General features: G+C 47.1%; 45 protein-coding genes, 1 tRNA gene, 4 pseudogenes and 1 riboswitch. Of the genes and pseudogenes, 24 read left to right on the top strand and 26 right to left on the bottom strand.

The features are described from left to right. Window positions 1-304: 304 nt before the first annotated feature. The 3 genes from carB to NDI34_RS15845 all read left to right on the top strand — a co-directional run bounded on the left by carB (window position 305) and on the right by NDI34_RS15845 (window position 5670). A complete protein-coding gene (gene carB / locus NDI34_RS15855; protein WP_190529335.1) occupies window positions 305-3583 on the top strand; it encodes a carbamoyl-phosphate synthase large subunit in 3279 nt (1092 codons plus the stop codon). A gap of 1135 nt (window positions 3584-4718) precedes the next feature. Beyond that, on the top strand, window positions 4719-4982 hold the full coding sequence (locus NDI34_RS15850; protein ID WP_190415153.1) for a hypothetical protein: 264 nt from the start codon (window positions 4719-4721) through the stop codon (window positions 4980-4982). Further along, window positions 4951-5670 carry a pentapeptide repeat-containing protein gene (locus tag NDI34_RS15845; RefSeq protein WP_190429621.1) on the top strand — a complete coding sequence of 240 codons (720 nt, stop codon included), beginning with the start codon at window positions 4951-4953 and terminating at the stop codon, window positions 5668-5670. The genes NDI34_RS15850 and NDI34_RS15845 overlap by 32 nt, the downstream gene beginning before the upstream one ends. Before the next feature lie 218 nt (window positions 5671-5888). On the opposite strand, the gene NDI34_RS15840 is transcribed toward NDI34_RS15845, so the two are convergent. Together NDI34_RS15840 and clpS are read right to left on the bottom strand one after the other, a co-directional pair. Further along, a complete protein-coding gene (locus tag NDI34_RS15840) occupies window positions 5889-6722 on the bottom strand; it encodes a CPBP family intramembrane glutamic endopeptidase (RefSeq protein WP_348233139.1) in 834 nt (277 codons plus the stop codon). A gap of 42 nt (window positions 6723-6764) precedes the next feature. Then, window positions 6765-7046 (bottom strand): ATP-dependent Clp protease adapter ClpS, encoded by a 282-nt coding sequence (clpS, locus tag NDI34_RS15835; protein ID WP_190415151.1) that lies wholly within the window; start codon window positions 7044-7046, stop codon window positions 6765-6767. Between the two features lie 383 nt (window positions 7047-7429). Here clpS and NDI34_RS15830 point away from each other — a divergent pair, with 383 nt between their 5' ends. Beyond that, window positions 7430-8323, top strand: a complete 894-nt coding sequence (locus NDI34_RS15830; RefSeq protein ID WP_348233129.1) for an alpha/beta fold hydrolase — start codon at window positions 7430-7432, stop codon at window positions 8321-8323. Window positions 8324-8383: 60 nt separating this feature from the next. Here NDI34_RS15830 and NDI34_RS15825 read toward each other — a convergent pair whose 3' ends face one another. The 6 genes and pseudogenes from NDI34_RS15825 to ntrB form a co-directional block, all read right to left on the bottom strand. Continuing rightward, the gene (locus NDI34_RS15825; protein WP_348233128.1) at window positions 8384-12472 is read right to left on the bottom strand and encodes a CHAT domain-containing protein; all 4089 of its coding nucleotides are present in this window, start codon (window positions 12470-12472) and stop codon (window positions 8384-8386) included. 1007 nt (window positions 12473-13479) lie between these two features. After that, window positions 13480-13887: pseudogene (locus tag NDI34_RS15820) on the bottom strand (CHAT domain-containing protein); the annotation flags it as partial. A 648-nt stretch (window positions 13888-14535) separates the two neighbouring features. Continuing rightward, window positions 14536-15288 carry a universal stress protein gene (locus tag NDI34_RS15815; protein WP_348233127.1) on the bottom strand — a complete coding sequence of 251 codons (753 nt, stop codon included), beginning with the start codon at window positions 15286-15288 and terminating at the stop codon, window positions 14536-14538. A 135-nt stretch (window positions 15289-15423) separates the two neighbouring features. Then, window positions 15424-16263, bottom strand: a complete 840-nt coding sequence (locus tag NDI34_RS15810; RefSeq protein WP_348233126.1) for a nitrate ABC transporter ATP-binding protein — start codon at window positions 16261-16263, stop codon at window positions 15424-15426. A gap of 114 nt (window positions 16264-16377) precedes the next feature. Beyond that, on the bottom strand, window positions 16378-17784 hold the full coding sequence (locus tag NDI34_RS15805; RefSeq protein WP_348233125.1) for an ABC transporter substrate-binding protein: 1407 nt from the start codon (window positions 17782-17784) through the stop codon (window positions 16378-16380). Between the two features lie 219 nt (window positions 17785-18003). Continuing rightward, window positions 18004-18858 carry a nitrate ABC transporter permease gene (gene ntrB / locus NDI34_RS15800; protein ID WP_190687130.1) on the bottom strand — a complete coding sequence of 285 codons (855 nt, stop codon included), beginning with the start codon at window positions 18856-18858 and terminating at the stop codon, window positions 18004-18006. A 104-nt stretch (window positions 18859-18962) separates the two neighbouring features. Next, a riboswitch (cyclic di-AMP (ydaO/yuaA leader) is annotated at window positions 18963-19184 on the bottom strand. A 255-nt stretch (window positions 19185-19439) separates the two neighbouring features. On the opposite strand from ntrB, the gene NDI34_RS15795 reads away from it, so the two are divergent. The 3 genes from NDI34_RS15795 to NDI34_RS15785 all read left to right on the top strand — a co-directional run bounded on the left by NDI34_RS15795 (window position 19440) and on the right by NDI34_RS15785 (window position 23115). Continuing rightward, entirely contained in the window at window positions 19440-19721 is a 282-nt protein-coding gene (locus NDI34_RS15795) for a DUF1830 domain-containing protein (RefSeq protein ID WP_348233124.1), read from the top strand. Window positions 19722-19889: 168 nt separating this feature from the next. After that, window positions 19890-21167, top strand: coding sequence for a sensor histidine kinase (locus NDI34_RS15790; RefSeq protein ID WP_348233138.1), 1278 nt, complete (start codon window positions 19890-19892; stop codon window positions 21165-21167). 685 nt (window positions 21168-21852) lie between these two features. Beyond that, the gene (locus tag NDI34_RS15785; RefSeq protein ID WP_190415142.1) at window positions 21853-23115 is read left to right on the top strand and encodes a pentapeptide repeat-containing protein; all 1263 of its coding nucleotides are present in this window, start codon (window positions 21853-21855) and stop codon (window positions 23113-23115) included. 536 nt (window positions 23116-23651) lie between these two features. On the opposite strand, the gene NDI34_RS15780 is transcribed toward NDI34_RS15785, so the two are convergent. From NDI34_RS15780 to NDI34_RS15760, 5 genes are all read right to left on the bottom strand, one after another. Next, on the bottom strand, window positions 23652-25583 hold the full coding sequence (locus NDI34_RS15780; RefSeq protein WP_348233123.1) for an acetate--CoA ligase family protein: 1932 nt from the start codon (window positions 25581-25583) through the stop codon (window positions 23652-23654). A gap of 283 nt (window positions 25584-25866) precedes the next feature. Beyond that, window positions 25867-26055, bottom strand: coding sequence for a CsbD family protein (locus tag NDI34_RS15775; protein WP_348233122.1), 189 nt, complete (start codon window positions 26053-26055; stop codon window positions 25867-25869). A 149-nt stretch (window positions 26056-26204) separates the two neighbouring features. Beyond that, on the bottom strand, window positions 26205-27029 hold the full coding sequence (locus NDI34_RS15770) for a cyanophycinase (RefSeq protein WP_190415138.1): 825 nt from the start codon (window positions 27027-27029) through the stop codon (window positions 26205-26207). Between the two features lie 400 nt (window positions 27030-27429). After that, entirely contained in the window at window positions 27430-28593 is a 1164-nt protein-coding gene (locus tag NDI34_RS15765; RefSeq protein ID WP_190536880.1) for an adenylate/guanylate cyclase domain-containing protein, read from the bottom strand. A gap of 493 nt (window positions 28594-29086) precedes the next feature. Then, the gene (locus tag NDI34_RS15760; protein ID WP_348233121.1) at window positions 29087-31285 is read right to left on the bottom strand and encodes an ATP-binding protein; all 2199 of its coding nucleotides are present in this window, start codon (window positions 31283-31285) and stop codon (window positions 29087-29089) included. A gap of 421 nt (window positions 31286-31706) precedes the next feature. Here NDI34_RS15760 and NDI34_RS15755 point away from each other — a divergent pair, with 421 nt between their 5' ends. The 4 genes from NDI34_RS15755 to NDI34_RS15740 all read left to right on the top strand — a co-directional run bounded on the left by NDI34_RS15755 (window position 31707) and on the right by NDI34_RS15740 (window position 37244). Further along, on the top strand, window positions 31707-32840 hold the full coding sequence (locus tag NDI34_RS15755) for a HetZ-related protein 2 (RefSeq protein WP_190415684.1): 1134 nt from the start codon (window positions 31707-31709) through the stop codon (window positions 32838-32840). A 260-nt stretch (window positions 32841-33100) separates the two neighbouring features. Beyond that, window positions 33101-34288 (top strand): hypothetical protein, encoded by a 1188-nt coding sequence (locus NDI34_RS15750; RefSeq protein ID WP_348233120.1) that lies wholly within the window; start codon window positions 33101-33103, stop codon window positions 34286-34288. Window positions 34289-34593: 305 nt separating this feature from the next. Then, window positions 34594-35277, top strand: coding sequence for a Crp/Fnr family transcriptional regulator (locus NDI34_RS15745; protein ID WP_190429039.1), 684 nt, complete (start codon window positions 34594-34596; stop codon window positions 35275-35277). Between the two features lie 194 nt (window positions 35278-35471). Next, window positions 35472-37244 (top strand): M61 family metallopeptidase, encoded by a 1773-nt coding sequence (locus tag NDI34_RS15740; protein WP_348233119.1) that lies wholly within the window; start codon window positions 35472-35474, stop codon window positions 37242-37244. Window positions 37245-37501: 257 nt separating this feature from the next. Here NDI34_RS15740 and NDI34_RS15735 read toward each other — a convergent pair whose 3' ends face one another. Then, on the bottom strand, window positions 37502-37891 hold the full coding sequence (locus tag NDI34_RS15735) for an MAPEG family protein (protein ID WP_348233137.1): 390 nt from the start codon (window positions 37889-37891) through the stop codon (window positions 37502-37504). 48 nt (window positions 37892-37939) lie between these two features. After that, the gene (locus tag NDI34_RS15730; protein WP_348233118.1) at window positions 37940-38362 is read right to left on the bottom strand and encodes a DUF6220 domain-containing protein; all 423 of its coding nucleotides are present in this window, start codon (window positions 38360-38362) and stop codon (window positions 37940-37942) included. Window positions 38363-38452: 90 nt separating this feature from the next. On the opposite strand from NDI34_RS15730, the pseudogene NDI34_RS15725 reads away from it, so the two are divergent. Together NDI34_RS15725 and NDI34_RS15720 are read left to right on the top strand one after the other, a co-directional pair. Next, window positions 38453-39251, top strand: a pseudogene (locus NDI34_RS15725) (LuxR C-terminal-related transcriptional regulator). A 115-nt stretch (window positions 39252-39366) separates the two neighbouring features. Next, a protein-coding gene (locus tag NDI34_RS15720) for an IS630 family transposase (protein ID WP_348233117.1) occupies window positions 39367-40234 on the top strand; the annotation gives its coding sequence in 2 pieces (ribosomal slippage) (window positions 39367-39678 and window positions 39680-40234; 867 coding nt in all). Between the two features lie 210 nt (window positions 40235-40444). Here NDI34_RS15720 and NDI34_RS15715 read toward each other — a convergent pair. The 3 genes from NDI34_RS15715 to nadA form a co-directional block, all read right to left on the bottom strand. Next, window positions 40445-41134 carry a TIGR04283 family arsenosugar biosynthesis glycosyltransferase gene (locus NDI34_RS15715; protein WP_348233136.1) on the bottom strand — a complete coding sequence of 230 codons (690 nt, stop codon included), beginning with the start codon at window positions 41132-41134 and terminating at the stop codon, window positions 40445-40447. Window positions 41135-41137: 3 nt separating this feature from the next. Then, window positions 41138-41752 carry a TIGR04282 family arsenosugar biosynthesis glycosyltransferase gene (locus NDI34_RS15710; protein ID WP_348233135.1) on the bottom strand — a complete coding sequence of 205 codons (615 nt, stop codon included), beginning with the start codon at window positions 41750-41752 and terminating at the stop codon, window positions 41138-41140. A gap of 190 nt (window positions 41753-41942) precedes the next feature. Beyond that, window positions 41943-42917, bottom strand: coding sequence for a quinolinate synthase NadA (gene nadA, locus NDI34_RS15705; RefSeq protein ID WP_348233116.1), 975 nt, complete (start codon window positions 42915-42917; stop codon window positions 41943-41945). A gap of 346 nt (window positions 42918-43263) precedes the next feature. Here nadA and NDI34_RS15700 point away from each other — a divergent pair, with 346 nt between their 5' ends. The 3 genes from NDI34_RS15700 (at window position 43264) to NDI34_RS15690 (ending at window position 44900) form a co-directional block, all read left to right on the top strand. Next, window positions 43264-44199, top strand: coding sequence for a TIGR04168 family protein (locus NDI34_RS15700; RefSeq protein ID WP_190415129.1), 936 nt, complete (start codon window positions 43264-43266; stop codon window positions 44197-44199). Window positions 44200-44243: 44 nt separating this feature from the next. Beyond that, window positions 44244-44328: transfer RNA gene (locus tag NDI34_RS15695), tRNA-Ser, on the top strand. Window positions 44329-44438: 110 nt separating this feature from the next. Further along, on the top strand, window positions 44439-44900 hold the full coding sequence (locus tag NDI34_RS15690) for an MgtC/SapB family protein (RefSeq protein WP_190440330.1): 462 nt from the start codon (window positions 44439-44441) through the stop codon (window positions 44898-44900). 55 nt (window positions 44901-44955) lie between these two features. Here the strand turns inward: NDI34_RS15690 and NDI34_RS15685 are convergent, their stop codons facing one another. Then, a complete protein-coding gene (locus NDI34_RS15685; protein WP_190687230.1) occupies window positions 44956-45540 on the bottom strand; it encodes an NAD(P)H-dependent oxidoreductase in 585 nt (194 codons plus the stop codon). A gap of 15 nt (window positions 45541-45555) precedes the next feature. On the opposite strand from NDI34_RS15685, the gene NDI34_RS15680 reads away from it, so the two are divergent. Together NDI34_RS15680 and NDI34_RS15675 are read left to right on the top strand one after the other, a co-directional pair. After that, on the top strand, window positions 45556-45732 hold the full coding sequence (locus NDI34_RS15680; protein WP_190427525.1) for a hypothetical protein: 177 nt from the start codon (window positions 45556-45558) through the stop codon (window positions 45730-45732). Window positions 45733-45824: 92 nt separating this feature from the next. Further along, on the top strand, window positions 45825-45998 hold the full coding sequence (locus tag NDI34_RS15675; protein ID WP_190427526.1) for a hypothetical protein: 174 nt from the start codon (window positions 45825-45827) through the stop codon (window positions 45996-45998). A 52-nt stretch (window positions 45999-46050) separates the two neighbouring features. Here NDI34_RS15675 and NDI34_RS15670 read toward each other — a convergent pair whose 3' ends face one another. Next, the gene (locus NDI34_RS15670; RefSeq protein WP_348233115.1) at window positions 46051-46839 is read right to left on the bottom strand and encodes a hypothetical protein; all 789 of its coding nucleotides are present in this window, start codon (window positions 46837-46839) and stop codon (window positions 46051-46053) included. A 197-nt stretch (window positions 46840-47036) separates the two neighbouring features. On the opposite strand from NDI34_RS15670, the gene NDI34_RS15665 reads away from it, so the two are divergent. Both NDI34_RS15665 and NDI34_RS15660 read left to right on the top strand, forming a co-directional pair. Next, the gene (locus tag NDI34_RS15665) at window positions 47037-47363 is read left to right on the top strand and encodes a hypothetical protein (RefSeq protein WP_199292014.1); all 327 of its coding nucleotides are present in this window, start codon (window positions 47037-47039) and stop codon (window positions 47361-47363) included. A gap of 2 nt (window positions 47364-47365) precedes the next feature. Continuing rightward, window positions 47366-47590, top strand: coding sequence for a hypothetical protein (locus NDI34_RS15660; protein ID WP_190428966.1), 225 nt, complete (start codon window positions 47366-47368; stop codon window positions 47588-47590). A gap of 82 nt (window positions 47591-47672) precedes the next feature. Here the strand turns inward: NDI34_RS15660 and NDI34_RS15655 are convergent, their stop codons facing one another. Next, the gene (locus tag NDI34_RS15655) at window positions 47673-48392 is read right to left on the bottom strand and encodes a hypothetical protein (protein ID WP_190986736.1); all 720 of its coding nucleotides are present in this window, start codon (window positions 48390-48392) and stop codon (window positions 47673-47675) included. Continuing rightward, window positions 48392-48559: a hypothetical protein gene (locus NDI34_RS15650; protein ID WP_242029004.1), complete on the bottom strand. Its 168-nt coding sequence runs from the start codon at window positions 48557-48559 to the stop codon at window positions 48392-48394. Before NDI34_RS15650 ends, NDI34_RS15655 begins: the two co-directional genes overlap by 1 nt. Window positions 48560-48634: 75 nt before the next feature. On the opposite strand from NDI34_RS15650, the gene NDI34_RS15645 reads away from it, so the two are divergent. From NDI34_RS15645 to NDI34_RS15635, 3 genes are all read left to right on the top strand, one after another. After that, entirely contained in the window at window positions 48635-49366 is a 732-nt protein-coding gene (locus NDI34_RS15645; RefSeq protein WP_348233114.1) for a Nif3-like dinuclear metal center hexameric protein, read from the top strand. A gap of 19 nt (window positions 49367-49385) precedes the next feature. Continuing rightward, window positions 49386-51224, top strand: coding sequence for an ABC transporter ATP-binding protein (locus NDI34_RS15640; RefSeq protein ID WP_348233113.1), 1839 nt, complete (start codon window positions 49386-49388; stop codon window positions 51222-51224). Between the two features lie 124 nt (window positions 51225-51348). Continuing rightward, window positions 51349-52413 carry a DUF3466 family protein gene (locus tag NDI34_RS15635; protein WP_348233112.1) on the top strand — a complete coding sequence of 355 codons (1065 nt, stop codon included), beginning with the start codon at window positions 51349-51351 and terminating at the stop codon, window positions 52411-52413. A 125-nt stretch (window positions 52414-52538) separates the two neighbouring features. Here NDI34_RS15635 and NDI34_RS15630 read toward each other — a convergent pair whose 3' ends face one another. Together NDI34_RS15630 and nuoB are read right to left on the bottom strand one after the other, a co-directional pair. Continuing rightward, entirely contained in the window at window positions 52539-53804 is a 1266-nt protein-coding gene (locus NDI34_RS15630; RefSeq protein WP_348233111.1) for an FAD-dependent oxidoreductase, read from the bottom strand. Between the two features lie 129 nt (window positions 53805-53933). Next, a pseudogene (nuoB, locus tag NDI34_RS15625) lies at window positions 53934-54599 on the bottom strand (NADH-quinone oxidoreductase subunit NuoB); the annotation flags it as partial. Between the two features lie 98 nt (window positions 54600-54697). Between nuoB and NDI34_RS15620 the strand changes: the two are divergent. Beyond that, window positions 54698-54904, top strand: a complete 207-nt coding sequence (locus tag NDI34_RS15620; protein ID WP_190428662.1) for a hypothetical protein — start codon at window positions 54698-54700, stop codon at window positions 54902-54904. 198 nt (window positions 54905-55102) lie between these two features. Here the strand turns inward: NDI34_RS15620 and NDI34_RS15615 are convergent, their stop codons facing one another. Together NDI34_RS15615 and NDI34_RS15610 are read right to left on the bottom strand one after the other, a co-directional pair. Further along, window positions 55103-57259, bottom strand: a complete 2157-nt coding sequence (locus NDI34_RS15615) for a CHASE2 domain-containing protein (protein ID WP_348233110.1) — start codon at window positions 57257-57259, stop codon at window positions 55103-55105. 311 nt (window positions 57260-57570) lie between these two features. Beyond that, a pseudogene (locus tag NDI34_RS15610) lies at window positions 57571-57671 on the bottom strand (IS5/IS1182 family transposase); the annotation flags it as partial.

The raw sequence follows: 57671 nt of genomic DNA, 5'->3' as shown, positions 1-57671 counted from the left end.
AGATTTCTTGGCTTCCCTACATCATGGGAATGAGAACCGAAGAGTTCAGAATGGAAGGGCGGATTTGACGCGATCGCGGTAGAGACGCGATAACCTGGTCTCTAACATCGATAGCCTCCCTCAAACTGCCCGGTCAATGGGAGCTGGTTGTACCACGAAGACACTTGCCAGTTGACACAAAAGAAGTTGCAAAAACCTTTCCTCATCAAATCTTGGGCAAATTGGCAAAAACCACTACCAAGCACAGGGAAGAAAGCCTTTAAAATAATCTGGACTTAAAACAGTCACGCTAGGACAAACAACTATGCCCCGCCGCCAGGACATCCACAAAATTCTGTTACTAGGCTCTGGTCCAATTGTGATTGGACAAGCCTGCGAGTTTGACTATTCAGGCACTCAAGCCTGTAAGGCGCTCCGGGAGGAAGGATATGAAGTCGTGCTGGTGAACTCGAATCCAGCCAGCATTATGACCGACCCGGAAACGGCCGATCGCACCTATATTGAACCGTTGACACCAGAAATCGTAGAAAAGGTAATCGCCAAAGAACAACCTGATGCGCTGCTGCCCACAATGGGAGGTCAGACAGCTCTAAATATAGCCGTCACCCTTGCGAAAAATGGAGTACTGGAAAAGTACGGGGTCGAGTTAATTGGAGCCAAGCTACCGGCAATCGAGAAAGCCGAAGACCGGCTGCTGTTTAAGGAAGCGATGGCGAAAATTGGGGTAAGCGTGTGCCCATCGGGGATTGCTAGCACCCTCGACGAAGCGAAGGCGATCGCGTCCCAAATTGGCAGCTATCCCTTGATTATCCGCCCTGCCTATACCCTAGGCGGCACCGGCGGCGGCATTTCCTACAACCAGGAAGAATTTGAAGAAATGGCTCAGGGCGGTTTGGATGCTAGCCCAGTGTCGCAAATTCTCATCGAACAGTCGCTGCTGGGTTGGAAAGAGTACGAACTAGAAGTCATGCGCGATTTGGCAGATAACGTCGTGATTATCTGCTCGATTGAGAACCTTGACCCGATGGGCATCCACACCGGGGACTCAATTACCGTAGCACCCGCGCAAACCCTCACCGATAAGGAATACCAGCGGTTGCGGGATGCGTCGATTAAAATTATCCGCGAGATTGGGGTAGAAACCGGCGGCTCGAATATTCAGTTTGCAGTTAATCCGCTGACTGGCGACCTGATTGTCATTGAGATGAACCCCCGCGTTTCTCGCAGTTCTGCCCTGGCTTCTAAAGCGACCGGGTTCCCAATTGCGAAGATAGCGGCAAAGTTGGCGGTAGGCTATACCCTCGACGAAATTCCCAACGATATCACCAAGAAAACCCCGGCGTCCTTTGAACCGACCATTGACTATGTGGTGACGAAAATACCCCGATTTGCCTTCGAGAAATTTCCGGGTTCTCAGGCAATCCTGACGACGCAGATGAAGTCGGTGGGAGAAGTGATGGCGATGGGGCGGACGTTCTGCGAGTCGTTCCAGAAAGCATTAAGAGGCTTGGAAACGGGTCGCGCGGGTTGGGGATGCGACAAGAACGAGAAATTGCCAAGTTTGGAACAAATTCGTTCGGGACTGCGGACGCCTCATCCAGAGAGAATTTTCACCGTTCGTCATGCCATGTTGATGGGGATGACGGTAGAAGAAGTCTATGAACTGACGGGAATCGATCCGTGGTTTCTAGATAAGATGCAACAACTGTTGGAAACCGAGAAGTTCTTGAAGCGAAGCAAGCTGAAAGACCTGACAAAAGAAAAGTTGTGGGACATCAAGCAGGAAGGTTTTAGCGATCGCCAGATCGCCTACGGCACCAAAACGACCGAAGATGAAGTCCGCGACTACCGGAAGAATTTGGGTGTAGTGCCCGTCTACAAAACCGTGGATACCTGTGCGGCAGAATTTGAGGCGCTGACTCCTTATTACTACTCGACTTACGAAGAAGAATCGGAGGTATTGCCCTCAGATAAGCGCAAGGTGATGATTTTAGGGGGTGGCCCGAACCGGATTGGGCAGGGGATTGAGTTTGACTACTGTTGCTGTCATGCAGCTTATTCTCTCTCCAAGCAAGGGTTTGAGACGATTATGGTCAATTCAAACCCGGAGACCGTTTCCACCGATTATGATACGAGCGATCGCCTCTACTTTGAGCCGCTGACGAAAGAAGATGTTCTCAACATCATCGAGGCGGAACAGCCAGAGGGAATTATCGTGCAGTTTGGGGGTCAGACGCCGCTAAAATTGGCTTTGCCATTGCAGGAATATCTGCAATCCCACCCCGAAATCACCGCTAAAATTTGGGGAACCTCGCCAGATTCGATTGACACCGCCGAAGACCGAGAGCGATTTGAAAAAATCCTGCGGGAACTTGATATCAAGCAACCAGCGAACGGAATTGCTCGGAGTTTTGAAGACGCCTTAGCGGTCGCGCAGCGCATTGGCTACCCCGTCGTGGTACGTCCTTCTTATGTATTGGGAGGACGGGCGATGGAAATTGTCTACTCCGATGAGGATTTGCAGCGCTACATGATGTATGCGGTGCTGGTGGAACCCGATCATCCGATCTTGATCGACAAGTTTTTGGAAAATGCGATTGAGGTGGATGTGGATGCGATCAGCGATCGCACTGGTAAGGTGGTGATTGGCGGCATCATGGAGCATATCGAACAAGCGGGCATTCACTCTGGGGATTCTGCCTGTTCCTTGCCCTATACTTCCCTATCGGAAGCAGTCTTGGATACCATCCGTACCTGGACTATCGATCTCGCCAAGACCCTCAAGGTGATTGGATTGATGAATATCCAGTTTGCCGTTCAGGGGGAACAAGTTTACATTCTAGAAGCCAACCCCAGAGCCTCGCGCACCATCCCTTATGTCTCCAAAGCGACTGGAGTACCCCTAGCCGCTCTGGCGTCCCGAATTATGGCAGGTGCCACGCTGGAATCCCTCGACTTGACAGAGGAGGTACTGCCGCGTCACGTTGCCGTCAAGGAAGCCGTACTGCCTTTTGAAAAATTCCCCGGTGCTGACACCCTTCTGGGGCCAGAAATGCGCTCGACGGGAGAAGTGATGGGGATTGACGTGGATTTCGGAAGAGCGTTTGCTAAGGCAGCGTTAGCAGCGGGACAGCGGTTGCCCTTATCTGGCACAGTGTTTGTCTCAATGAACGACCGGGACAAGGCGGCGGCGGTGCCAGTGGTCAGAGATTTGATCGAGTTGGGCTTTCATATTGTCGCCACCGTTGGCACGCGCAAAGTGCTGCGGGAACATGGGCTAGAGGTGGATGTGGTGCTGAAACTGCATGAGGGGCGTCCTCACGTTCTGGATGCGATCAAAAACAACAAGATTCAGCTGATTATCACCACACCTTCTGGGGAAGAAGCGCAGGCAGATGGACGCTTGATTCGTCGCAGTGCCCTCACTTACAAAATCCCTATGATCACGACGATTGCAGGTGCTAAAGCTACTGCGGCAGCGATTCGTGCCTTGCAGTCAGCTCCTTTGGAGGTGAAAGCGCTGCAAGACTATATTGGCATCCCCAACTATAGTGATGCCAAGTTGAGTCCAATCCAGGTTTAACCCTCCAGTCCCCTTTTCGGAATCGGGAAGGGGAGGGGCAAGGTCAGAGTGTATGGCATAAAAATAAGAACCGCTATAGATGCCAAACGCCCTTCCGGGAATCCCCCATGAATCTTAGGGGATTTTACCGAAGCGATCGCAAGGTTGCTTACCCAAACCTGTTCTCGAAGAAAACAGGTTTGGGTTCTTTCAAAACTAAGCCGAAATCTACGTAGTGCGATCGTATCCCTACTTCAGTTAGGACTTCAATCAGGTTTTGCAAGAGATAAGCATCCCCGTTCTTAGACCATTTCCCGTTCAAAATGTCAAGCTTGTCATCCCAGAAACCGACGCTGAGCTTTGACAATTTATTGGCAACCTTTATAAATTATTAGGGATAGGTATAAATTTATTGCCCTTCGTAAAGGCAATAGTTGGCAGCAACTGAGTTGAGATTTTTTGACATTCAGAAGAAATTACTACTTTGTTAAATTGTCAGCAAATCGTCAGATTCGCCTTCTATCGAGAAGCGTGGATTCACAATTATTCTTTTATGCAATTTGATAGAAACTTGACTAAAAAGGCATTTCGCTCAAAGGGAATCTCAGTAGGTAAAAGTATTATAGGTTACATAGTAATTTCGCTCGGTGTTCCCCTGATGCAAGTGAACCGATGCGATCGCCACATAGCCATTTCAATTGCAGCATATGCTGTCGGCTACGCAACACGATCGCTCGATAAGCGATCGCCCAAAGGACCTCAAGCAGCTCAAGGTTAAATCTTCTTTTTCTGAGTCTGATAAGTGTCTTCCCGTAACGATCCCAGCTATTTTGTTGGGGAAATGCCAACCAATCGAACTTTAGACAAAAACAACCGTAAAGTTTTTTCGAGCGATTTCAATCCAGAAATCAAAATCCAAGTAACCCAAGTATAAAAGAATACTAAATATTGCTTTTGTTTTACTGGTTGAGAATCAAAATTTTTTTCTAAAACTCATGCAGCTTCAGACATCTAGACGAAAAGGAGTTTGTTACTTTTCCATAACTTGATGAACCCTCAAATTCACGTAAATTTTAGTGGATATTTCCCCGGCGATCGCAGTGCAATGTTATTTTTAGAATGGGTTTACTTAAGCTAAATGATGTTGAGGTAAAAAATGCAATACTCAAATTCTAAAAAATCCCACCTAGAGATGGTTGATGAGGAGTCAACAGACAGTCTCGATAAATCCTTAGAAGCAATTTTGGCTCAACTAGAGCAAAATAACCAATTTGTAAGTGAATATCCGGATGTCGAGGAACTGGGGTTGAAGCATATTAGTCGTAACAAGAGGGCGGTAATAGAGAGAATGATTGCCCTCTGCCTATTCAGGTCCAAACAAAAGCCTAATGAAAGCCGGACAGAGTTTGAATGTGCCTAATGAGAAATCTCTCCAGCGACTGAAAGACTTGATCTTACACGTTGTAGAGGCAGATACAGATAACTTCCTTGAATTAGCAGAAATTGCTGGATTAAATCCCGTTAAAGATTTTGCGGGTGCTAATCTTAGTGGCGTTGACCTACATGGTGCCGACTTAAGCGGTTCGATTTTGCTGGGTACGCTGCTGCTGGGTGCCAATCTGATTGGTGCCGATCTCGCGGGTGCCAAGCTAAATAAAGCCAACTTGAATATGGCTGATTTGAGCGGTGCCAATTTGCTCAGTGCCAATCTCAACAGAGCTGACGCCATTAAAGTCTGTTTGATGGGTGCCAACTTGATTGGCGCTAACCTCAACAGTGCCAACTTACTATGTGCCCAACTGAATGAGGCTCAAATGATTGGAGCCGACCTTTGTCGTGCCAACTTAATTGATGCTTCCTTGTGTAGTGTCAACTTGAGTGAGGCGAACTTGAGTTATGCTATCCTGCGTCGTGCTGACCTGAGTAGTGGCACGTTGATAGGTGCAAACTTGATGGGTGCCGACCTAAGCGGCGCTGACCTGCGTCGTGCCAATTTGAGCGATGCGGATTTAGGCACGGTAAAAGTGGAAAAAGCTCGATTTGGAGAGAATACAGGACTTTCAGAAGCAATGAAGCGTGACTTGAAGCGGCGAGGGGCAATCTGGTAAGAATATTTGTGCTCGTCGTTGCTCCTCAAGAGCCGCTTACCGAATCCGCCACAACTAAGTTTTATAATACTTTTCGGTTAACCTCTCTCCAAAGAGTTTAGATGGGGGAGACACGCAGGGAAGTAGAGAATTCCGTTTGCCGATAAAGAGGGACTCTCCCACTCCAGAAGCCAGATTGGGTAATGCTATAGGTTGAGTCTAGGATCAATGGTTGTTGATTATTGGGGCGAGTGTAGTGAATGCGATCGCTTCCGCATCCCAAACGCCAAAACGCTCAAAAACACCAACCCGATTACCCCCGCCAAGGGATTTTTGTCCACACCAGTAATCCAGTCGGAAACTTGACCAGAAAATTGCACCAGATTCCCCACATTAATGATGTAGTATCCCCAAACCAAGCCAGCGTGCAGACCGATCGAAAGTCCCAGACGCCCCTTGCTTCCGCGCTTTGCCCAAACCAGGGTTAATCCCAGCAGCAACAACCCTGGAAATCCCGGCAAAGTCCGAAAAATCTCCCTCAGCGGCTTCAGAAAATGCACCAGCGCAAAGATAAAAGCGTCTGCCAAAGGAGATACACCGGGACGATAATCCCGTTCCAACTCATCTAGCAGCCAGCCTCGGAATACCAATTCCTCTGCAAAACCGATACCCAGAGCGCTCGCTAACCCTTCTAAAATCAGCTTGGCTAATGGAATTGTCGGAGGCTGCCACACCAGCCAACCCAATAGCCCCTCCAGCCCAAACAGACTGAAAGTAATCAAGACGCCAACACCCAGTCCAGAGAAAAGCTCTTTGGCATTTTGCCGCGTTCCTTGTAAACCATAGCGTCTCAGTAGCTGGGGTTGCTGATAGACTTTCTGACCCCACCACCGAACAAGCAGGAGAAACGCTGCAAACAACAGTCCCATCGTCAGGATGGTGACTAAGTTGGGATCTTTACTCAAGAGTAAGTAGATGGGTGCAGCCACCGGCAACCAGAGCAAGAGTAAACTCAGCACAAAACAGCCCAGCCGCGCCGGTGCCGGGTACTGGGCTAAACGGACAAAGTTTATTTTTAACAACCTCTTGCCTCTTACTTGTTGCCTGGGCGTATTTTATTCGTCTGGTTCTATGGTGCTGGTCAATCCGTGGTTGTTCAATGTTTCGCTATAGAACTCCGCATGCTCCAAGGCGCAAGTAATCACGAGAGCAAGCCCATTGGTATGAGCTTCCATCATGATACTGACAGCCTGAGGTTGCGTGATACCAGGCACCGTCGTTATCAAAACCTGCACCACGTACTCCATTGGGTTGAAGTCATCATTATGGAGCAACACACGATAACGAGGTGCGAGTTTACGGACTGTTGAAGGCTTTTGTACGGTTTCGACAGACACTGCTCTTCCCTCTTCGTTACTGATCTACGATTGATAAACGCTACTTGAACTCTCCCCTTCTCTACTCCAGATGCGATGCGAACACAGCTTGCGTACTACCCTACGGAAAGCCGCTACGCGCCTACGTTACCCCATCTGAAGTTGGGTCGCTCAAGGCAAATGTTAAGATTCTAGCTGCTTTTTTTATATTACTCAATACTTATGCGTTCTGAGGAGGCGATCGCTCCAGCATTTCCCCTACGCCTGAGCAAAACCTTTCCTCAACATAACTAACGTGGATGCAGCAACCAAGCCCTTAGACAGAACTACTGAATGTCTAAGGGCATCCAGCCTTCCTGAGAAGCTAAAATAAAGAAGTTAACATTACTTAACATTTTTGTGACATGCAGGCAACCCCAGCAGCCTCTACCGTCCCCATTCCCGGCACTTATTGGCAATGGCGGGGGCAATCCATCTATTATGTACGGGCAGGACAACCGCAACCCGAACGCCCGCCCCTATTATTGATTCATGGCTTTGGTGCCTCTACAGACCACTGGCGCAAGAATATTACTGAACTGAGTCAGGATTTTGAAGTTTGGGCGATCGATCTGCTGGGCTTTGGTCGTTCAGCCAAGCCGGAGTGGGAGTATGGTGGCGACTTGTGGCGAGACCAACTGTATGATTTCATCACTAACGTGATTCGTCAGCCAGTTGTGTTAGCAGGAAACTCTCTAGGCGGCTATTGCGGGCTTTGCGTGGCAGCCCAACGTCCATCAGCCGCTGTTGGATTAGTATTGCTCAATAGTGCTGGCCCGTTCACCAATCTTAAGGTGCCGACTCAACCGAACCCCATCCAAAAAGTGATGGGTGAAGTCGTTCAGTCACTTTTTCGCCAACCCTGGGCTAGTTTTCTGTTGTTCCAGTATGCGCGACAACGTTCAGTCATTCGGAATACACTCCAGAAAGTTTATCTCGACCAGAGTGCGATCACCGATCGGTTGGTGGAAGAAATCTATCGCCCCTCTTGCGATCCCGGTGCTGCTCAAGTATTTGCTTCTGTCTTCAGAACGCCTCAAGGCGAAAAAGTTGACCTTTTATTAAAGCAGATGCACTGCCCGCTGTTGCTGTTGTGGGGAGAAGCAGATCCCTGGATGAATACAAGAGATAGAGCGGAGCAATTTCGCCAATACTATCCTCAACTGACAGAGCATTTTTTACAAGCAGGTCACTGTCCCCATGATGAGGTACCAGAACAAGTAAATGCTCTGATGCGCTCGTGGGTATTAAGCAATTAAAAATTCAAAAAAACGCCAAATTAAAAATCAGAGAATGTTTAATTTGGCGTTTTTAATTGTTTACCAAGGATTGCCGATCATCGTAAACGCTGCCCAATAATAGGGATGAGAGAGTTTCTTCTCTCCTAACCCTGCCAACTCCGGAGGTAGCGAGATATCCTCTCTGGAAGTATGCATTTTGTTTCCCTCAATGCTTACTTCTCCATTAATCATCGATATCTGTGCCTGCCGTAGTGCCTCCGCTTTGATGGGGGCTTTTTTCAATTGGGAATAGAAGCTGGTCATCAGCCCCAACGTCCCTTCATCACTGACGTACCACAGACTTCCCATTGCCGATTTTACCCCTGCTTGCACAGCCAATCCAGCAAAGCCCATCTCCGCCTGTTCATTGCCTAACGCTGTGCGACAGGCACTCAGCACTAATAACTCTACAGGTGGATCGTTCCAGCCCATTTGCTTTAGCTGATTCAATCGCAGTTTCGTGTCCCATAGCTGAATGTAGGATTGGCTAGGAGGCCCTAATTCAAATTCGGCATGAGTTGCTAGATGGACAATCCCAAAAGGCTGCGAGTAGCGCTGAGACTTCAGATTCTTGAGGGTGAAGGCATCGTTAAGGAAGGCTTTGCCTTTCCACAGCTGGGGCGTAATCATTGACAACTCCAGGGGCACTGATGGTAAAGCGCTTTGTTCGGGAAACTTCTCTGCTCCCATTGCCAGAACTTGGGAATTTTTAATGTCTTTGAAGAGAGTATCCGTCAAACTAAGACTGGGCATCAGCCCCGTACTGTATTTCTCCACCAGAAACTTTTGACCATCGTGGAGAGCGGCAATCGGGATGGAGCGTAACCCACTGTCTGCAAGGAAGACCATATTCTGGATACCCCGCGCTTGTAAATCGGCTTCAATGGGTGCAATCATCCACTTATAAAGTTTTTGGGCTGGAGCCAGGTAAGCCTTCTGTCTTCGGGGGTTAATCACTTCGGCACGGAATTGATCGGCAACCTTGATTACTTGCGATCGCGTTGTCCCCGGAACCCGCTTGCGAATGGGGACACCATCAGAAGTCACCACCAATATTTCCAACTGGTCGCTATTGTTACGCCCTGCCCGATTGACCTTACCTAGGAAACTAGATTGCTGCACATTTTCTGGTTGATTTAACGGCTGTAGTGACTTAGTTCCATTGAAAGCCGTTGTATCCAGTAGGCTCGGATCGAGTGCAATCGTCTGAGGCACAAAAGTTACATAGATGAGTGCTGGTTTCACCCCAGTCGCTTTCTCAATTTTTTGCAGAATATTCCGAGCCTCTACCAGTGTGGTTGTCTGAGAATCAACCTGCTGACCCAAATATTCCTCAAATTCACGGGTGAAGGATTCTTCCAGAACTGCAACAGATTCACTTGCATCAGTTTGTGAAGATGATTCCGCATCCACCTTTCGTGATGATGAATTTTCCTTGCCGGAAGAGGTGGAAACCGGATCGTTTCCTGAGCCGGATAAGTTATCTCCCTGACTTGTTCCGTCATCTCCCTTGCTTGCTTGATCGTTGCTAGGGCTGCCGGAGCCTGTGTTTTTGCCCGTGCCACCAGTGCCGGTACTACCGCCCCCCGTGCCACCGGAGGAGCCTGTGTTTTTGCTTGTGCTTCCACCCGTGCCGCCGGAGGAGCCTGTGTTTTTGCCCGTGCCACCGGAGGAGCCTGTGTTTTTGCCTGTGCTTCCACCCGTGCCGCCGGAGGAGCCTGTGCCGCTGCCACCTGTATTGCCACCCGTACCCCCGGAGGAGCCGGTACCGCTGCCACCTGTATTGCCGCCCGGATCTATGCCGCCGGTGCCACTGCCACCTGTATTGCCACCCGGATCTATGCCGCCGGTACTGCCACCTGTATTGCCACCCGGATCTATGCCGCCGGTACTGCCACCTGTATTGCCACCCGGATCTATGCCGCCGGTGCCGCTGCCACCTGTATTGCCACCCGGATCTGTGCCGCCGGTACTGCCACCTGTGTTGCCCCCCGGATCAATGCCGCCAGTACCCCCAGGACTAGGGGTAGGAGTGGGGAGAGGAGTAGGGCTGGGAGTGGGAGTAGGATTGGGATTTGGGGTAATATCTGTACCTACCTTGGTCGGTTGGGCAGATCCCGTAGATCCCGTATATTTTATGGGGGCTGCTGTACCTGTTGTTAAAGTAATCGTCCCATCAGTGCCTTGACCGAACTTTCCATTACCAGAAGCGCCCGCCGTTATCTTGTTATACGTAATGCTACCCTTCGCAGTTAACGTTACATTCCCACCATCGTTGGGGCCGCCTGTAGCTTTCGTTATGATGTTGCCAGTTTTAATGTTTCCGTCTTGTGCGGTCAGCGTTACACTACCAGCACCGCCCATGTTGCCCTTAACAGAAGTGTTAATCTCTCCAACAGTTACATTTGCACCTGTAATGGTTAACGCTCCCCCGGAAGTTGTGATGGATTGCGATTGATCCATTGAAAAAGACCCGGCACCATTTTTATCCGCGTCGGCAGTAAAGGTAATCGAGCCACCAGAAGAAAAGTCCAGCGACACACCGTTGTCGATGGTAATATCATTCGTTGCTTGTAGTAAGACATTACCAGTCTGATTTTCGAGTAAGCTCTTGGAGATGGTGAAGTCTACCTCATCCCCTCCATCAGCCGATAAAATTTGCCCTGCTAAGTCTCCTGTAGGAGTATCAGCACTGAGTTGATCGTCGTTCGTACCACCTGTATTGACTATCTTGATATTCTTTGGATCGAGCAGAATGGTACCGTCTACCCCGTTAGGGGCACCTACATTCACCTCTCCTTTAAATGCCAAGTTTTCCTTGCCAGATACCTCGACAAAGCCACCATTACCTTGATTAGTGCCGCCACTAGCACCGATTTTGCCATAGAAGCCAGTTACTTTGTCTGCCCAGACGATGACATGACCGCCATTTCCGTTGAGCAAACTGTCAGCATTGATCGTAGAGTCACTGCTGATGTATGTATGAGAGGCAGTGGGAATGGTGCCTTTCCCCTGAAAATCCCCTCCAATCAGGACAGTGCCGCCACCATTGGTGCCTGAAGCGTTAACATTGCCACTAACCAGCCCGACTTTGTCGCCCAAGACCTGCACCGTGCCGCCAGTCTGACCTGAAACGTTGAGACTGCCAGAGGCGATCGCAGTGCCTGGATCTGTGGGAATGCTAACCCCAGATCCCGTTAACACTACCTGACCATTGCTGTTGACTGTTAGCCCAGTGGCACTCCCGGCATCGCCTCCCGTTAACAGTTCTGGGATGGAAGCAACTGGCAATGTCCAATTTTTCGGTTGGCTATCGGTTGCTGCTATGGGTTGAATTTCTAAGCTCAGCAGATTCCCTGGTTGACTCAGGCGTACTATGTTCTCTCCAGGTACGGCTGTTAAGGTGATATTACCCCCAGGAGCTGTCAGGGTTCCGGTATTTACTACGGTACCACCCAGTAAAGCAATATCCTTTGCCGCGCCTACACTCAGTTGCCCTGCGTTGATAATTGCACCGGGTTGAGCGTTGGTGAAGGCAAAGGCGTTGGGTTCTCCCCCCAGGGCAGCATAATTATTGTTACCAGATGCATTGAACCAGTTGTTGCCAAAACCAATTCCTGTAGCAGTGGTGGCGGTGAAGCTTCCGTTTACATTTAAGCTGGCGTTGGCACCCAATACAATGCCAGATGGATTAATTAGAAATAGATTGGAATTGCCATTCGTAACTTGGAGCAGACCGTTAATAATAGAGGGGTTTCCGCCAGTGACGCGACCCAATATATTTTTAATATTTTGGTTCGACAGAAAATTCGCAACTTGGTTGGCGTTTAGCCCAAACTCGGAGAAACTGTGAAAAAGGTTTGCCCCATTACTGGAGGTTTTTCCCCCAGTAATGTCGAAACTGTTGCCATTGGTATTGACAATGGTGTTCGTGCTGTTGGTGGGGTCTTGATCTGGCACAATTTGTGCCTGCGCGATCGCCCAATCGACGCCTCCTGGAGCGATCGCAGGCAACATCCAAAAGGCCAAGGGTAAAACTAAATATTTTATCCTTTTTCCTTTTTCTTTTTTCACTTTAATATAGCTTGCCTTCAGCAATAGACTGATTTCACATACAGCGACTTTCATTTGCCTAATTCCTGGGAAGAAACACGTCGCTCGTTGCCACTTCTGGAACTGTCACCCCAGCTTGTGTTGCAGGTAGCAGGTAACCAGATACTTGGTAAGAATGCACCGATTTTTTTTCTACTCTCAATTAGAAAAGTGGCGAGGCGGCAAAAAAACCAAATTTAGATTGCTCTGCCTAGCCTTATCTCCAAGCTATCCTCAAAAAGCAGATTTTAGGCATTTTTAATGCATTTATTTTAACAAGATGTGTTAATGCACTTTTCTCTCTACAGCTATATAAAATCCATAGGCGAACGCATTCCTTTTAGGGGATGGTAAAATTATTTTTTCTATAAAACTAATTGGCTGTAACACTGTTTGAGTTTATGCCAATCGTGAAGTGCCAATCATCACCAAAACGGATGAGTAGGCAAATTTCGATTCTCCACTTCGGGCAGTTCAGTCGGCAACATATACCCTTCCGGAGTATACCCCTTTCTGCCCTTAAACGTACCCCTTTCCTTTAAACGTTACCGCATGGGTCGATGATAGCCCAGGGCTTTGCTGTACCGATCCGAAAAGTCTGTCATTCATTTGGGAATTTTCCGAGATGAATGACAAAGAGTCACTACCGCTTTTGTTAGCCCCTACATGCTGAGTTCGAGGATTTCCGCAAGAATATGACCTTATCTAAATAAAAACGCGATCGCGCTCTTCAGATGCACTTTGTGCAATACTCGCCCCAATTCTTCTAGAATTCACAATCCGATGCACGAGCTTCTAGGTCGAGGATTGCTGGGAGTTAAGTCGGAGAAATGAATGAAACCCTGTCATTCGTACGCTGGTAAGCCACTCCGTGTAGATGAGTTCTCCGCGTTGGGGGCGTGGCGTTTGAGGAACGCAACCCACAACATTGAGAAGAGTTCGATGGGTAACGCTTAGTAGCTCTACCCTTCACACAGATAATTATGGGTTGGGGAGAGATTAACCGAAAAGTATTGACTTCAATCTTACTCAAATATTTCCCTTCACTGCGCTTCGCCGATCAGGGTAAATACCGCCCAGTCTAATGGGTTCAGGTATGTTTTCAGAGTTTTTCACATGGCACTTCGCAGCGCAGCGGCTCTGTCTGGATTTCCCTGGAGATTATTATAAAACTTCGTCATTAGGAAAGAAGTGGGGGCAGCAGGGATCGCCCATAATGACACTTGAACACTAGGAACTCTAGCGGAAATAAAAACACGAGACAGCCTGATGACGCCATCGCCTGTAATCCGACCTCTTCCCGTGTCAAAAGCACTCAAAACCACCAATTCGGCTTTTAAAGACGAACTGTGCGGTGTGTCGAAGGCAGTTCGCTCCGATCGTGCGTACAAATCCAGTATTTCACCCGCCGTCAGCAAACCACTATCTTTCCCGTCTGATGCAAAGGCGAGCCTCCTTTCGGGAGGAGCTAGCGCTATCTACGTTTAATTCTCCAACCTTTTGTGGCTTTTAATCTTATGAAGATTTGGCTAAAAATCTTTCCTATCCCTGAGCTAGATGCGGGCTTTCAGGGTTTAATTGCTTTTATGGATCGGTTTAGGGGTGCTGTTTCCACAGCTCTTGAGCCAACCGATTTCCATTTTTCCTCTGCCTAGAGTGACAAAAGAGCGATAGTGTGGTTTGTGATGTACTCCATCTGATTCAGTACTAATTTTTAAAATTTCTTCTTCAACATCCGATAGTCGGCTTGAGCGATGGTCGTGTTTCAGACAATAAAAAGGCAAAATGCTAAAGAAAGGAGAAATTTTCTGGATGCATTTGCCTTTTTATTTTTGTTGTAGGTGTAAAATTATCCGCTTGTGTTCTTCGCTTCCTTTGCAGCTAAAGCGAAGATAGTGCATCCGCAGTGCTATGCGATCGCTAACGGAGTTTTTTAGGATAAACCCTCTTCACCAATCAAATATAACTGCAATAGAAACCTTTTATGCGATCGCTAATTGTGCTTTTTCAGGTACAGGTAAAAGGTAGAAACAAATCAAAATTATTTAAATCCCGATTGTTTTCTTCTAATTTCCTATGTAAAAATTTCCGCTCAACGATTAAACTGATTGGAAATCTGAGGAACAACTTGAAGTATCCGGTGAATTCAAGATGCTGGGAATACCCAACACCGCGCAAGGAAAATTAGAACCTAGTTTCTGAACAATTGGATGATTGGCAGAGGTACAGCCCAGCAACAATAAAGTCGCAGCTTCTGATTCAACAACTTTTCTGAGTTCTGTAGAAATGCAACCAAACCGTAGATGACCTTTGAAAGAACCTCGCCATTCTTCAGCCAGACAACGGGCTTGCGATAGGATACGATCTGCTTGCTCAAAAGGATTCGTTTGATAGAAAATTGCCCTTAAATAGGAAGGATCTATCTCCGTCATTCGTGTGCGTGCTTCTAATTCCACAGGGGTAGGTTGAGTTAAAACAGGTGTGGCACACTTTCTTGCCGATGCTTCTAGAGACTCTAGGGGAAGCTGTTGGCTTAAAGGGCGTCTAGCATCACCCCCGTTACAGATATGTGGACAATGGCTGCTTTGATCTTCATCGACAACGTAAACGACTTGAACCGTGACTTGCGCCTTTGTAACTAACCGGGTTTGATGGGCAATCCATAGGGCAAGATCCAGAGCGGTTTGACTGCTAGGAGACCGATTATAGCCCACGACTAAATTGATTGATTTAGCAGAATTAGCGCGTTTGGAAGTGGGGGAAACTGGCTCTGGTAGTAATACCATTTGTTCAACTACATCCTGACGACCCATTGCGCTTTCAAGACGGGCTAACATTGACTTAATATTCACAAACTCAAACCTCCTGAAGTAATTAGGCTAGCTTCGCAAGAACTTAAGTAAGGGTTTTAATGGGTTAGAAACGCAATAGAACGTGTTTCCAGTTCAGTTGTTTTTTCTTTGATAAACAGTTGACCAATGGCTCGTCTACTCGTCTTGATTGAAATATTCATCGAGGAAGTTCAAAGCGTGGTTACGCAATTCAAAATACTCGCGGGAGTTGCGGAGGGCTTGGCGATCGCGTGGATGCTTAAAAGGCACGTCCAAAATTTCCCCAATCTTCGCGTGGGGGCCGTTGGTCATCAGTATAATTCGGTCAGACATATACAGCGCTTCATCTACATCATGGGTAATCATCATTACCGCTTGCCGTTGATGTTCCCAAATATGCAGTACTTGCTGCTGCAATTTGCCCCTCGTCAAGGCGTCGAGTGCCCCAAAAGGTTCATCCATCAACAACATTTTGGGGCGAATTGCGAGGGCACGAGCAATCCCCACCCGTTGTTTCATCCCGCCAGAAATTTCATCGGGATAGTTGTCAGCGGCGGCTGTTAAATTCACCATTGCTAGGTGTTCGTTCACAATGCTAATTTTTTCAGCACGAGAGGCATTTTTTAAGACTTCATCCACCGCCAAACGGATATTTTCTTTCACCGTCAGCCAAGGCAGCAGTGAATAGTGTTGGAACACCATCATGCGCTCGGCACCAGGTTTACGAATTTCTTTACCTTCTAATTGCACGGAGCCGGAAGTCGGTTTTTCTAACCCAGCAACCATTTTGAGAAGCGTTGATTTGCCGCAGCCAGAGTGACCAATCACGCAAATAAATTCATCTTCACTCACACTAAGATTAATGCCATCCAGAACAACAAATTCACCTCCATCTGCTGTGGGATAGGACTTGCAAAGATTTTCTATTTCCAGAAATCCAGTGCGGTTGACACTTTGATTATTGGCATCCGTTGAGAATGAGGTGGATTTAGTCATATCATGCTCCTTCTGAGGACGAACTCTTGAGAATTTTAAAGGTATGAACGAGGCTGGCTTTTGCCAAAAAGTAAAACTCAGCCGAGCCGTTTGAACAGTAACAAGTGCAACTAATTAAGATAAGAAGAAACGAGCGGGACGGTTTGCCCGAATCTCAAACCCATTGATATATCCAACTGGATCGCTGGGGTCAAAACCTTTCTTATCAATGAATACTTGCGGTGGTTCAACTTTGTAATCTTCCTGGGGACACTCAATGCCCATTTCTGCGGCAATTTCTCGATAAAGATCGGTTCTCCAGCCTTGTTTGGCAAGTGCTTCTGCATTCTTTGGAAATTCTTTGATTTGTCCCCAACGAGCTGCTTGAGTCATTAACCAGAGACTTTCAGATTGCCAGAGAAATGTCGAATGTTCTCCTGGACGTTTGGGAATGTTGTCAGGGATATCGAAGAAGATTGTACTGTCCTCGGCTTTCGCAATCCGAGCTTTACCATCAAAACCGCCATAATTGTAGTCGCCAATAATTGCGGGACGAGTAAATTTGGGTTTAGCACCTGTAAAGGAACGCTCGGAAATAAGTGTTGCTACTTCTTCGCGGTTTTCAGGCTTGCTGCAATACTGGCAAGCTTCAATCATCGCTTTGACAAGGGAACGATAAGTTTTGGGATTTTTTTGGATGAAAGATTCCATCACACCCAGCAGTCGATCTGGGTGTCCCAACCAAATTTCTTTGCCTTGAGCGAAGGTAAAACCAACACCTTCATTTCCGGTAATTGCGCGGGTATTCCAAGGTTCTGCCACCATGTAGGCTTGCATCGCTCCTATCCGCACGTTCGTCACCATTTGCGGTGGGGGAACGATGATGACGCGAAACTCTTTCAGGGGATCGACTCCGGCGGCGGCGGATAGGTAGCGGACGAAGTATTCGTAAATGGCAGAACTGAGGACAACTGCCCAAACTCGTTGTTCTCGCGGCTGCTTCTCAAAGTAGCTGCGGAAATCCTTCCCAAATGCTTCTAAATCGCCGTTATACTCCCGCCAGGGACGCAAACCTGCTTCCCACATTTTCCGGTTCATCGTCATGGCGTTACCGTGTCGGTGAATGGTCATGGCGGCGCAGAGAGGGGCATGGCGTGCGCCTTCAGCACCGATTCTGGCGTTGGTGACGGCACCAGAGACTACGGGGGCGGCATCAGTGCGACCAAAAATTACGCCGTCACGAGAGGTTGCCCAGCTAGCTTCCCGATTAAGTTGGACGTTGAGACCGTACTTGCGGAAAAATCCTTTTTTCCAAGCGATCGCAAACGGCGCACAATCATTCACCGGCACGTAGCCAACAATCAGATCGGGTTTTTCTAACGATCCTGGCTCTACGACTTGTTTGATGGATGCGGATTCTTCAGTGAGTCCTTTCGCTGAGCGATCGCCGCTAATCGCACAAGATGATAGTGCCATTCCTGCTGCTGTGGCACCCATACCCTCCAGAAATTTTCGTCGCGTCCAGTTTGTGGTGTCACTCATAATTCGTCCTTGCGATCCATTTCCACTCAGCTCAAGCCACTAGGTTTGAGCGATTACTGCTCATGAGTTCTCTGAAAAAATTGACGCCGTAGGTACTACGTCTCGCAACCCACTCGTTTGAGCGGTCAGCGTTACCACGACGCCCGTGAGTCTCGCTCACACTAGCGATTTCTGTTAGAGCAGAATCATCCCTACTCAACAGAGGTTTACAGAAAATTATTAGACAGAGGTTGCCCTAGGGCGACGGTGAGTAACCAAAGCTTCAACTTTGCTTAAGGCATAGTCCAGCAGTAGTCCTGTCAATCCAATCACTACCACTGCCAAAAATACTGAGCTTAGGTTTAAGCGACTCCATTCATCCCACACAAAGAACCCAATCCCGATGCCGCCTGTGAGCATTTCTACAGCGACAATGACCAGCCATGCAATCCCCAAACTAATCCGTAAACCAGTGAAGACATAAGGCAAACTCGCAGGCCAAATAATCTTGGTAATTCGTCGCCAGCGGGGCATTTCTAGAACCCTTGCCACATCGAGGTAATCTTTGGAAACGCTAGAAACACCGAGAGCAGTGTTAATAATGGTGGGCCACAAAGAAGTAATGAAGATAACAAAAATTGCTGACGGATCTGCTAGGTTAAAAATTGCTAAAGCAATGGGCAACCAAGCTAGGGGCGATACTGGCTTGAAAATCTGAATTATGGGATTGAGTGCCATCATTGCTTGCTTGGACATCCCAATCAAAAATCCAATGGGAATGGCAACAACTGCACCTAACAAAAATCCCAGCAATACTCGTCGAAGGCTTGCCAGTAGTAACCAACCAATCCCTAGATCGCCAGGACCCCGTCGGTAAAAGGGGTTCATAATGTAGTCTAAATTCTTGACGAACGCCTCTGGTGGGGTGGGTATTAATTCATGCTTGAAAAGCGCAACAATCCACCACAGAACGATAATTCCTAAAAAACCAAGGGCGGGGAGGACGACGACATCCCGAATCAGAACGGGTTTTGCCCGTTTCCAGGCTACCTGTCCAGCAACTGCAATCGCAGACAAATTCAGCTGCAATATCATTATGAAGCTCCTCAGAGTCACTCTTCAGGTACAAAAAGTAGAGCAGTACCAGCCGGGACACTGACAAGTTCAGAACATTTCAAAAAATGAAAAATGCTGACTCTTCAGTCTCCTCTCAATGCCTACGAAGTTAGCTGACGGGCTAGAGCTGAGAGATGCTCTTCTCTAAGGGATAAGGGATGAAGGATGAATAAACAGTTTTTTATTCCGCCTTACACCTTTTGCCTTACTCCTGGCAGAGATACGCCCCATTAATTGGTTCCTCCGTTCCAGCGCTTATACAGAGCGATCGCTTGCTAAGACGCTGAATTAGGCTGACTTACTCGGATTAACCGATAAGCTTAGCACGCCTTTTTAAGACAGTCCACCTTTCCGAAGACATAACTTTCTAGCGATCGCTTCTCCATCAAATTCACAATAGTTTACGAATTTTTTGAGGCATTCTAGTGATGTTTGTATTCTGTACTACATCTTGCCTTCCTTCAACCCCATCTTTAGGTAGAAGCCGCTTGAAGCAGTCGAAGTTTATATTATCTATCTTGTTAATCAGCCAATTTTATCGTTCGTTCAGGGCACCCAATATGATGTCAGCATTCTCCTCTTTGGTTTCTCAACCTTCCGAACAAATCCTTTGTTTTTATACAAATTGCACAAATAAGATTCAAATTGTTAAATTTGATAATACTCAAAACTTAAACTTTGAACGGATTGTTTTCCCTGGTCAACGTTTATTGTTTAAAGCCTTACCGGACTCCCAACTAGAAATACATACTAACCCAACAAAAAGTTCTACTGAAAACTTAGCTTTAATAGAAGTAATTCCCTGCGATCATCTCCGCGTACATGAAGAAATGAACGCCTGAAAATGAAGTTTTTAACCCTTAGGGTGGCTTTTGATTAAAAACATTTTAAGAGCTTATAGGCGAAGTATTTGGGCGCGAAAACAAGAAGGACAAACAAATTAGCTACTCCCCAAGCTAATCTTAGTCTATGGAGAGCATTTGTAAACGAGTCAATAGCGCCAAAAAATGATGGATTTTAGTCAATTACTGCTCGATAAATCTGCCACGATTGTAGAGAAATGGATTGAAGCTGTCCGTGCTGATAGTCGAATTGAGACCGCAGCAGAATTATCTTACAAGGGTTTGCGCGACAGCCTCCCCCGTGTCCTCAAGGCATTAGCGACTGTACTTTCTAAGTTGCAAGACAGTGATGTTCAGTCGTTAGTAGATGCAAGTTTAGAACATGGTATACTTCGGGCTGAACAAGGTTACGATCCAGTAGAAATTGTCCGTGAATACCGAATTTTACGGGAGACAATCGTTTCCACCTTAGAGGGAGAGTTGCTAGACTCATCACCGATTGAGATAATCCGAGTCATTCGTCTGATTGATACAGTAGTGGATGAAGCGATCGCTCAATGTTTTAAAAGCTATATGGATGAGCGATTGCACGAACTCCAACAGTTGCAAAGTCAGTTAAAATTGACCAATCAAGAATTAACTCGTTTGCTTCGCGCGAATAAAGATAACCTTTCTCATCTAGCCCACGAATTGAAAACTCCCCTCACTTCAATTATTGGCTACTCAGATTTATTTTTACGCCAACAACAACGGAAGCAGGAGGAGAGTGATAACCTTCCGAATCTAGAACACATTGAGAAAGTGCTACGAAATGGACGACAGCTACTTCGATTAATCAACGATGCGTTGGAAATCTCTCGCTATGAAGCGGGGAAAATGAAATTGCAGCCATCTGTAACAGATGTACGCTCTTTAATTCAGAATATCCTGGAAATGGTAGAACCTTTGGCGGATTCCAAGGAGCTACAGATAATCGTTGATTACGATTCAGCTAGCGCCGATAGCTGTGCTGCTCTTCGAGAAGGACTACACCCCACATGCGCCCCCGATCGGGTGCTGACAGATCCGCTGAGACTCCAGCAAATTATTACTAATCTCTTGAGTAACGCGATTCGTTACACCGACTCTGGAACGATTAAATTAAGCTGCCAAACGCTATCAGATAAAGAGTGGGCGATCGCTATCAGCGATACGGGAATCGGCGTTCCTCCAGAAGACCAAGCTCGTATATTTGAACCCTACTTTCGCTCTATCCCCCAAGAAAAGTCTTTCCTTCCGGAAAGTACAGGTTTAGGATTAGCGATTGTCTCGCGGTTGGTAAAATTATTACAAGGAAGAATAGAGCTAGTTTCACAAGTAGGCATTGGCTCCACCTTCACTGTCATTTTACCGTTAGCAGTGAATACTTCTGAGGAAATCGTGACCCCTTCAACAACCCAGGTATAGCACTTTCAACTAATTTTTAAAGATGAAACCCCAGACTCCTTAGAACAGTCTGGGATTTGAACTCTAAACTCGAATCAAATAGCGATGAAGCCTGTTTTCGGGAAACAACTGCTAGTTTAGGGTCAAGCAGACGACCTGCAAGACTCTCCAAAATTCTTGAACCCCTTCAAAAGCGGTAGGTGCCCGTGCGGGAGCGTAGGTGCAGCCTTGGAGAGTCAATAGAGCGAAACACTGGCTGCTGTTGGGGGTGCATCCACTTCAATCCAACCCAGACGCAAAGATTTGTCAGCCAGCCAGGACTAACCACCTGAAACTCTCGAAGGGGTGGAGTCAGGATTGAGCGCTAGGTGAATGGAAGGAGGGGGGATTCGACAAGCAGAAAACTAAGTGTTGCGATCGCTCGTAAACTTTACCATGCGATCTCTTTGCTAGCGTATGCCGCGATCGCTCGGCGGCTGCTCATCTATCTTCGATCGGCAGGCGAGTGAAAAGTTGTACTTCGCGTATGATTAGTAATCAGCTGCTCAGCACTGGGAATAATAACTTAAGAGTTGAAAGCGGTTATTTTTCAAGTGCTGAAAAAACAATTAAAAACATTTCCAGAAAATCCGAGCGGGGAAAAACCTATTCGAGCTGACTTGAATAGCCAATACCTAAGGGGGCACAAACCCAGGGGGCATACGCCGTGATTGTAGACTTGAAAGAAACTGAACTCAGGGGAGCTTTTCTTAAAGGGAAGGAGCTGAGGGGAGCAGACCTAAGAAGGGTAAACCTCAGCGAGGCGAACCTCAGTTATGCAGATCTCATAGAAGCAGACCTAACAGAGGCAAACCTGAATGGGTCAAATCTAAGTGGAGCCTGTCTCAATTTAGCAAATCTGAGCGAGGCAGACCTGACGAAAGCAGACTTGAGTGGAACCACCCTGATTGGAGCAGATTTAACAGCAGCCAACTTGAGCGGAGCCAACTTGAAAAAGGCGAATCTGGTTGGAACTAATCTGGAAAATGCTAACTTGGCTGGAGCGAACCTGGTAGGAGTGGACTTGAGCGCAGCCGAGCTAAAGGGGGCTATCCTACAAAAGGCTGTCTACAATCAAGAGACTCGATTCCCTCCAGACTTTAACCTTCAGGAAGCGGGGGCTTACTTGATTGCCTCTGGCACTTTACTCATCGGCGTCAACCTGAGTGAAGTCGATCTCAGTGGAGTTTATTTAAAGTCAGCCGACCTGAAAGCAGCAAATTTGATGAGAGCAAATCTGGTCGGCGCAAATTTGGAGAACGTTAACTTGGCGGGTGCCAATCTGGTTGGAACCGATTTGAGTAAAGCCAAGCTGAGGGGAACCATTCTAGAAAAAGCTGTCTACACGCAAGAGACTCAATTTCCCTACGAGTTTGACCCCAGTGAAGCTGGAGCTTACTTGATTGCTGCGGGTGTATGCCTGCCTGGGGTTAATTTGAGCGGAGTCAATCTGAGCGGAGCCGACTTAAGGGCGACCAATCTGCGAGGGGCAAAGTTACGAGGAGCAAACTTGAGAGGGGTAGACTTAAGCAAAGCTAACTTGAGGAAAGCTGACCTGGATGATGCCAACTTGAGCGGAGCCGACTTACGAGGGGCGGACTTTACGGGAGCCATTTTGAGGCTGGTGAACTTCAGCGAGGCGGATCTAAGAGGAGTAGACTTAACGCGAGCCGACTTGAAGGGAGCCAATCTAAGTAGAGCCGACTTGAGAGGAGTAGACTTGACGGGAGCTAGCTTGAAGCAGGTGAACTTAAGTGAAGCCGACTTGAGGGGGGTAGACTTGACGCGAACGGATTTAAGGGGAGCCAACCTAAGTGGGGCAGACTTGACGGATGTGGATTTGAGTCGGGCGATGCTCAAGGGTGCCGACCTGACAGAAGCCAACGTTCCGCAAGAAAATTTCTTTAACTTAGAAATAGAGGCGCGATGAAGCTTAAAGCGATGTGCGATGGATGTGCGATGAATAGAGGGGCGAATAAATAATCGGAGTATTCACCCGGAGACGATATCCATTATTTTTTCTTGCGAGTCCAAAGATCCGTGAACATCATGGTCAACCCGCCTATAAAAATTGCGATCGCCATCCCGCCTGCCGTAACATTCATCCAATCAATATTTTCCATCTGATTATTCAGCCGTTTTTTCGATCAACGGTACTAGATTAGCAACTTTGGCATCCAGACAAACATTCCCAGCCGGAAAAGCGCGAACTAAGCGAACATTAAAGGTTTTGTAACCTGCTCCCGGCAAGTTTCGTTTGCGTGCTTGCCGGTGCGCTTTCAACCGTCCGGTGCAAGATGCGAACTCAAGGGACTTATTTTGCTCGAAGCAGTCTTAGACCTAGCCAGAATCGCCCCTTAGAAAGCGACAGGCGAGGGGAACTATCTTCAAACCCCTCTCCGATACGGAGAGAGGTTTGGCTACAAATCTGCTCGCTTGTGTCTTCCAGAGACTTGTACCAAGGATCTAGTGTCTGACTTCAAACTCAGGCGAGATTTTCGGAATTTCTTTGAGATAAACCCGCGAAAAAGGTTCGGCTGAGCCAAGCTGGTACTGTTCAAGCAAGCCATGAGAGCGGATGGAGATAGTGTCTCCTTCCTTAATCACGACAGTAGAGTCGTGGAGAATGTCTCTCGCCAGCATCATCTCGGTTTCCGTAGGATTATCCAAGATTACAAGATTGCTCCCGTAGTAGAACATCCCATCTGCCTCTAGTACGTCTTCTGTGTACTCGACAATCAGCAGATCGAGCTGGGGATTCCGGAGCAGGTTTTGAACGTTACTGTTGTAATCTTTGTTCAAGTTTTTCTGGGAACGATTGACGAAAACTCCATCCCGACAAACTGCGCCAATTGTCCAGTCGGGGTGTTGCATCAGGATATCGTCAATGACTTCTTGAAGTTCTTGAACTGAGATTCGGTTGAAGGTGATGAAAGGTATTCTGGCTTTTTCGGCGGAGTCAAAGAAGGTTTCCAGAATATGGGAAGGTACATCGACGCTGTCACCAACGGCGGGTCTAAGATGCATATAGATGCCAGGGGCAGCGTTGATTTCGATGATGCCAAACTCACCATCCTTCCAAGATTTGGATAAATCTTGGGCAATGACATCAATACCCAGGCAAGTTAGCCGGAAATGCTGGGCGATGTCTTGCGCCAGGATAATGTTGTCAGGATGAACAGTGCTTGTCTGATCGATGCTCAAGCCGCCAGCCGATAGGTTGGCAACTTTGCGAAGATAGACGGTGCGATCGCTTTCAATCACGCTATCCAGACCTAATCCCTGTTCTTCTAAGTACATTTCCATCGCTTCATCGCACTGGATCTTGCCCATTGGCGACGTTGGTGTATCTATCCTGTCTGGCTTCCGATTTTCCTGCTCGATCAATTCCGCAATCGTCGAGTGTCCATCACCCACGACTGATGCGGCGCGGCGTTCCGTCGCGGCGACGAATCTACCATTGACGCAAAGCATCCGAAAATCTGACCCTTTGTAGCTTTTTTCGACGATGATCCGGACTGGCTGCTCTTTAGGAATCGCATTGACTGCCCTGCTAAAGGCATATTTCAGTTCTTCTGAATCTTGCACATCAGCCGTTACCCCAATTCCTTTGTGGCCCACTACCGGCTTCACAGCGACGGGATAGCCAATCTCTCTAGCGGCTGCGCGAGCGTCTTCCAGTGAAGCGACGATGTCACCTTTGGGAACGGGGAATCCCAAGGTACCTAAGAAAGCTTTGCAGTCATCTTTGCGAGTGGTAAAGTCCGAATCCAGATGGCTATCGCAGTCAAAAGTCGTTGCTATCCCACGAATCTGCTTTCTTCCATAGCCATATTGAACCAGTCCTTCGTCCCACAGATAAAAAACGGGAATTCCTTTTTCATAAGCTGTACGCCACAGTGCATAGACTGTCGGCCCGCCGTAGACGGAGTAGCGGAACTGATCCTGCATTGCCTTGAACTGATCGTCAATCCGAAAATCTTTGCCTTGAGCGATCGCTTCAAACCAATCCCAAACACTGTAAACGACTGCCCGACTAGTGCGTGCATGAAGTGATTCTACGGCAATCTTCGTGCAAGCGGGAAGTTGCTTGATACTCCAGTGCTTGAGGTGCAGCCCCATGTCCAGTTTTCCCACTTCTGACACGGTTCGAGCGAACAGTTGGGCATGAGATTCGTAGGTTTCATCACGCAGGTGGGGGTAGCGATCGCCAATAATCGATACATAATCGCTAATCGCCGGAGGTTGCGCGTACTCAGTCAGGGCGAAATCGAATATTAGCGCCCCCGTCTGCAAATACGGGTTTGGCCCCATGTAATGCTTGAAGTTAAAGATATCGAATGCATCCGTTTTTCTCGCATTGACACGGACTGCATCGGTCATTATCTCTCTGCTCATTGAGTATCTCCCGTTTTTAAACACCCTTTTTATTAACTTGGCGACTCGCTTACTTGAGCCTAATTCGATTGCATAACCTTTTCAGCTATCAAAGGGCAGAGTCAAGTCAATTCTTTTTTATTGGATTTAATGGTGAATGGTTCGTTGCCTTTCTACCATTTGCGATCGCCATTGCCCAAATCGCTAAAATTTCTTTAATAAAAAACTTTAAAACCCATTTCCTTTAAGAAAATGGGTTTTCTAAGATTTGTGGAGTTTCCCCCTTGAAAATTTGATACAAAACCTAAGCTCGATCTACAATTTCTTTTGCTTTATCTTTGAGGTCTTCTTTTAGATGCATAGCAGCAGCTTCATCCTGCTTTATCTGACCTTCTGCTTGGTCTTTTTGGTCGCCGGTTACATGACCAAGCCCCTCTTGCACCTTGCCTTCTATGTTTTTAGCAACCGCTCTGGCTCTATCTTCTACGCTCATTTTTAGCTCCTTTACAAGGATATGTAATTTCTTATACTACTTCCAGTATAAGAAGCTTATGGGTAAAAAAGACATCCCTCGGCAGTTAGATTTTAAAGGCACAGGTAGCATTTAAAAAGTAGGATGGAAAGTGCCCACCCTACTTTCAATTAATCAAGAATTGGCTTGCGAGTTTTCAGATCAAATTTGTATCCGTGTGGAAGAATATGAAGCTTGGCTCCGCAAACTGCCAAAGGCTCATCCTTCAAAATGTCACCGATGTTGCTATGGGTCAGCTCTGACTCATCGACAATCGTGACAGCTCCTTCCCCGATTACTTCAAACTTGTTATCGCTGACCGCGATCGCTGTATTCTCGTCAATCCCAAATCCTAAGACAGCAGGCTGCTGTGCCAAGGCAGAAATTAACCGTCCCAGACGCCCACGCTGTAAGAAATGCTGATCGATGACCACTCCTGGCAAGAAGCCCATACCGGGACCCATCTCTACCACTTCAACCCGTGGATTTGTCTCAGAGTCGCCTTCAACGATCATGACATCTGGCATCATGGCAGCTCCCGCACTGGTGCCTCCCACCACGATTCCTTCAGCGTACCGTCTGTGAATCGCCTCATCGATCTGGGTACCCTTGAGAATGCTGGTGATGCGAGCCTGATCTCCGCCGGTAAAAAATACACCAGTGGCTTTCTCAATTGCCTCTAAGTAAGTGGCTGAAGTTGCATCTTCCCGCTCAACAGTATCAACGATACGAACGTCTTCGGCTCCCAGCCGCTCAAACACTCTGATATAGTTCTCTCCCACTTCTCTGGGCAGCTCTGTCGCCACGGTCATGACGACAATTCGAGCTTTAGTACCCCCGGCGCGGCGAACAAACTCTCGGAGGATTGTGCAGTCTCCCTCCTTGTCTTCTGCACCCCCGATGATCACCAACTGCCCGCTAGGTTTATTCGCTGGTACGTTTTCTTGAGCTTCCATTGATTTTATGTCCAGGTATTAATGGTTGTTTTGTGCATAAAAATACCCAGGAGATATAGAAGACTCCCAGGAAATTTTTTATGTCTCAGATTGGCTGTCCTGAATAACTAAAATAACTGCATACCGTTTGCCGCAGCTTCTTTCTAGGGATATAACTTGCAGCAAATCTGTAATTTAAAATACATAAGTCTATTTTGAAGTCTTTGACCGCTGAGTATAAATTAAGCTTGTAAAGCTGCAAAACTATATAGCTTCCAATTCATTAAATCTTGCGGCTGTTATCCAGATCCTATAGCAGCAATTCTCAGATGCATAAATAACACACTTTGGCACACACTATTGCTGTGTTCCAGATAAGCTTTATATTGCACCATCACCTAGCTGCATTAATTCAGATGAATTAATAAAGTAGCTTTGCTTGATGGAACAGTTGAGTTTGCGTACCCAAGACTTCGTAGAGGTCAACTGCTTGCTGCTTACCGCGAGGGATCACCCGGTCAATCAACCGACACTTGAATAACTCCGGTTGTCTCATCTGGGCAATAACGGCATCACTGGCAAGGATGTGACAGCCGTAAAGCTTTGTCAATTCTTCTAGTCGGGCGGCAGTATTCACGACATCGCCGATTACAGTAGAGTCCATGCGCCGGTCTGAACCCACTGTCCCAATCATGGCAACGCCTGTATGAATGCCGATACCAATGTTCACTGGCTGCTCCAAGTTGTATTGTTGGCGATCGCGATTAAACCGATTTAAGCTGTCTACCATCGCCACCGCCGCACTTAAAGCATCCTGTCCGTGGTTTCCCGTGCGGTCAAACACCGCCATCAGCGCATCTCCCAGAAATTTATCAATAAATCCATAATTGATGGCGATCGCTTGATTCATCTGGGTAAAGAAAGCGTTCAGCCACTCAAAGGTGTCGCTGGCGGTTTGAGTTTCAGCGATCGCGGTAAATTCTCGAATATCACAAAACAAAATCGTCAGTTCTTCTTCCCTGGCATTCCCCAGTTGAATTGACTCTACCCCTTCGGGTGCAATGCGCCTTAAGAATTGATCCGGCACAAATAGCCGAAACTTCTCTGAGAGATATTCATTGATTTGCCATGCCGCTGATAGTTGACGCTTCGTTTTCTCTTTAATTTTCTCCTGCATTTGTTGCCCGGAATGCTGCGATCGCATCTCGATCAAACGCAGAGTATTTGCAATCTTTTTCAAAAGGAGAGTAGTTTTAATCGGCTTGGTGAAGTAGTCATCACCTAATATTTCCAACCCCCGAAGCTTGGATTCTTCATCATCCAAAGCCGTCAAAAAAATCACCGGCACCGTTTGTAGCTTTGCATCCTCCCGCAACCGGCGACAAACTTCAAAGCCTCCCAGATCCGGCATCATCACATCCAGTAAAATCAAATCTGGCTGAAAATCTTTGACAACTTCCAGTGCTTGAACGCCTGATGAAGCTATTAGAGTTTCATATCCTTGTGAATACAACAACTCTTCTAGCAGCAATAAATTATTGGGTTCATCATCAACTAACAGAATGCGCGGCAAGGGCTTTGTCATGGGACTGACAATATAAGTGCAAATGACGCTGTTATGGAAAACTACTTCTGTTAGCCACCATTACACTCGCGCCTATGATTTTCCTTCAGTGTAACTACTTAAAACAGTTGTTCGCTGAACCAGTAATTCTAACTAGATGCCCCTGACGATTCCTAAGCTTGACAAGTTTTCTTTCAGTACAGGTAGGTAGATAGATGGAAATCTAACTCCTCCGAGGTCGCCGGTAACTGAGAGAACTTTAACATTATTGAAACACAGGACTTCGGTAAAGACAATTAACCATCTGGTAGATCGAAAAACAAACCGATCAAGAGATGATCTTTCTCCCAAAGATAGATAGCCCTTTGGTGGTAACAATTCTCGATTGGATGCAGTAAGGGTGAATCCCACCCCGTAAACCTAGAGGGTTGCCACACCTCTCAATTTGCAGATTCAAATAAGGTATAGGGTATAGGGACAGGATATCCTTGCCCCTCATGGATTCTTTGGGGTTCTAATCCTGCATAAAAGAGCGGACGGTAGTCGTGAGGAGATCGATATCTATTGGCTTACTGATGTAACCATTTGCCCCAGCAGCCAAACAGCGATCGCGATCGCCCGCCATTGCCATTGCCGTTACTGCAATTACTGGCACCGACTTCCACAAGCGATTGGCTTTGAGCTGACGGATAATTTCAAACCCATCCACCCCCGGTAGTTGGATATCCATGACAATCAAGTGCGGCAGCGATTTAGGCGTCACAAAAGGCGATTGCAACGCTTCCATCATCGTGCGACCGTTATAAATTAACTCAACTGCATACCCTTCTAATTCAAGTACATCAGAAATCAATGCCTGATTGAAAGCTTGATCTTCCACCACCAAAACTCGCTTGGCATTCCCAGAAGATACACCACCTTTGAGAAGTGATGACTGCTGTTGGCTTGGCACTGGGTTCGCTGCCTCTGTCAAAGTTTGACTCATTTCCGTTACCGGCAACCAGACGCGAAACGTACTCCCCTGATTTTCCACCGATTCCAGAGAGACGGTGCCGCCGTGGAGTTCCGCCAGTCGCTTCGTCAGCGCCAAACCTAACCCAGTTCCTTCATGTTGCCGCGTTAAGGAAGCATCCACCTGCTGGAAAGGGCGAAACAGCAAATGCCACTTATCTCTAGAAATCCCGATACCTGAGTCTTTGACTTCAAGACACAAGAAAGGCGTGCTAGGATTCACCGGGCTGCGATCCGGTCGAAATTCCCCGATCAACTGGGTGCCATAAGCTAGTCGTCCACTCAATTTAATTTGCCCGCGATCTGGGGTAAACTTGACAGCGTTGGAGAGCAAATTAATTAATATCTGGCGGACACGGCGTTCATCTAAAGATGCCTGCCCCAGCCGATAGTCTATTTCTAGGGTTAAGGCAAGTCGCTTTTTATCCGCACGGGGTTGAATCATTTGCAAACACTGCCTGCAAAGATCCAGGATGGAAACTGGCTGGAGTTCGAGTTCTGCCTTTCCAGCTTCTATTTTGGAGAGATCCAGAATGTCATTAATCAACTGCAACAGGTGTTGACCGCTTTCTTCCATCACCCGCACGTATTTAATCTGGCGTTCGTTCAAAGAACCGGCGATTTGCCGCAGCAACAAGTCCGAAAACCCTAAAATGCTGTTGAGGGGTGTCCGCAGTTCGTGGGACATGGCAGCCAGAAACTCAGACTTCATTTGGGAAGCCCGTTCTAAATTCTGATTAATTTCGCGCAGGTGTTCTTGCGCCTGTGCCCTTTCAATGGCAACGCCCAGCGTGCGACAAGCGACCAGGAGTATATCCTGTTGGGGAGCGTCCTGAAGTCTCTGATGAGTGCGAGATTCCAGCGTCAAGACGCCAATAATCTTGCCATTAGCGGCAGGAATGGGAAAAATGCCCAGTTGACCAATTGCCGGATGGCGAAATGCCGACACTGCCTGGGAATGTTTAGAATAATCGTCAACAAATACTGGCTTGCCGGTTTCTACGACTTGCCACAATAACCCTTGACCATAGGGAATCCCTCGATCGAGAAAGGCTTGCATCTCGGCAACGGCAGCTTCGCCGTGAGTCGCGATGAATCGACCAGAAATTTGATTGGTGAGAATATCGGCATAGGCATCAATGCCTTGACCCGTAATTACCTTGACATCGCCGAACGCTGCACCCATTGTCTCCACCAGATAGGAAAGTGCAAATTTTCCGATTGTCTGCAAGTCACTGGCAGGCTGCAACCGTTCCATCAAACCTACTAAAAAAGTCAACCGCCTCACCTCAGCGTTTAAAGTTACCTGGTAGTCTTGATACCTGGTGACATCGCGGAAGGTAAACAGGCGTCCCCCATCACTCGTCAGTGTGGTATCTATCTCTAGGCAGATACCGTTAGATTGCTGTATGGAAAAGGAAATGTATTCTGTTTCGGTTTCGCTAAGGGCTGAAGCGATTTGTTCGCTCTGCTGCTGCGACCAATATCCCTGTGCCACCACTTCAGCCAAGACTTCGCTACAATGCGGCTGTAGACCCAGCCATTCGGGGGGAAGTCCCCAAAGAAGACTGAATTTTCGATTAAACAAGACTAAGTGATGGGAGCGGTTAAACAAAGCGATCGCATGGTCTACTGGATTCAAAATGAGTTCTTGTTCCTCCTTTGACTGTTGCCCAGCAGCGATTGTCTGCTCTGGTTGCATAGTTTTTTGAGAAGTTGAGGGTGAAGAAGTCGGGAATCAGTCTAGCACCGTCTGAATCTTGTTAATGTGGCTTTCATCGTCAAAAGTAAACCTTTCTTAATCATTCTTTACTTAACAAAATCTAACATTATCGCTCATGAGTTGACCAACTAAATGTTGTGATTCAACGCACAAGGCAATAAGATCAAAATCTCACTCCATAGATGTTAGGAGTCAAACTATCCAGGGTGGTGCGATCACTTCTATCTCAAGGTAGACATGATGAAATAGAGGTCAGTTGCTCCTTAAATGGGTGAGGTGAGAGATGAGGTTTGTAGAGCAAACTTTAAATCAGGAAAATGAGTTTGAAGTCAGTCTTCCTCTGTCTGAATTTCCGGCTTCAAAACTGAAAACTCAAACGATGCTAAATACTCAAAACTCCATGTCACTGGCCCAAGAACTGGCACAGAATTGGCGAGAGCAGATTGTAGCCGACTATCCCGACTCTAGCGCAGCAATGCAAGAAAGTATTACGCGCTGGCTGATCGGAGAAGATTTAGAACGATTTGAAGCCCTGAACCCAAGCCAGATGACAATTGCTCGGCAAGCAATGGAATATCGTTACCGAATTTTACGGCAGCGCTATTTAGGCGTGGGACCAGAGCGTGCCTATCGGAATCTTACGACTCGGTTGGGCAGCTTAGTGCTGCTTCGCAATAAAATCCGTACTTGGGTGGCGCTTTCGCGCGATCGCCAGCGGGCAGTGGTCGATGTATTGCAAGAAGTAATTCAGGAACTATTACACAGCGATCGCTACATTCAACAGCAAATTGCTTGGATTGCCCAATGTACTCCTAGTGATACTCGTCTCCGCAATTCCCTACTGATGACCAGTATCGAAGAGTATTGCCTCAGGCCGATTCGCAACCAACCGCTGTTAGTGTATCGGTTTGTGAATTATCTACGGCGTTCTCAGCGAGGCGGCATGACTCACGTACCCGATGGCGAACTGGTACGGCTGGTTTCCGAAGAAGTGACGCCCGATGAAACAGACAGCCCGGTGAGTTTGCTAGACGCTCAAGCAGTCACTCAGTACCAAGAAAATCAAGTTTGGGAAGAACAACAAGCGTTACGCACCACGGTCAAGCAGGAATTTAAAGACTATCTAGCCGAAAATGTGAGTCAATCTGCTGCTGATTGGCTGACACTGTATCTGCAAGGCAAGTCCCAAGAAGCGATTGCTAGCGCCTTAAACCTACAGATCAAAGAAGTCTATCGACTGCGCGAAAAAGTCAGCTACCATGCCATTCGCGTCTTTGCCGTTAAAAGCCAGCCAGAATTAGTTGCCAGTTGGCTAGAAGCGTCATTGCAAGAACACAACCTGGGGTTGACCCTAATCGAGTGGGAGCAATTCTACGCCACTCTCCCCTCCGTGCAGCGGCAGTTAATTGATGGTTTAAAAGCAGGCAAAACCCTAGACGCGATCGCTGCTGAGTTGAACCTGAAAAATCACCAAGTCATGGGCGAATGGAGCAAACTTTATCTAGCCGCTCAAGCCTTGCGGAGCGATTCTTAACCTAGTTTCCGACAACTAGCAATATTTTCTTCCCAGAGGGGTAGCATAACTATAACTATATGGATAAAACTGATTTATTCAGAACAATGTGCTAGATAATAGCTGAAACTCGATCGCAGGGGCATCTAGGATATTCACAATTCAAGTTCTGTAACTCGCCATGACCGCACTCGGAGTAACCAAGCTGCGGCTGGTAATTACTACTGGTGCTGATACCCTCTCCACTCTTTTCCTGGGTGGCTCTGATAGATGCAAATCAAATGTTTAGATTGATTGACAAGCTCCTGCCCTTTGAAGCCTGTCTGTACTATCAAATTTTGCCCATCACCTTAGAAGGCACCTGCCTGAAACTGGGCATGGTAAATCCAACAGACACAGTCTCGTTGGATTATGTCCGTCGTATCCTAACTTATCAAAACTACTCGTTAGAAACCCAGCCGATAGCCGCTGACGCTCTCCAGGCAATCCTCAGCGCGTATTTGAAACACAACACGGGCATCGGGAAACAACAAGCCCATACCGAACCGCCCACGCCGGCAACTGGACACTTAGACACGCAGCCAGATCGAGAAAGCCCAAGCAAAAATTCCGATCCGATAGAACGGCAAACCCTCCCAACTCTGATTGTCGATAGTCCGGAAGAACTGGTCGAAGTGGAGGCAGATCGCCCCAACACTCAAGTGCCGCAACCAGCTCCAGAAAAACCTTTGAGAAAATCGCCGCAAGTGAAGCGCAACGCCACAGTTTCACCCGCTGGCAATCCCTCCCCCCAATGGCAAGAGCGATCGCAGCATCACTTATCTGGTTTCACTGCTAATCTGGCAGCCCTACCGCCCCAGCAGATGTTAAAAGAATTGTTAAAGCGGGTGCTGAATGGAACCATCGATCGGCTGGATTGCGAACGACAGCTCTATGAAGGAAACATTCTCTGTAGTCGAAACAATGTCTTGCAGTTTGCGATCCCAGGATTGGCGCTACCCATACTTCAAGGAGTCATCGACGAGCTAAAGCGAATCGGAAATCTGCAATTAATGCCAGTCGAACAAACCAAAATGGTGGAGATTGAGCGATGCTATCAGCACAATCATCTGTTACTGCGCTTGCAAATCATCCCTGGTGAGTACGGAGATGAGGCAGTTATGCAAGTGTTTCGCGGAGAAGCTTTGAGAGCTTATCAGCAGCAGCAACTAGAAAATCTCTGGGGGGAAGCTTTGAATCTTGCCCAGAAGCTCCAGCGCAAGATGAATCAGATATGCCATGCCAGCGCCTCAGACTCAGTTCTCCGTACTTCATCCCATCCCGCCTCAAACCCAGCTCAGATAGAAGCCCTGCCAGCCGTGCATCACTTGCTTACGAGCATCGAGCAACAACTGGAAGGACTCAAACGAATGCCCAGCGATCGCGCGAACCTTGATCCCAAGTCAAAGGACAATATGGCTCATCTGTGATGTAATGAAGAGCGTAGGAGTAACCAGCTTATTGCCTGTTATTGCCTGAAAGCTGAACAGAAAAGCATGAATGCTCCAAGCAAGAGGCAAATCGCGATCGCTGAAGCGATGGATGAAATCAAGGCTGTAATGTGCCACCGATTGCCTTAGCCTGCACGAACGAATTCGCACCCGTTGCAGTAGGGTAGGATAAATCATAAAGGATAAATCGACGAATATCCCGGCTTAGATAATCGTATTTTCCAGACTTGCTCGTTCAAACTTTAAACTTGATAATTCATACTTTATAGTTCACACTTCCTTTCATGCAGACCAAAGCTTTTTCTGAGCTGTTTCCCCTCTTTAACACTGCCGCTCCAGAGACATTAGAATGGCTTTTGTCTGTCGCAGTCGAACACGAGTACCCATCAGACAGAGCGGTTTTGATGGAAGACGCTTGGGGAAACGCAGTTTATTTTGTCGTGTCGGGTTGGGTGAAAGTCCGACGGCTCTCTGGGGAGAATGTCGTTACCCTAGCAATCTTGGGCAAAGGCGATTTTTTTGGGGAAATGGCAATTCTTGATGAATCTCCCCGCTCAACCGATGTGATTGCCCTCTCGCCCGTAGAATTGCTCAGCGTCTCTGCCCAACGCTTCATTCAAACCCTCTTCAAAGATCCGCAGTTGCACCACCGAATGTTGCAACTGATGGTGAAGCGTCTGCGCCAAACGAATCTCCGCTTTCAAATGCGTCATCAACCCCCAGCCGTAAAATTAGCGAACACGCTGATTGCTTTGGGAGAAAACTATGGCGAAGCCACAGAAAAAGGAATGGAAATCTATAATATTCCCTCTAAAGATTTGGCTAACGTTACAGATATTGGTGTTGAAGACACTAGCAAAATTATCGAGAAACTGGAAAGTAAAGGTTGGATTAAAATCGATCCAGCGCAGGAGACGCTCCATCTTCTCAACATCAAGCAGCTAACGCATCTAGCAGGACGAGTTTAGTCGTGAGATTCCAGATGTTCAGATCCCTGGCTTCTCTCGCGAAGTTGAGGATCTCCCCTGCGCGAATCATTTAGGACTTATGTCGTTAATCCTTATCTCTACTAATTGAAAACCGAATTTCTGACTACCGGCTAACCACTGACCAAAAATTGCTAGTTAAATTAGTGGATATCTACGATTGATAAAAGCTAAAAATGACAGAAGCAACAGTTGTTCGCCGCGATCGCTTATCCAATACCGCACCAAAAATTCATTACCAGGTGGCGATACGGGAGCCGGAATCGCATCTTTTTGACGTAACTTTTACCGTACAAAACTGGCAGTCACCGATTCTCGATTTAAAATTGCCCGTTTGGACTCCTGGTTCCTACTTGGTGCGCGAGTATTCTAAACATTTGCAAGACTTTTCGGCTGATTCCAGCGAACAACCTTTAGCGTGGCGCAAGCTTAGCAAAAATCACTGGCAAATAGAGACAAACAGTGTGTCGGAAGTTACGGTGCGTTACCGAATGTTTGCCAATGAACTAACAGTGCGAACCAATCATTTGGACGGGACTCACGGTTATTTTAACAGTGCTGCTCTGTTATTTTATATACCCGAATTTGAAAAACAACCCATTCTAGTGACGATTGTGCCGCCCAAACCCGAATGGCGCGTCACAACTCCATTACCCACGGCGGATGGGCAAGCGAACACCTTCCAAGCGCCCGATTTTGACACGCTGGTGGATAGTCCTTTTGAGATTGGTTGCCACCAGTTGTATCATTTTGAAGTTTTGGGAAAAGCTCATGAGTTAGCCATCTGGGGACAGGGGAACGCCGAACCAGAGCGGATTATTGAGGACACGCAGAAAATTATTGGGGTGGAATCCCAGATATTTGGAGGTTTACCTTATGACCGATATGTGTTTCTGTTGCACTTAGCTTCCACGGGTGCTGGAGGTTTGGAACACAAGAATGCTTGCACGTTGAATTACAATCGCTTCGGTTTCCGCGATCGCGAGAAGTACAATCGGTTCATGCAGCTGGTCGCCCACGAGTTCTTTCACCTGTGGAACGTGAAGCGCATCCGTCCCAAAGGATTGGAAGTGTTTGATTATACTGGGGAAAACTATACGCCTTCTCTGTGGTTTAGTGAGGGGACGACCAGTTATTACGACTTGGTGATTCCGTTCCGGGCGGGAATCTATGATGGAAAGTCTTTCTTGAAGGAGTTAGGCAAGGAAATCTCGCGGTTACAAACGACACCAGGGCGGCTGGTACAACCGGCGAGTGAATCGAGTTTTGATGCCTGGATTAAGCTGTATCGACCGGATGCCAATAGTGGGAATTCCCAGATTTCCTACTATCTGAAAGGGGCGATGGTATCCTTTTTGCTGGATTTACTGATTCGAGGGCGTCATAGCAATCAGCGATCGCTCGATGATGTGATGCGGCAAATGTGGCAGCAGTTTGGACAGCCGGAAACCGGCTTCACTCCAGAAGAATTGCAGCAAGTTATAGAATCAGTCGCTGATATGGATTTGAGCGACTTCTTTAAGCGCTACGTTGATGGAACTGAAGAGTTACCCTTTGACGAGTACCTGAATCCCTTCGGTTTGCGGTTAGTGGTTGAGGAAGAGGAACCCGTTCCTTTTCTCGGTGTGACGGCGAAGACAGAGAATGGGCGCGAGGCGATCAAATTTGTCCAAGTGGGTTCTCCAGCTCAGTTAGCAGGGATTGATGCGGGAGATGAATTGCTAGCAATTGACGGCTTCCGAGTGACGGCACTTTCTTTGAGCGATCGCTTGAAAGACTACCAACCGGGGAATACGATTCAGGTAACGGTTTTCCATCAAGACGAACTTCGGATGCCACTGGTGACGTTAGCAGATCCGCGCCCAAGTGCTTACAAAATTGTGCCAGTGGAGTCTCCTGACGACGCCCAAAAACACAATTTTGCCAAGTGGTTGGGATCGGGATTCTAATGGGCGAACCGACAAAGTCGGCGCTTCGCGATCGCATTTTCACATTCAGTTATCGTGAGAATGCGATCGCTTTTTCTTCTCCTAGAGGGCGATTTTTTCAGTCGGATTTGACGGATTAGGAGATGATTGCTCGATTCGCACATCCAGAGTTTGTCCACCGTTTACATGATTGTTCCAATCTCAATTTGATGTCTGGGATCGATCGCACGTCTCAACCCAAGTGGCTGAATACATGACGCAAATTTATGAAAGCATACCTACGCGCCAAAGTGAGTAAGGGCGGCGCGGAACGCGATGAACCAAACCGAGAGGGTAGCGAACAGATAGAGGTAGAACCGAAGCATAACGAGATTGAATGTACAGTGGACGACGCTATGCAATACCCGAAAAACAACGAAGATCCACGCGGCGTTTACGTACACTGCATCGACTTGTTTTGTGACGAAAAGGTATAGCACGAGCGCATAGAAAAGTATCGGAATCTCGAACAGATTTTTTAGGTTGTCTGATGGATTGGATACGTTTCGCGGCCAGATTTGTGCGGGTGTGCTAGATGCAACAAGGTCTTGCGGACGGAGCTTCTGGCTTTTGATGAAACCGATCCGACGAATGTACATATACACCCAGACTAAGAGTGTCAGAAACATTGTTGCAAAGAAGGGACTAAAGATTGCCTCTTGTGTCATCTCTACCTCTTAAACTTGCTCATTCTGCTGATGATGGAGCGATAGGCTGCGCCATACACGATGGACAAGGCTTGAAGAAACGTAGAGTAACGAAAACCCGATCAAAGGGTGTAGTATCTCTAGGTGCAAAGGACTCTTGAGATGAATGGTGAGAAACTGTAGTCCCAGCAGCACGGGTAGACTCGCAGTGAGGCGTTGTATTTGAGGTGGAAATGGGGTGGAAAATGACCATCCTAGTAATAGTAACGACAGTCCACCATACCCTCGGACTAACCAAACGTGAATATTCCACCATGCAGGACTAATAAAGTAGGCGATTCCGACTGTTAATAATTGAGTAATCAAGCATAGGTTAAAGACGACTGAAGTCGCATAAAAGCCGACCTGCATCGCGCGGATAGAAGTGCGAGCGATTTCTGGATTGATAGTCATATCAGGGGATTATTGAGATTAAAGCTAATATAGGCTGAGCGCCTTAATGCTTCTAGACCTCGATCGGGTACACTTTAGACCCCTTCACGTATGACAAGTTCCTTAGAGCCTCTGTTGTCAGCCATTCGCCAAACCCATAGCAAATCCGACCTGCGATCGCAAATCGCGCCAAAAATTGGTGAATATTTTGCAGCGAAACGATGGGCAATTTTTTTTCTTTAACCAACTGCCCTTAAGCGATCGCAATTTTCAGAAAATCTTGAAAATTGCACTCTCAATTGAGCATAACCCTGTGGCGCGTTACTAAGCAGAGCGCTATGCTCCGGTTCACGAAGCATTAGTGACAACCCCCAAGACTTGGAAATTAATCTGTCCTCGTCCAGATCACTGGCATGTGATGGCAGGACCTATCATTAATCACGATCAAATCGTAGGTGTAGTCGGCTGCACACGTGACAAAATAATGCCTGCCTTTGATAGCGAAAATCTAGTCGATTTAGGTGCCATCTGCCTGCACTTATCGAGTTGGGTTGCAACAGTGGATTCACAAAGCATTTTTGCAGGAAAGTCACAGCACCAACCGTTTAATAGCGGTTTCCTTCAGAACGGCAAAGCCGAACGTTTAACACCTCGTGAGTTGCAAATTGCAGAATTGGTGGCGTTGGGGCAAACCAACGCAGAAATTGGCAATCAACTTTGGATTACTGAAAATTCTGTGAAGCAAGCTTTAAAGCGAATGTTCCGTAAGCTTGAGGTTTCATCCCGTGCAGAGATGATTGCACAGCTTTCAAATATAAGGCTTCATTCATCCAAGGCAAACTCAGATTTATTTAACTCGGTGCTGAATTCCCACTCATCACCTTTCGGTTGTGTTTCCACTAAAGATTAAGTGGTTTGACAGTTGCAATCAGCGGCTGCTAAAGGCTGTGTGACTTAACAAACAGCTGTTATAACAAGCGAAGCAAGGGTTAGGAAATAATAGAAAGGAGTGAACAGGAGAAAAAATGCCCGCTCCCTACAGTTACGACGTGAGAATAAAAGTAATAGGGGCAATAGATAGAGGAATGGGAAAAACCCAAGCTAGTAAAATCTTCAACATTAGTCGAAATACAATAAACTTATGGCTTAACAAAAGAGAAGAAACGCGAGATTATAGAGCCAAGAAGGGATATCAACAAGGGTATGGGGCGAAAATCACTGATTTAGCGAAATTTAGAGAGTTTGCCCAAAAACATGGTAGTCAAACTCAACAAGAGATGGCTCAAGCATGGACGGAAGAAATCAGCGAGCGAACAATTAGAAAAGGCTTGAAAAAGATTGGTTTTACCCGAAAAAACTTACGGATATCGAGAAAAAGATGAAGAGAAAAGAACAGAATTTATCTTAAAAATCGACCAAAAAAAATTAAAAGAGCGAGTTTATGTAGATGAATCAGGCATAGATAATAGAGAAGATTATGGTTATGGCTGGAATGAAAAAGGACAAAGGTTCCACGACTTAAAATCTAAGAAAAGAAGCCTAAGAGTGAGTATGATAAGTGGCTTATGCCAAGGGAAACTGATAGCGCCCCTAACCTGGGAAGGCTCTTGTAACCGTGCCGTGTTTGAGCAATGGTTATCTGATAAACTCGTACCTGAGTTAAAAGCAGGGCAAATGGTGATTTTAGATAATGCCAGCTTTCATAAATCCGAAAAAATTAGAAAACTCATCGAATCGGTTGGCTGTGAACTCGAATATTTACCCCCTTACTCTCCCGACTTAAATGATATTGAGCATTACTGGTTTCCGATTAAAAATCGAGTCAGAAAATCGCTTGGGACTATCGAAGATTTTCGCGAACGAGTAGATACAGCCGTTCGCCTAAGGTCCTAATCTATGCTTCGACTGCTATACTAAGAAGTTTGCACTCAAGAGATTGATTCAAAGGTTTGCTAGAAGTCATTGACGCAGCAGAACAATTTTTCTAGACTAAAAATGGAAAAAGCCGATGGATGAGAATTTAGAACTTTTAGTCTATCTGTTTTGTTCCTCCCTTATCCCGAACTCAGGTTATTTTTATCAAATTTTAGATAAAGGGTCTGCTCACTTCTTAGGACGATAAAATTTAACCAGATGAGATGAGGGAACTCCCAAGAAATAGCCGAGAATTACTATTTGATTAATCAGGGTAGTTTTCAGAACCCCAAGTTTGTGCCAGCGACGGGCTGAAGTCAGTACCGGAGTCGGAACAATAGCAATTCGCCCCAAACGTCTCAGACAACGGATCAATTCAAAATCTTCCATAATCGGGAGATCGGGAAAACCTCCAACATCCTGAAATAAAGAAGCTTTTAAGAAGATAGCTTGGTCGCCATAGGGTAGGGAAAGAAAGCGCGATCGCCAATTCACCATCTTTTCAACTAGACGTAGCGATCGCATTGGAGAATCGATTTTTAGTTCAAAGGCACCCGCAACGGTTCCAGGCTGGGCTAGTGTCAGAGGCACTAATTTTTCAAACTCAGGCGGTAAAGAGGTATCTGCATGGAGGAATAACAAGATATCTCCTGTCGCAGCCGTTGCACCCGCGTTCATTTGGCAAGCACGTCCAGCAGTGGAAGACACAACTGAAACACCCCAGGATTTCACCAGGGCAACCGTTTCATTGTGACTTCCCCCATCTACCACAATGACTTCCACATTTTCAGCATTCTGAACACTCGCTAATGTTGACCGAATCGTGTCAGCAGCTTCATTCAAAACGGGAATAATAATGGAAATTCTTGCCGCTTCTATCACTCAAAACTCAAAACTCGTAACTTTTGCAAGATCCTCTGGACGGTCAACATCAAATAGGGGGGGAAGATAAGCAACTGCCAAACCAAGGGAGATAGCGATCGCTACCGTCTTTTCTCGCACCTCCGAGGTTCCCCAGTTGATTTCCTCAAACAATTCTGGAATCATCCGCCGCAACCCAATTAAATAATAGCCGCCGTCCATCGCTGGTCCCAAAACTAAATTATGACCGTTTAGCTGCTCAAATGCTTGCGCCATTATTTTCGCATCCAAACCAGGGCAATCAGTACCGACGATGGCAACACCCTCCATTCCAGCCGCAAAAGCCGTTTGAAACGCCGACTTCATCCGCTGTCCCAAATCGCCCTCACCCTGCGGCTGATAGATGATATCAGCTCCCAACCAGTCTTCCATCAACTGCTGGTCGCCGCCAGTAAAATAAACTTCCACTCTCGTCGCGCGAGCGCTTTGCAGTTCCCTCACCTGCGAGAGTGTATGCTCGGTCATCTGGCGATGAAGATTTGAAGCGCCCTCTTCCCCCAAAGCCGGAATTAGCCGAGTCTTTGCCTTTCCTGGCTCTGGATAGCGAGTAAAAACGATCAAGCACTCTCTATTCATCGCCATTCAATTCGTTGCTCATTCATCGTTCATTATTGCTTGTTATACCAAGTCCAATCGATCCCCCGAAATGAAGAACCCCAACCAAGCGATCGCCTGCGTCTCTTACTCCATCTCCCCTCCCTGCAAGCGGGGAGGGGCTGGGGGTGGGGTTCTTTTCCATCAGGTTTCGTTCCCGACCCAACATTGACTAAGCGCTCATTTCCAACATCCGCTGAATTGGACGCAGCGCCGCCACTCGCGTTTCTTCTGGCAAAGTAATTTCTGGTGCCCGATTTTTCATCGCTAAATACAGCTTCTCCAGAGTATTTAACCGCATATGAGGACACTCATTGCAAGCACAGTCGTTCATTGGCGGTGCAGGAATAAAGTGCTTGTTAGGTGCCTGCTTCTGCATTTGGTGAATAATTCCCGGCTCAGTCGCCACAATAAATACCTGAGTGGAACTTGCTTGAGAATACTTCAACAGTGCTGAAGTAGAACCGATGTAATTGGCATGGCGCAACACCGACGGTTCGCACTCTGGATGGGCAATAACTTCAGCTTCTGGATGTTCAATTTTTAGCTGGACAATCTTCTTTTCAGAGAAGGTTTCATGCACCATACAGCTACCTTGCCACAGCACCAAATCTCGCCCCGATTGTTCCATTACATATCGTCCCAGATTCCGGTCGGGGGCAAATATAATCGGCTGGTCTTCTGGAATCTGAAGAACCAGTTTAACTGCGTTGGAACTGGTGCAAATAATGTCGCTCATTGCCTTAATTTCGGCAGAGCAATTGATATAAGAAACGACTATATGACCGGGGTGAGCCGCCTTAAATTTAGCAAAAGCATCCGCAGGACAACTGTCTGCCAACGAGCAACCGGCGTTGAGGTCGGGTAAGAGTACCAACTTGTCGGGGTTGAGAATTTTGGCAGTTTCCGCCATAAAGTGAACCCCCGCAAACACGATGACATCCGCATTTGTGCTGGCTGCTTTTCGGGAAAGCTCTAAGGAATCTCCGATATAATCTGCTACATCCTGAATATCAGAATCTTGATAGTAATGAGCAAGAATAACAGCGTTTAACTCTTTTTTGAGGGCGTTAATTGCCTCAAATAAATCGTGAGGGAATGCCGCTGTCTGAGCAAAATTACGCTGAGGAAGTGTAGTAGTAAACACAGTGATAATTTTTTGGGGGAATCAAATCGCTAGGCGTGTAATCAGTAATTATAGTTGTTTTTACCAAAACTTGTGGGCAAGTCAGGTCAGAGAAAATTTGCTTTAATATAGCGGTTCTCAATAAGAGTTAGATGCATCAGTGCGATCGCTCATCGGCTTGTGCTACCTGGCGGTGAATTGTGTCGAAAGTGAACAACGCTCTAGACCCCGCCCAAGCAGGCAAGTGTTCCTGGCAAAATCAAATCACGCGATCGCTCACAAACAAAAAAAAGGAGTTACACCAGAGGATACTGCGAAAACAGGCGATGCTTTTTTATGCTGGAGAAAGACCGACGAGGAAGATAGGATGAGCAATCAGAGGAACCCGGAAAAACCCATCAAAATTGCGGTTGTTGGCGATATTCACGACCAGTGGGACAGCGATGATGAAATTGCCCTCAAGCATCTGGGTGTTGACCTAGTGCTATTTGTAGGGGATTTCGGCAATGAGTCGGTGGATGTGGTGAGAGCGATCGCATCTCTCGATCTTCCCAAAGCGGCAATATTTGGCAACCATGACGCTTGGTACAGCGCCTCAGATTGGGGCAGAAGTCGGTGTCCCTACGACCGCCAGAAAGAAGACCGGGTGCAGCAACAGATGGATTTGTTGGGAGAAACCCATGTCGGTTACGGTTCGCTTGATTTTCCCGCCCTGAATTTAACAGTTGTTGGGAGTCGCCCTTTTAGCTGGGGCGGAGAAGTCTGGAAAAATGCCCAGTTCTACGAACAACGGTATGGGGTGAAGAATTTCGAGGAGTCAACCGCCCGAATTCTCTCAGCGGCTCAGAGTGCTGCTTCTGAAACGATTATTTTTATAGGTCACAATGGGCCTGTCGGGTTAGGCGATCGCCCAGAAGACCCCTGTGGCAAAGATTGGCATCCTATCGGTGGCGACTATGGCGATCCGGATTTTGCAGATGCGATCGCCCAAACTCGCGACGCAGGGAAAACCATTCCCCTCGTCACCTTTGGTCATATGCACCACACTATGCGCCACACAAAGATCCACTTGCGAACCCCAGTTTATGTCAGCGCAGAGGGAACCGTTTACTTAAATTCAGCCAGCGTACCTCGGATTATCCAAACGGAGACGAACCGCCTGCATAATTTCTCTCTCGTCTCTCTGCAAGGCGGTATCGTCTCCCAAGTCTCCCTGATTTGGGTTGGGAAAGACTTCACCGTTGCATCTGAGCAGATTCTTTACCATCGCACCGAGCCAGCGATCCAACCTGTTTTAAGTTAGTAGTAACAAATTCCACAACCTTGATATGATAAAAAAACACACCTGGAGAGGTGGCAGAGTGGTCGATTGCGTCCGACTTGAAATCGGATGAACCGAAAGGTTCCGGGAGTTCGAATCCCCCCCTCTCCGTTAGCGAATCAAAGGGGAATGGTTGCGAGCTAACCATTCCCCTTCTATTCATCTATATAAACCAGCCTGTAAACTAGACTGGTTGAAACTTCGTTTTTAGTAGCACAACATTGCCACAAACCTACATCCTTTCTCCCAATGATGGCTTAGGAATTTTCTTAAGGCTATGCCTTGCCTTGCTGGTTGGAGCGGCTATTGGCTTAGAGCGCCAACTCAAGAACAAACCAGCTGGTTTAAGAACCCATATGCTGGTCAGTCTGGGTTCAGCATTCTTTGTTCTCGTGCCCCTCCAAATCGGTACGGCACAAGAAAGTGCTGAGGCTCTTGGCAGAGTCATTCAGGGCGTTACAGCCGGGGTTGGATTTTTAGGCGCAGGAGAAATTTTACGCGAGTCTCAGGACGAATCGAAAACAGGTGTTAAAGTTCGTGGACTCACCTCGGCTGCGGCTACTTGGGTTTCCGCTGCTTTAGGAATTGCTGCTGGGTGTGGGTTATGGCAAATGAGCTTAATTGGGGCTTTGCTGTGTTTGGTTGTTCTAAGAGCTTTTAAAAGGTTAGAGCCTCATAAGTAGTTACTTTAATCAAGTTTAGGCTTAGCAAATCAGCGATCGCTCTTAGCGCCATATTTCATCCGTGCAACTTCGCCACCACGTGAGCAACTTTTTCACCTAACTTCTCGACAGACTCTTGCTGTTTGGGATCTTTCATCGTACCGTCGGGATTAAATATTTCAAAAGCTCTAGGCACCGCGATCTGATCGGGAAGAACAATAACTCTGATATTTCCCAGGATCGAGCGCAGGTGGACTAAACAGCGTAAACCGCCCAATCCTCCCGGTGAGGTACTCATAATCGCCGCCACCTTATCCGCAAAAGCCACGAGCGGGGGTTCCTCTGGTGCGGTTGAACGTGACGCCCAATCAATGGCATTTTTCAGAACGGCTGTAATTGAGCTGTTGTACTCCGGAGAAGCGATGAGAAGTCCCTGATGTTCGATCATCAGCTGTTTAAACTTCCGCGCATTTTCAGGCATTCCCTCGCTTTTTTCGAGATCCTCATCGTATAGTGGCATCGGCAGGTCGCGCAGATCCACGTATGTCACCTCAGCTCCCGCTGTCCGCGCTCCGTTCGCAGCAACTTGTACCAGCTTTTTATTGTACGAATCAGTGCGGGTGCTACCTGCAAATGCCAAGATTTTAGGGGTATAAGCCATAGGTGCAAATCAGTTTTGGTGCTACTTCTATCTCTGGTTGATAATAATTCACTAGAGGCGATTTGGGATAGCCAAGATTTGTTAAAGGCGATCGCGTTCTTCGTAGCGGCACAAAGTACAGCGGCTCTTGCTCTTAGCAGCTTCCTGGCTTCTTTAAGAGTGACTCGCTATGTAGATCATCTCCCAGTGTGATGATATTTAATTCAGCACACAGAAGGGGACGCGACAACAAACCCTCTCGTTATGCTTTGAGAGTAGACCTGAATCGGAAGGAAAAAATATCTATGAACAAGGCACTACTGACGATTCTATTGCTGGCGTTCATCGTTTTATTCATTACCTCTCCCTTTGCCGCGCTTGCTATGTTGATGTTCGTTGTCTTAGGAGGGGCATTTATTTCGGCATTTTGGAATTTGGTGCAAGCGCTAATCGGCAATGCTCCGAAAGAGCCGCTATAGAATTAGAAACGGCAAATTAAAAATTCAGAAAGGATAATTTTTAATTCCTTATTTAGAGTCGTGTCACTACCTGATTCACGCGGGGTTTGCCGAAGCGTTCCCAAGCATTGCCGCCTCGCAAAAATAATTCCATCCAACGGATAGCCTTTCCATCCTTCGCAGCATTCCAGCCGGAACTTCCTGGTGAAAATGCTAAAGTTCCCTGTGGCACCCGGAAGCTGCCGTCAGAGTAAACGGCATCGCTCACGACATCCCCGACCCGAATCACTACTTTTTCTTCCGGTTTTAGGTTGAGGGTATCAGCGGGAATTGTGGTTTTGATGTTCCCGTAACCATCGATCCAGGCAACGCGATCGCTCGGTGCATCGGGGATTTGGCTAGGGTTTAAGACTTCTCCTAAATAGCTAGTATCTCCCTGAGCGATCGCGGCGGCTGCATTAGGAAACACATCCCGCGAACGGAACTGCGACCCGCCTCTAGAAACCTTGACTGTTTGCAAAACTTGAGCATGGTCTTTGATAAAAGAGAGCGTGTAACCAGCAAACACACCCACTACTTTGACGCCATTAGGCAACAGCGCATAAGTTAATCCCTCGCCTTCATTGTTTTGCCGTGCTTCTGGGTCATCTTGGCGAGGAGCGCAGTTGTGATAAATGAGACGCTCTTCGGGACCAGGATTGAGTCCGAGTTGAGCAATCCAGAAACCAGTTGCCAAGGTGCTGAAGGGAGGAACCGAGAGGCAGTGAATCTGGGAGGAAGGTAAAGCCATCAAAAGACGTTGCGTGACCTCTGCAAAAGCTGGATCGCCGGTTCCGTAGTCTGCAATCAGGCTGATGAACATAGCGCCTCTCAATTGGGGTTTGCTACAGCAATGGTACCCTGTCGCTGGCTTTCTGTAACTGCTGCGATCGCGTTATTGAACACAAAAGCGATCGTGCTGGTAGTGCTACTTTAAACAAATTACTGCTTTTTAAACCAAAAAGCGATCGCGTTTGTTATCGGATACACTCATGAAACTGGAAACAGAGGTCTGAGTGAATGTCTGATATTTATGTCATGATTCGCAATCAGGAGAATCATGCCCTGACTTCAATTGATGGCATTGCCTTTATCGCTTTACTTAGGCAAAATGGGCAAGCGATCGCTCAGGAGACAATTGACCTGATTCATGCAGACGCGGGCTTTGATGACCTGCCAATTGGGCAATACACTGTAGTGGTGAGGCATGAACGGGTTTTACCGCAAGAAGTCCTTCATGATGTGACAATCAGTACGGACGAACAAGTAATCATACTGACATTTGTTTATCTAGAGCCAGCACGGGTACTTCTAGACATTCAAGCTTCTGTAGAAAAGAGATTGTAACCATGACTGTTAAAGCCATCCCGTCATACTCCATTAAAATGTTTCGCTATCGAGTACATTGTCTGTCGCGGGATCTTTGGCAAGCAACAGATCCCGTATGTCGGGTAAATCTGGCTTTACAGTTAGCAGACGCGGCTACATCGCTGGCTAGGCTAGAAGTGCTGGAAGCGCAAAAATTGCAGCAAGTTTCTTCGATCCATCCGATTTCCAGTTCTACCGATCCCTAGCTATAAATTTCAGCGTGAGATGTTGAGAGCGATTGCTTTCTAGCAAAAACAGGGTTGGCGATCGCGTTGTTGGCTCTACTGACTATTTCTGTTCTTTGGATTTCCACTCAAGCCACTTTCTCACAATTACTATGATGAGACGCTGTGCTTCTAGTAAGGACATAGGATTCTTCGGTGGCTCAGACTTCTCAACCCCGTGACGTGCATCATCGCCAATCGCGCCAGGACTCTGAGCCGTCCGAGAGAAGCATTCTGTCTTCTTTTTGGTAGCCCAGCCATCTTCTGTGATTCTTTTACCAACGTCTTCTTGAACGACTTCGTAAACTTTGTAAAGATTAACCCAGTCTTTACGCTCAGTTAAAATCCGAAAAACTTTTTTTATTTTATCGTCTGGCTCTGCACCTGCAATTTTGATCCAAGTTTCTAAGTAGCTAGGGTGTTGGGAAAAGTCCTCACTTCCATCCCATTGGATATCGAAACCGAAGTCTTCAATAGTCCAAGTTGCTGAAAGTAGACACTCTCGATTCCTCTTTCCGTCTTCATCAACTCGAACAATGACATCAAGTGTAAATGGTTTAACATCTCCAAAATAAACCATTGCCGCTGCATTTATCCGCATCAAAAGTTCAGTGGCACAGGCACACACTTGAACCTCATCTGTTATCAAGTCAAAGCGTGAAGAACTTAGGTAATAACTCCCCTCTTCTTTAATCACACTGCATTCGGGTGAACGAAGTAAATCGGTAAGATTCCTAAGATAGGATTCTTTGCCCTCCAGTAGAACTAGCCATTTCCCTTTCATTAATAACCTCGCCAAACAATAGCCGTCTTGTCATTACTACCATTAACTAACATTTGTTTCTCAGGACTAAAAGCAACAGAGAAAACTATTTCTGAATGCCCTGTGAGGGTGCAAATTTCTTTTCCTCTGCCCAGCCGCCAAATTATGATAATTTTGTTTTCACCCAATTCCAATGTTAGGGTCAGATTTCGTGCGGATTTAGGTGAAATTCACTCGCAAATACAGTTACACGGGCTGGGAGCATGATAGTTATTGATGATATTGCACAATTTTTAGATCGATTCTTTGCCGTTCATCGCTTTGGGGACGACCAAGGTGGCATTTATCACCCTTCAACGCGCCCGATTCGTCGGATAGGATTAGCCTTAGAACCTTGGGCGGGGTTAGAAAAATGGGCGAAATCTAAACGAATAGATGCTTTATTTTTACATCGTCCTTGGAAGCTAGAACCGGGAAGATTAGCACCGGATATGGGTATTTTGGCGTATCATCTGGCTTTTGACGAACGCATGACACTGGGTTTTAATCCTCGACTTGCCGATGTGCTGGGGATGTCGGCATTGGAGGTGTTGGGAGAAAAGGAAGGACGACCGATTGGTACGATTGGAGACATTGCTGTACAGAGTTTTGTGAGTTACTGCGATCGCGTTCGGGAAATCTTCGGCGGATACGATAAAACTCTTGCGAGTAGTGAAAGCGACATCCAGCGAGTCGCAGTCGTTGGGGCAATGACTGATGCGCTAATCCGCGAGGCGGCTGTGCGGGGTGCCGATCTATACATTACTGGACAGTTACGACAGCCAGCAGCAGCGGCTGTGGAAGAAACCGGAATTCGCGTTATCGCCGTTGGTCATCGTCGGAGTGAAGAATGGGGATTGCGATCGCTTGCGGGAGTGTTGCGCGATCGCTACTTCAATCTAGAAGTCGTTTTACCGCCTCTAGGGACGATTGCCGTTGCTCGTTCTGATGCCTAGACGACGTTATAAATAGATTATGAGTCGTCAGAAATTTAATCTCTTCAGATTGATTGGGCAACGTTTACGCCAATCTTTAGCAGTTTTCCGATATAGCGATCGCGCGATTAGTTTAGTCTGGACTACCAGCCGCATTCTCACGATCGTTCTTGCCGCTTTCACCTTATTCGCCGGTTTGCTACCAGGGGCTGTTGCTTATGTCAGCAAGTTAATCGTCGATGGGGTAGTTTTGGCTTCTCAAACCGGCTTGCAAAGCGATCGCTGGACAGCGTTAGGTTATGTAGGATTAGAAGCGATCGCTGTCCTGTTGCTGGCAGGTAGTCAAAGAGGTCTATCCGTTTGTCAGTCCTTGCTGCGAGTGTTGCTGGGTCAAAGGGTGAATGTCTTAATTTTGGAAAAGGCACTTACACTCAACCTCACGCATTTTGAGGATTCCGAGTTTTACGACAAGATGAATCGGGCGCGGATGGAAGCATCCAGCCGTCCCTTATCGCTAGTCAGCCGGACTTTCAGCTTAATTCAGAGTGGTCTGTCGCTGGTCACCTACGGCGGTTTGCTGCTGCAATTCTCGATTTGGGCAGTGGTAGTCCTGGTTGTAGCTGCCTTACCTGCCTTTATCGCCGAAACGCGCTTTTCTGGGGAAGCTTTTCGCTTGTTCCGCTGGCGATCGCCGGAAACCCGCCAACAACACTACCTGGAAACACTGATTGCGCGGGAAGATTATGCCAAAGAGGTGAAACTGTATCAGTTGGGGCCGATGTTGCTGCAACGCTATCAAGACATCTTCTCACGACTATACGGCGAAGACCGGGATTTAACCTTACGACGAGGAGTCTGGGGTTACTTGCTGGGAAGTTTGAGTACCGCCGCCTTCTATGTCGCCTACGCCTGGATTGTCCTAGAAGCGATCGCGGGTCGGATTTCTCTCGGCGACATGACGATGTACTTGATGGTGTTTCGGCAAGGACAGTCTACCTTCTCCGCCGCCCTCACTTCCATTGGGGGAATGTATGAAGACAACCTGTATCTCTCCAACCTCTACGAGTTTCTAGAACAAGACATCCCCAAAACTTGGGGGATGGCAACTCAGGGTGTACTTCCGAATGATGGGGTGCGTTTTGAGAATGTCTATTTCACCTACCCAGGAAGCCCTCAACCCGCCTTAAATGGAGTCTCGTTACACCTGAAACCAGGAGAAAAACTAGCGATTGTCGGAGAGAACGGGTCTGGAAAAACCACGCTGATTAAACTTTTAACTCGATTGTACGCCCCCGATTCTGGGCGCATCTTACTTGATGGCTTGGATTTGCCGGAATGGGACATTGAAGTGCTGCACCGACGGATAGGCGTGATTTTCCAGAACTTCGTTCGCTACCAGTTCAAGGTAGGAGAGAATGTCGGTGTTGGGGATGTCAACCACTTAGAAGACGAAAAACACTGGGAAATTGCCTCAGAAAAAGGCATGGCGAAACCTTTTATCGAAACGATGACAGACGGGTTTCAGACTCAGTTAGGACGATGGTTTAAAGGAGGAACGGAACTGTCTGGCGGTCAGTGGCAAAAAATCGCCCTTTCTCGCGCTTTTATGCGAACGAAAGCGGATATCTTGGTATTGGATGAACCAACAGCGGCGATGGATGCAGAAGCGGAAGTGATGATTTTTGACCGCTTCCGGACGGTAACAAAAAATCAGATGGTTCTCTTAATTTCCCACCGCTTCTCGACGGTACGAATGGCTGACAAGATTGTAGTTTTGGAAGCCGGAAAGGTGATAGAACAAGGAAGTCACGAGGAGTTATTGAAAGCTGGAGGACGCTACGCGCGGTTGTTCACGTTGCAAGCAGCGGGATACCAGTAGAAATGACTAATCCGATTGGGGGATTCCGATCGAATTAGCAACTATCGCGAGCGATCGCTAGTCGAGGAGAACAGGCACAACCAATATTTGCCTTTCCCTTGGATTTTTCAGGTATCGCGGAATAATGAATTTCACTCATAAAGCGATCGCTATTTTAGGAATTATTACTTCCCTCGGTGGATTGATGATTGCTGCCCGCGTCTCCCTTCATGCATCAGGTAACGCACAGCAATCACAGACACAAATCCCCGTAAATCAACGCTACAGCATCACTAATTTGGACACCCTTAATAGCCGTGCCAGCGTTGCTAAAAAAATTAATAATAACGGTCAAGTCGTTGGTTTTTTTAACCCTAACGACAGTACCCAAACGGCCTTCATCTATCGTGATGGCAAAATGACCGAAATTAACAGTATTAACAGCCGCTACAATGCCGCTACGAGTATCAATGACAACGGGGAAATAGTCGGTGTGATGACCTTTGCCAACGACAATTATCACGCCTTTTTTTATAAAAATGGCAAGACAATTGACCTTGGCACTTTTGGCGGTAAAAGCAGCGATGCCAGAAGTATCAATCGTAAAGGTCAAATAGTCGGATTTGCCGAGACTCGCAACGATAAGGCGCACGCCTTCCTGTACAGTAACGGCAAGAAGATTGACCTCGGCACTTTCGGAGGTGCGAATAGCTACGCTAACGACATCAATGAAAACGGACAAGTCGTTGGTTCCGCAGAAAATAGCGATCGCATTCCCAAAGCTTTCCTCTACAGCGGCGGTCAAAAAACTGACCTCGGTACGTTAGGCGGACAAAGCAGCACCGCTAACAGTATCAACAACCAAGGTCAGATAGTTGGCGTGGCAGACACCGCGAATCATCGCCCTCAAGCCTTCCTCTACAACAATGGCAAGATGCTCGACCTCGGAACTTTAGGGGGACAAAGCAGCATTGCTCACAGTATCAACAATCAGGGGCAAGTGGTCGGTGAAGCAGAGAATGCCAGCCGCATCCCCCGCGCCTTTCTTTACAGTGGCGATCGCATGATTGACCTAAATCACGTCATTCCAGCTAATTCGGGTTGGGATTTAACCAGTGCCACCGACATTAGCGATCGCGGAGTCATTGTTGGCATCGGTACTTATAACGGCAAAACCCAAGCTTTCCAGTTAACACCCTTTGCACGCTAATACCGTTTTACGGCTTGTCCGCAACAAATCCCCTTAATGCTTTTGAAAAAAAGCGTTGAAAACGTGAAATCTTCTTCTCTCCTTTGTGTACTTTGCTACAAGTCTTTGAGTTAGTGCGATTGGAGCTAAGTTGCTTCTAAGCTTTTCTTGATACGAACAGGCCAGACGCCAAAAGCAATCAAACGCGCCGGGATGTCGCGCAAAATCGGTAACCGAAGCAAGAATGGCGGCTTAAATGTCTGGGTCGAGTCAATCGCCCTCGCAATAACCCGCTGCTGAACCAAAGACTGAAAGGCTTGGATAATCCGCGTCGGCAACTCCCGTTGGCGCTGTACTTTCACCAAGTCGCTTTCTTGCAACTGTCCTTTTTTCAGCGGCTCACTCAGCACATTTGCAGCGACCACTGCATCCTGAATCGCGTAGTTAATGCCAACTCCACCAACTGGCGACATGACGTGAGCCGCATCGCCAATCAGCAGCAAACCAGGGCGATACCAACGCTTGACGCGGCTAGACTCGACGGTAAGCAGCGCCACTTGGCTCCAATCATGTAATTCTTGCATCCGGTCTGCAAACAGGGATGATATCTCAGCTACAGACTGACGCAAAGTTTCTAAACCCGCTTCCCGCAACTGTTGATAGCTACCCTTAGGAATCACATAGCCAACCTGCCAATAATCAAAGCGGTTCAGCAGAACCAAAAGATGACCGCCAGCAACGCGCCCCATTGTTTCTTCGGGATCGTCCGCTTTGCGAGGTAAGCGGAACCAAAGCACATCCATTGGCGGCGAAGTCTTGATCGGTTCCATCCCGGCTAATTGGCGGATGCGAGAGAAGCGTCCGTCTGCGCCAATGGTCACTTGACATCGGACTTCATGCCAGCCGCCGTGTCCCCGGTAGCGTACACCCTGGATGACCCCATTTTCTTCAATCAACTCCTGTACGTTCGCTCCCATCACCAGCTGAAAATTTGGATAGCGTTTCGCTTCTTCAGTAATGAATTGCAGGAAATCTACCTGGGGAAGCATGGTGATGTAGGGGTACTTCGTCTTCAAGTGGCTGAGGTCAACAAATCGAATCGGCCCCTCGGTCGTTTTCAGAGTAAGACTGGGAACCTTTGTGTGACGCATCTGCAACAAGCGATCCGCCAAACCGAGTTCATCCATGATTTCCATCACCGATGGATGAAGCGTGTCTCCCCGAAAATCGCGGTCGAAATCTTTGTGTACCTCTAGCAACATCACTGGGATGCCTTGACGGGCTAGGAGAAGCGCTAGGACAGCCCCCGCAGGCCCTCCACCGACAATGCAGCAGTGTGTTTGCTGTACATCGAGAATATCGTGGGTCGTGGCGGGGATCTCGGTCTGCGGAGTAGTTGGAATTGCGTTCATCTTGAACACCTCGTGAAATCAGTTCAACTTGAAATCAGTTCAACTTGAAATCAGTTTAACTAGAGGCGATCGCTTCTGTTTCTAAAATCGGCTGGGAAAGAACAGAGGCTTGCATCCCATCGTTGCAACTAATTCTTTGGGTGCATTCACCCGACTGGGCGATTCTAAATATTCACCCGTAACGGCTGGCGAAACTACCTTCATCTGGTGGCGAATGCTGTAGTATCGATGAGTCTGAGCAATGATATCTCGCTCCTGCATCGAGTCATTGGCAATTTTCTTACGCAGTTTAATAATTGCATCAATCACGGCTTCTGGTCTGGGAGGACACCCCGGCAGATAAACATCGACCGGAATCAACTTATCGACTCCCCGCACCGCTGTTGGTGAGTCTGCGCTAAACATACCGCCGGTAATCGTGCAAGCACCCATTGCAATGACGTACTTGGGTTCTGGCATTTGTTCGTAGAGGCGCACCAATGTTGGAGCCATTTTCATAGTGATGGTGCCTGCGGTAATCATCAAGTCAGCTTGACGAGGACTTGCCCAAGGTTTCAAGCCAAATCTGTCAAAATCAAAACGGGCTGCAAACATCCCCATCATTTCAATAAAACAGCAGGCAGTCCCAAACATCATAGGCCACAAGCTGGAGAGGCGTGCCCAGTTGTAAAAATCGTCTACGGTTGTCAAAACGACATTTTCCGAAAGACTATGGGTAATCTCAGGTCGTTCAATGGGGTTGAGAATCTGAGTTTTTTGATTGTCAGGTTCAATAATGGTTGCTGTCAAATTCATCTTGTCCTCCTTTAGCTCAATCTATAAACGCTTGCATCGAGAATGTTGTGGGTCTCGATCCGCATAGAAGTTGGAATTGCGTTCATCTTGAACACCTCGTGAAATCAGTTCAACTAGAGGCGATCGCTTCTGTTTCTCATATCAGCTGGGGAAGAACAGAGGCTTACATTCCTATCGTTACAACTAATTCTTTGCGTGCATTCACCCGACTGGGCGATTCTAAATATTCTCCAGTCAAAATCAAAACGGGCTGTGAACGTCCCTTCCATGAAGGCAAAAGCACTCCTGAACAGGATAGACCATAAACTGAACAGGGTTGCCCGGTTGTAGAGGTCATCTACAGTTTTTGAAGCAATATTTTTAGAAAGACTACAAGTAATTTTAAATTTCTTTATTGATTAATGAATTCGTTATTCTTTAATAGCAACTGTTTAATAACTAATGAGCAAGCGAATTTTTATTAATTAACAACGAGTAAACTGCAACTCCTCAAGAAAATAGGATCAGAAGAAGTGAAATCGATTGCGACCCTGTTCTTTAGCACGGTACATAGCAGAGTCTGCATTTTTAATTAAGGTATCTACAGTGTTCCCATTAAAAGGATAGATGCTAATACCAATACTGACAGTTACGAAGATAGTTTGTCCGTTGAGAATGAAAGGCTGAGATAGGGTTGATAAAGTCTTTTCTGCAACTCTGGCAGCATCTTGAACTCTACTAATTGCAGGTAAAATTACTGTAAATTCGTCACCACCCAAACGCGAGACGGTATCGCTGCCGCGCAAGCAACCCGTGAGTCGTTGAGCGACCATCCGTAACAGCAAGTCGCCCATGTCATGTCCGAGCGTGTCATTAACCTGCTTAAAGCCATCCAGATCGAGAAACAAAAGAGCAAACAACTGGTTATTACTACTACCCCATTCTAGAGCTTGAACCATGCGTTCATAGAATTGTTTGCGGTTAGGTAGACCAGTCAGGGGATCGTGATAAGCCAGATGACGCATTTGGTCTTCTGAAAGTTTTAATTCGGCGTTAGAACGGATTAACTCCTCTGCCGTTCGTTTCAACTCTTCTTCTATCCGCTTGCGTTCAGTGATATCTCGGATGACACCAACTAAAAAAATATTACCGGCAGCATCTTTATGGAGCGATCGCTTGGTAGCGATTAGGTGAGTTGTACCAAAGATATCCGTAAATTCTTCTTCATTTTCTTGCTCCTCACCACCTTGTAAAACTTGCTCATTGTTCTGCCAAAAAACTTCAGCCTCATGTTTAGGAAAGAACTCATAAGCAGACTTTTTAAGTAAAGTTTCTAGGGGATAACCAATAAATTTGCAATATGCCTGATTTAAAATAATCCAACGATGTTCTTTGTCTTTGACAAAAATTGGATCGGGGATGGTATTAATCACCTTTTGCAAAAACTCTTTAGAGCGTTTTAACTCCTCCTCCAAATAAGCCAGATGACTCACGATCGCGATCGCAGACCCTACAAGCCCCAGGAGTGGAGGAATCAGCGGTATCCACCAACCGAAGAGAAAGGCCAGGTAGGAAATACCGAGCAATCCAGCCCCAGCCGCTAAAATACTGAGACCAGACTTTCTAGGGAGACGCAATCGCCAACTGATATAGGCACCTATCCACGACCAAACCAAAATCCACAAGGCTTCTACGAGATCGAGCCAGACGTTGATTAAGGAACGTCCGTCCAGAGCAGCGCTCAGGAGCGCACTGGTAAAATTGGCTTGGAGTTCGACACCTGAAATCCTTTGTGCGCCTTGGTTGAGACGGCTACTGTAGGGGGTATAGAAAAAATCCTGGAGGCTGGGTGCGGTTGAACCAATCAAAACAATGCGATCGCGTAAAAGGCTCGGTTGTACCCGGTTTTCCAGAACATCTACCATTGAAACAATCTGAAAGCTATTGGGTTGCTTAAAGTTGGCTAATATTTGATAACCCTGAGCATTAGCCGTCACATAAGCCCCATCATTTGATTTAAAAACTGGGAAGACACCCCTACCTAGCTGTAGGTAATCGGGGTTCACGCGCGACGGACTCGGAGTAATTCCCTTTTCCTTCAAATAAATCAACGCCAACTGGAGCGCAAAACTTGTATGTAGTTTGTTATCTACGTGTGCATATAAAAAGCTACGGCGCACCTTACCATCAGCATCAACGACCACATTATTAAAACCAACTTGTTGGAGACGGTTTAGTACTGGGGATGGTGGAACACCCAAGCTTTTTTCAGTCTTCAATAGTTCAATTCCGATCAAGTTAGGGATCGTTTGAACAGCTTTGATGAATTCTACATGACCGGGTGGTACTGGGAGATCGCGATAAATATCCAGACCAATCGCTCGTGGCTCAAAGGCATTTAGTTTTTGTACTAAAGTTGCCATGACTGCGTCAGGAATGGGCCATTGTCCTACGTGCTTTAAGTCTTTTTCGTTAATTTCGACAATTACCACGCGCTCGTCTATTGGTTCTGAAGAACGCAAAAGAAACATCTGGTCTAAGGCTGCCAACTCCCAGGATTGAAACAGTCCAGCCATCCGCAGGATAATGATGCAGCTTGCAACAGCCGACGAAGCGATTGGTACTCGGCGCTCTTGTTGAAGCTGTTGCTTCAATCTTGTCCATATACTTTTTTTTACCATCGACCTGGTTGCAGGGTTATCCAAACAATTTTGTTGTATACACCATCGTGATACAACTTTCCTCAGTATGTGTAGATGGCTCGGTGCAAACTTTAAGTCTGGTCAATGAGAGACTTTTTCAAAATCAGAGTTGCTGATTATCCTTTCTTCAATACTAAGACAGCAGCGTTGTCGCTGTTTTGGCTATCCGTAAAGTGCTAAATAATTGGATGATGAAACGATACCCCATCATGCCAAAGATTTTGCCGTAGAAGTATTCGGTTTTAATTTTAGCAACTGCTGAAAAGACCAAATAATTCTAGGGCGTGTCATCAATTCAACCAGATGACCGTAGCAGCGAGGTGAATCGCACCGAGAAAGTTAACCGCACGCTTGTCGTAGCGCGTTGCAATCGCTCGATACTGCTTGAGTT

Origin of the sequence: Trichocoleus sp. DQ-U1 (assembly GCF_039961925.1) — a bacterium.
GTDB lineage: Bacteria > Cyanobacteriota > Cyanobacteriia > Cyanobacteriales > FACHB-T130 > FACHB-T130.
This window is presented reverse-complemented; position numbering and strand designations above follow the sequence as displayed.

Coding starts and splice junctions, on each gene's coding strand:
- carB (WP_190529335.1), top strand. CDS start 305: ATGCCCCGCCGCCAGGACATCCACAAAATTCTGTTACTAGGCTCTGGT.
- NDI34_RS15850 (WP_190415153.1), top strand. CDS start 4,719: ATGCAATACTCAAATTCTAAAAAATCCCACCTAGAGATGGTTGATGAG.
- NDI34_RS15845 (WP_190429621.1), top strand. CDS start 4,951: ATGAAAGCCGGACAGAGTTTGAATGTGCCTAATGAGAAATCTCTCCAG.
- NDI34_RS15830 (WP_348233129.1), top strand. CDS start 7,430: ATGCAGGCAACCCCAGCAGCCTCTACCGTCCCCATTCCCGGCACTTAT.
- NDI34_RS15825 (WP_348233128.1), bottom strand. CDS start 12,472: ATGAAAGTCGCTGTATGTGAAATCAGTCTATTGCTGAAGGCAAGCTAT.
- NDI34_RS15810 (WP_348233126.1), bottom strand. CDS start 16,263: ATGACTAAATCCACCTCATTCTCAACGGATGCCAATAATCAAAGTGTC.
- NDI34_RS15805 (WP_348233125.1), bottom strand. CDS start 17,784: ATGAGTGACACCACAAACTGGACGCGACGAAAATTTCTGGAGGGTATG.
- ntrB (WP_190687130.1), bottom strand. CDS start 18,858: ATGATATTGCAGCTGAATTTGTCTGCGATTGCAGTTGCTGGACAGGTA.
- NDI34_RS15795 (WP_348233124.1), top strand. CDS start 19,440: ATGATGTCAGCATTCTCCTCTTTGGTTTCTCAACCTTCCGAACAAATC.
- NDI34_RS15790 (WP_348233138.1), top strand. CDS start 19,890: ATGGATTTTAGTCAATTACTGCTCGATAAATCTGCCACGATTGTAGAG.
- NDI34_RS15780 (WP_348233123.1), bottom strand. CDS start 25,583: ATGAGCAGAGAGATAATGACCGATGCAGTCCGTGTCAATGCGAGAAAA.
- NDI34_RS15775 (WP_348233122.1), bottom strand. CDS start 26,055: ATGAGCGTAGAAGATAGAGCCAGAGCGGTTGCTAAAAACATAGAAGGC.
- NDI34_RS15770 (WP_190415138.1), bottom strand. CDS start 27,029: ATGGAAGCTCAAGAAAACGTACCAGCGAATAAACCTAGCGGGCAGTTG.
- NDI34_RS15765 (WP_190536880.1), bottom strand. CDS start 28,593: ATGACAAAGCCCTTGCCGCGCATTCTGTTAGTTGATGATGAACCCAAT.
- NDI34_RS15760 (WP_348233121.1), bottom strand. CDS start 31,285: ATGCAACCAGAGCAGACAATCGCTGCTGGGCAACAGTCAAAGGAGGAA.
- NDI34_RS15755 (WP_190415684.1), top strand. CDS start 31,707: ATGTCACTGGCCCAAGAACTGGCACAGAATTGGCGAGAGCAGATTGTA.
- NDI34_RS15750 (WP_348233120.1), top strand. CDS start 33,101: ATGTTTAGATTGATTGACAAGCTCCTGCCCTTTGAAGCCTGTCTGTAC.
- NDI34_RS15745 (WP_190429039.1), top strand. CDS start 34,594: ATGCAGACCAAAGCTTTTTCTGAGCTGTTTCCCCTCTTTAACACTGCC.
- NDI34_RS15740 (WP_348233119.1), top strand. CDS start 35,472: ATGACAGAAGCAACAGTTGTTCGCCGCGATCGCTTATCCAATACCGCA.
- NDI34_RS15735 (WP_348233137.1), bottom strand. CDS start 37,891: ATGTTTCTGACACTCTTAGTCTGGGTGTATATGTACATTCGTCGGATC.
- NDI34_RS15730 (WP_348233118.1), bottom strand. CDS start 38,362: ATGACTATCAATCCAGAAATCGCTCGCACTTCTATCCGCGCGATGCAG.
- NDI34_RS15710 (WP_348233135.1), bottom strand. CDS start 41,752: ATGAATAGAGAGTGCTTGATCGTTTTTACTCGCTATCCAGAGCCAGGA.
- NDI34_RS15700 (WP_190415129.1), top strand. CDS start 43,264: ATGAGCAATCAGAGGAACCCGGAAAAACCCATCAAAATTGCGGTTGTT.
- NDI34_RS15685 (WP_190687230.1), bottom strand. CDS start 45,540: ATGGCTTATACCCCTAAAATCTTGGCATTTGCAGGTAGCACCCGCACT.
- NDI34_RS15675 (WP_190427526.1), top strand. CDS start 45,825: ATGAACAAGGCACTACTGACGATTCTATTGCTGGCGTTCATCGTTTTA.
- NDI34_RS15670 (WP_348233115.1), bottom strand. CDS start 46,839: ATGTTCATCAGCCTGATTGCAGACTACGGAACCGGCGATCCAGCTTTT.
- NDI34_RS15665 (WP_199292014.1), top strand. CDS start 47,037: ATGTCTGATATTTATGTCATGATTCGCAATCAGGAGAATCATGCCCTG.
- NDI34_RS15660 (WP_190428966.1), top strand. CDS start 47,366: ATGACTGTTAAAGCCATCCCGTCATACTCCATTAAAATGTTTCGCTAT.
- NDI34_RS15655 (WP_190986736.1), bottom strand. CDS start 48,392: ATGAAAGGGAAATGGCTAGTTCTACTGGAGGGCAAAGAATCCTATCTT.
- NDI34_RS15645 (WP_348233114.1), top strand. CDS start 48,635: ATGATAGTTATTGATGATATTGCACAATTTTTAGATCGATTCTTTGCC.
- NDI34_RS15640 (WP_348233113.1), top strand. CDS start 49,386: ATGAGTCGTCAGAAATTTAATCTCTTCAGATTGATTGGGCAACGTTTA.
- NDI34_RS15635 (WP_348233112.1), top strand. CDS start 51,349: ATGAATTTCACTCATAAAGCGATCGCTATTTTAGGAATTATTACTTCC.
- NDI34_RS15630 (WP_348233111.1), bottom strand. CDS start 53,804: ATGAACGCAATTCCAACTACTCCGCAGACCGAGATCCCCGCCACGACC.
- NDI34_RS15615 (WP_348233110.1), bottom strand. CDS start 57,259: ATGGTAAAAAAAAGTATATGGACAAGATTGAAGCAACAGCTTCAACAA.